48 protein-coding genes and 1 pseudogene (1 of these 49 only partly in view) are annotated in these 56,664 nt (G+C 72.2%); 26 read left to right on the plus strand and 23 right to left on the minus strand.

Annotation, left to right across the window (positions count from 1 at the left end):
• Positions 1 to 294 precede the first annotated feature (294 nt).
• From MMF93_RS20380 to MMF93_RS20405, 6 genes are all read left to right on the plus strand, one after another.
• The gene (locus MMF93_RS20380) at positions 295 to 1,797 is read left to right on the plus strand and encodes an aldehyde dehydrogenase family protein (RefSeq protein ID WP_242753554.1); all 1,503 of its coding nucleotides are present in this window, start codon (positions 295 to 297) and stop codon (positions 1,795 to 1,797) included.
• Between the two features lie 314 nt (positions 1,798 to 2,111).
• Positions 2,112 to 3,677, plus strand: coding sequence for a GMC family oxidoreductase (locus MMF93_RS20385; protein WP_242753555.1), 1,566 nt, complete (start codon positions 2,112 to 2,114; stop codon positions 3,675 to 3,677).
• Complete coding sequence (locus MMF93_RS20390; protein WP_242753556.1) at positions 3,677 to 4,852, plus strand: quaternary amine ABC transporter ATP-binding protein; 1,176 nt, start codon at positions 3,677 to 3,679, stop codon at positions 4,850 to 4,852. Before MMF93_RS20385 ends, MMF93_RS20390 begins: the two co-directional genes overlap by 1 nt.
• A gap of 61 nt (positions 4,853 to 4,913) precedes the next feature.
• Entirely contained in the window at positions 4,914 to 6,974 is a 2,061-nt protein-coding gene (locus tag MMF93_RS20395; protein ID WP_242753557.1) for an ABC transporter permease, read from the plus strand.
• Positions 6,971 to 7,927 (plus strand): ABC transporter substrate-binding protein, encoded by a 957-nt coding sequence (locus MMF93_RS20400; RefSeq protein WP_242753558.1) that lies wholly within the window; start codon positions 6,971 to 6,973, stop codon positions 7,925 to 7,927. The genes MMF93_RS20395 and MMF93_RS20400 overlap by 4 nt, the downstream gene beginning before the upstream one ends.
• Before the next feature lie 240 nt (positions 7,928 to 8,167).
• Positions 8,168 to 9,235, plus strand: coding sequence for a CopD family protein (locus tag MMF93_RS20405; protein WP_242753559.1), 1,068 nt, complete (start codon positions 8,168 to 8,170; stop codon positions 9,233 to 9,235).
• 16 nt (positions 9,236 to 9,251) lie between these two features.
• On the opposite strand, the gene MMF93_RS20410 is transcribed toward MMF93_RS20405, so the two are convergent.
• Together MMF93_RS20410 and MMF93_RS20415 are read right to left on the minus strand one after the other, a co-directional pair.
• A complete protein-coding gene (locus tag MMF93_RS20410) occupies positions 9,252 to 9,992 on the minus strand; it encodes an isocitrate lyase/PEP mutase family protein (RefSeq protein ID WP_242753560.1) in 741 nt (246 codons plus the stop codon).
• Positions 9,992 to 10,456: a carboxymuconolactone decarboxylase family protein gene (locus MMF93_RS20415; RefSeq protein ID WP_423835480.1), complete on the minus strand. Its 465-nt coding sequence runs from the start codon at positions 10,454 to 10,456 to the stop codon at positions 9,992 to 9,994. Before MMF93_RS20415 ends, MMF93_RS20410 begins: the two co-directional genes overlap by 1 nt.
• Positions 10,457 to 10,502: 46 nt before the next feature.
• Between MMF93_RS20415 and pdxR the strand changes: the two genes are divergently transcribed.
• The 3 genes from pdxR (at position 10,503) to MMF93_RS20430 (ending at position 14,156) form a co-directional block, all read left to right on the plus strand.
• Positions 10,503 to 12,089 carry a MocR-like pyridoxine biosynthesis transcription factor PdxR gene (pdxR, locus tag MMF93_RS20420; protein ID WP_242753561.1) on the plus strand — a complete coding sequence of 529 codons (1,587 nt, stop codon included), beginning with the start codon at positions 10,503 to 10,505 and terminating at the stop codon, positions 12,087 to 12,089.
• Between the two features lie 100 nt (positions 12,090 to 12,189).
• Positions 12,190 to 13,623 carry a purine-cytosine permease family protein gene (locus MMF93_RS20425; protein ID WP_242753562.1) on the plus strand — a complete coding sequence of 478 codons (1,434 nt, stop codon included), beginning with the start codon at positions 12,190 to 12,192 and terminating at the stop codon, positions 13,621 to 13,623.
• A 128-nt stretch (positions 13,624 to 13,751) separates the two neighbouring features.
• Positions 13,752 to 14,156, plus strand: a complete 405-nt coding sequence (locus tag MMF93_RS20430) for a DUF4259 domain-containing protein (RefSeq protein WP_242753563.1) — start codon at positions 13,752 to 13,754, stop codon at positions 14,154 to 14,156.
• A 28-nt stretch (positions 14,157 to 14,184) separates the two neighbouring features.
• Here the strand turns inward: MMF93_RS20430 and MMF93_RS20435 are convergent, their stop codons facing one another.
• The gene (locus tag MMF93_RS20435; RefSeq protein WP_242753564.1) at positions 14,185 to 15,030 is read right to left on the minus strand and encodes a helix-turn-helix domain-containing protein; all 846 of its coding nucleotides are present in this window, start codon (positions 15,028 to 15,030) and stop codon (positions 14,185 to 14,187) included.
• A 140-nt stretch (positions 15,031 to 15,170) separates the two neighbouring features.
• On the opposite strand from MMF93_RS20435, the gene MMF93_RS20440 reads away from it, so the two are divergent.
• The gene (locus MMF93_RS20440) at positions 15,171 to 15,491 is read left to right on the plus strand and encodes a hypothetical protein (protein WP_242753565.1); all 321 of its coding nucleotides are present in this window, start codon (positions 15,171 to 15,173) and stop codon (positions 15,489 to 15,491) included.
• A 7-nt stretch (positions 15,492 to 15,498) separates the two neighbouring features.
• On the opposite strand, the gene rocD is transcribed toward MMF93_RS20440, so the two are convergent.
• A complete protein-coding gene (gene rocD, locus MMF93_RS20445; protein ID WP_242753567.1) occupies positions 15,499 to 16,716 on the minus strand; it encodes an ornithine--oxo-acid transaminase in 1,218 nt (405 codons plus the stop codon).
• A 297-nt stretch (positions 16,717 to 17,013) separates the two neighbouring features.
• Between rocD and trpS the strand changes: the two genes are divergently transcribed.
• From trpS to MMF93_RS20460, 3 genes and pseudogenes are all read left to right on the plus strand, one after another.
• The gene (gene trpS / locus MMF93_RS20450) at positions 17,014 to 18,027 is read left to right on the plus strand and encodes a tryptophan--tRNA ligase (protein ID WP_242753569.1); all 1,014 of its coding nucleotides are present in this window, start codon (positions 17,014 to 17,016) and stop codon (positions 18,025 to 18,027) included.
• An 11-nt stretch (positions 18,028 to 18,038) separates the two neighbouring features.
• A complete protein-coding gene (locus MMF93_RS20455; RefSeq protein WP_242753571.1) occupies positions 18,039 to 18,716 on the plus strand; it encodes a 2'-5' RNA ligase family protein in 678 nt (225 codons plus the stop codon).
• 185 nt (positions 18,717 to 18,901) lie between these two features.
• A pseudogene (locus tag MMF93_RS20460) lies at positions 18,902 to 19,876 on the plus strand (YihY/virulence factor BrkB family protein); the annotation flags it as partial.
• A 139-nt stretch (positions 19,877 to 20,015) separates the two neighbouring features.
• Here MMF93_RS20460 and MMF93_RS20465 read toward each other — a convergent pair.
• The 5 genes from MMF93_RS20465 to MMF93_RS20485 form a co-directional block, all read right to left on the minus strand.
• Entirely contained in the window at positions 20,016 to 21,278 is a 1,263-nt protein-coding gene (locus MMF93_RS20465) for a D-alanyl-D-alanine carboxypeptidase family protein (protein WP_423835481.1), read from the minus strand.
• A 197-nt stretch (positions 21,279 to 21,475) separates the two neighbouring features.
• Entirely contained in the window at positions 21,476 to 24,610 is a 3,135-nt protein-coding gene (locus tag MMF93_RS20470) for an FUSC family protein (RefSeq protein ID WP_242753575.1), read from the minus strand.
• A 14-nt stretch (positions 24,611 to 24,624) separates the two neighbouring features.
• Positions 24,625 to 25,083 carry a MarR family winged helix-turn-helix transcriptional regulator gene (locus MMF93_RS20475; RefSeq protein WP_242753577.1) on the minus strand — a complete coding sequence of 153 codons (459 nt, stop codon included), beginning with the start codon at positions 25,081 to 25,083 and terminating at the stop codon, positions 24,625 to 24,627.
• Between the two features lie 208 nt (positions 25,084 to 25,291).
• A complete protein-coding gene (locus MMF93_RS20480; protein WP_242753579.1) occupies positions 25,292 to 26,269 on the minus strand; it encodes an NsdA family TPR-like regulatory protein in 978 nt (325 codons plus the stop codon).
• 64 nt (positions 26,270 to 26,333) lie between these two features.
• A complete protein-coding gene (locus MMF93_RS20485; RefSeq protein ID WP_242753581.1) occupies positions 26,334 to 27,302 on the minus strand; it encodes a helix-turn-helix domain-containing protein in 969 nt (322 codons plus the stop codon).
• A gap of 341 nt (positions 27,303 to 27,643) precedes the next feature.
• Between MMF93_RS20485 and MMF93_RS20490 the strand changes: the two genes are divergently transcribed.
• Together MMF93_RS20490 and MMF93_RS20495 are read left to right on the plus strand one after the other, a co-directional pair.
• Positions 27,644 to 27,979, plus strand: coding sequence for a hypothetical protein (locus MMF93_RS20490; protein WP_242753583.1), 336 nt, complete (start codon positions 27,644 to 27,646; stop codon positions 27,977 to 27,979).
• Between the two features lie 386 nt (positions 27,980 to 28,365).
• On the plus strand, positions 28,366 to 28,599 hold the full coding sequence (locus MMF93_RS20495) for an SCO4848 family membrane protein (protein WP_242753586.1): 234 nt from the start codon (positions 28,366 to 28,368) through the stop codon (positions 28,597 to 28,599).
• Positions 28,600 to 28,662: 63 nt separating this feature from the next.
• Here the strand turns inward: MMF93_RS20495 and MMF93_RS20500 are convergent, their stop codons facing one another.
• Positions 28,663 to 28,833: a hypothetical protein gene (locus MMF93_RS20500; RefSeq protein WP_242753588.1), complete on the minus strand. Its 171-nt coding sequence runs from the start codon at positions 28,831 to 28,833 to the stop codon at positions 28,663 to 28,665.
• 679 nt (positions 28,834 to 29,512) lie between these two features.
• Here MMF93_RS20500 and MMF93_RS20505 point away from each other — a divergent pair.
• From MMF93_RS20505 to MMF93_RS20515, 3 genes are all read left to right on the plus strand, one after another.
• Positions 29,513 to 30,262 (plus strand): helix-turn-helix domain-containing protein, encoded by a 750-nt coding sequence (locus MMF93_RS20505; RefSeq protein ID WP_242753590.1) that lies wholly within the window; start codon positions 29,513 to 29,515, stop codon positions 30,260 to 30,262.
• Positions 30,259 to 30,729 carry an NUDIX domain-containing protein gene (locus MMF93_RS20510; protein ID WP_242753592.1) on the plus strand — a complete coding sequence of 157 codons (471 nt, stop codon included), beginning with the start codon at positions 30,259 to 30,261 and terminating at the stop codon, positions 30,727 to 30,729. The genes MMF93_RS20505 and MMF93_RS20510 overlap by 4 nt, the downstream gene beginning before the upstream one ends.
• Before the next feature lie 522 nt (positions 30,730 to 31,251).
• Positions 31,252 to 32,505, plus strand: a complete 1,254-nt coding sequence (locus tag MMF93_RS20515; protein ID WP_242753594.1) for a metallophosphoesterase — start codon at positions 31,252 to 31,254, stop codon at positions 32,503 to 32,505.
• A 43-nt stretch (positions 32,506 to 32,548) separates the two neighbouring features.
• Here MMF93_RS20515 and MMF93_RS20520 read toward each other — a convergent pair whose 3' ends face one another.
• Positions 32,549 to 33,823 carry an acyl-CoA thioesterase/bile acid-CoA:amino acid N-acyltransferase family protein gene (locus MMF93_RS20520; protein ID WP_242753596.1) on the minus strand — a complete coding sequence of 425 codons (1,275 nt, stop codon included), beginning with the start codon at positions 33,821 to 33,823 and terminating at the stop codon, positions 32,549 to 32,551.
• Between the two features lie 183 nt (positions 33,824 to 34,006).
• Positions 34,007 to 35,356 (minus strand): MFS transporter, encoded by a 1,350-nt coding sequence (locus MMF93_RS20525; RefSeq protein WP_242753598.1) that lies wholly within the window; start codon positions 35,354 to 35,356, stop codon positions 34,007 to 34,009.
• Between the two features lie 136 nt (positions 35,357 to 35,492).
• On the opposite strand from MMF93_RS20525, the gene MMF93_RS20530 reads away from it, so the two are divergent.
• Entirely contained in the window at positions 35,493 to 36,050 is a 558-nt protein-coding gene (locus tag MMF93_RS20530) for a quercetin 2,3-dioxygenase (RefSeq protein WP_242753600.1), read from the plus strand.
• Complete coding sequence (locus MMF93_RS20535; protein ID WP_242753602.1) at positions 36,047 to 36,958, plus strand: alpha/beta hydrolase; 912 nt, start codon at positions 36,047 to 36,049, stop codon at positions 36,956 to 36,958. Before MMF93_RS20530 ends, MMF93_RS20535 begins: the two co-directional genes overlap by 4 nt.
• Before the next feature lie 154 nt (positions 36,959 to 37,112).
• On the opposite strand, the gene MMF93_RS20540 is transcribed toward MMF93_RS20535, so the two are convergent.
• From MMF93_RS20540 to MMF93_RS20560, 5 genes are all read right to left on the minus strand, one after another.
• Complete coding sequence (locus tag MMF93_RS20540; RefSeq protein WP_242753604.1) at positions 37,113 to 38,051, minus strand: dihydrodipicolinate synthase family protein; 939 nt, start codon at positions 38,049 to 38,051, stop codon at positions 37,113 to 37,115.
• Positions 38,048 to 39,073, minus strand: a complete 1,026-nt coding sequence (locus MMF93_RS20545) for an oligopeptide/dipeptide ABC transporter ATP-binding protein (RefSeq protein ID WP_242753606.1) — start codon at positions 39,071 to 39,073, stop codon at positions 38,048 to 38,050. Before MMF93_RS20545 ends, MMF93_RS20540 begins: the two co-directional genes overlap by 4 nt.
• Positions 39,070 to 41,061 (minus strand): dipeptide/oligopeptide/nickel ABC transporter permease/ATP-binding protein, encoded by a 1,992-nt coding sequence (locus tag MMF93_RS20550; protein WP_242753608.1) that lies wholly within the window; start codon positions 41,059 to 41,061, stop codon positions 39,070 to 39,072. The genes MMF93_RS20545 and MMF93_RS20550 overlap by 4 nt, the downstream gene beginning before the upstream one ends.
• Before the next feature lies 1 nt (position 41,062).
• A complete protein-coding gene (locus MMF93_RS20555) occupies positions 41,063 to 42,013 on the minus strand; it encodes an ABC transporter permease (protein ID WP_242753610.1) in 951 nt (316 codons plus the stop codon).
• Positions 42,014 to 42,192: 179 nt separating this feature from the next.
• The gene (locus MMF93_RS20560) at positions 42,193 to 43,782 is read right to left on the minus strand and encodes an ABC transporter substrate-binding protein (RefSeq protein WP_242753612.1); all 1,590 of its coding nucleotides are present in this window, start codon (positions 43,780 to 43,782) and stop codon (positions 42,193 to 42,195) included.
• A 133-nt stretch (positions 43,783 to 43,915) separates the two neighbouring features.
• Between MMF93_RS20560 and MMF93_RS20565 the strand changes: the two genes are divergently transcribed.
• The 3 genes from MMF93_RS20565 to MMF93_RS20575 all read left to right on the plus strand — a co-directional run bounded on the left by MMF93_RS20565 (position 43,916) and on the right by MMF93_RS20575 (position 47,275).
• Positions 43,916 to 44,680, plus strand: coding sequence for a FadR/GntR family transcriptional regulator (locus tag MMF93_RS20565; RefSeq protein ID WP_242753614.1), 765 nt, complete (start codon positions 43,916 to 43,918; stop codon positions 44,678 to 44,680).
• Positions 44,681 to 44,808: 128 nt separating this feature from the next.
• The gene (locus MMF93_RS20570; protein WP_242753616.1) at positions 44,809 to 45,789 is read left to right on the plus strand and encodes an acetylxylan esterase; all 981 of its coding nucleotides are present in this window, start codon (positions 44,809 to 44,811) and stop codon (positions 45,787 to 45,789) included.
• A gap of 46 nt (positions 45,790 to 45,835) precedes the next feature.
• Positions 45,836 to 47,275 carry an exo-alpha-sialidase gene (locus MMF93_RS20575; protein ID WP_242753618.1) on the plus strand — a complete coding sequence of 480 codons (1,440 nt, stop codon included), beginning with the start codon at positions 45,836 to 45,838 and terminating at the stop codon, positions 47,273 to 47,275.
• Positions 47,276 to 47,392: 117 nt separating this feature from the next.
• Here MMF93_RS20575 and MMF93_RS20580 read toward each other — a convergent pair whose 3' ends face one another.
• From MMF93_RS20580 to MMF93_RS20600, 5 genes are all read right to left on the minus strand, one after another.
• Complete coding sequence (locus tag MMF93_RS20580) at positions 47,393 to 48,172, minus strand: succinate dehydrogenase iron-sulfur subunit (protein WP_114023363.1); 780 nt, start codon at positions 48,170 to 48,172, stop codon at positions 47,393 to 47,395.
• Positions 48,172 to 49,944 carry a succinate dehydrogenase flavoprotein subunit gene (gene sdhA, locus MMF93_RS20585; RefSeq protein WP_242753621.1) on the minus strand — a complete coding sequence of 591 codons (1,773 nt, stop codon included), beginning with the start codon at positions 49,942 to 49,944 and terminating at the stop codon, positions 48,172 to 48,174. The genes MMF93_RS20580 and sdhA overlap by 1 nt, the downstream gene beginning before the upstream one ends.
• Positions 49,945 to 49,975: 31 nt before the next feature.
• A complete protein-coding gene (locus MMF93_RS20590) occupies positions 49,976 to 50,494 on the minus strand; it encodes a succinate dehydrogenase hydrophobic membrane anchor subunit (protein ID WP_242753624.1) in 519 nt (172 codons plus the stop codon).
• A gap of 6 nt (positions 50,495 to 50,500) precedes the next feature.
• Positions 50,501 to 50,881 carry a succinate dehydrogenase, cytochrome b556 subunit gene (gene sdhC / locus MMF93_RS20595; RefSeq protein WP_114015473.1) on the minus strand — a complete coding sequence of 127 codons (381 nt, stop codon included), beginning with the start codon at positions 50,879 to 50,881 and terminating at the stop codon, positions 50,501 to 50,503.
• Between the two features lie 319 nt (positions 50,882 to 51,200).
• Positions 51,201 to 51,827: a 2-oxo-4-hydroxy-4-carboxy-5-ureidoimidazoline decarboxylase gene (locus MMF93_RS20600; RefSeq protein ID WP_242753627.1), complete on the minus strand. Its 627-nt coding sequence runs from the start codon at positions 51,825 to 51,827 to the stop codon at positions 51,201 to 51,203.
• Between the two features lie 179 nt (positions 51,828 to 52,006).
• Between MMF93_RS20600 and MMF93_RS20605 the strand changes: the two genes are divergently transcribed.
• From MMF93_RS20605 to MMF93_RS20615, 3 genes are all read left to right on the plus strand, one after another.
• Positions 52,007 to 53,653, plus strand: coding sequence for a family 20 glycosylhydrolase (locus MMF93_RS20605; protein ID WP_242753630.1), 1,647 nt, complete (start codon positions 52,007 to 52,009; stop codon positions 53,651 to 53,653).
• A gap of 477 nt (positions 53,654 to 54,130) precedes the next feature.
• Positions 54,131 to 54,883, plus strand: coding sequence for an RNA polymerase sigma factor (locus MMF93_RS20610; RefSeq protein ID WP_242757678.1), 753 nt, complete (start codon positions 54,131 to 54,133; stop codon positions 54,881 to 54,883).
• Positions 54,883 to 56,379: a hypothetical protein gene (locus tag MMF93_RS20615; RefSeq protein ID WP_242753634.1), complete on the plus strand. Its 1,497-nt coding sequence runs from the start codon at positions 54,883 to 54,885 to the stop codon at positions 56,377 to 56,379. Before MMF93_RS20610 ends, MMF93_RS20615 begins: the two co-directional genes overlap by 1 nt.
• Positions 56,380 to 56,641: 262 nt before the next feature.
• Here MMF93_RS20615 and MMF93_RS20620 read toward each other — a convergent pair whose 3' ends face one another.
• Positions 56,642 to 56,664 carry the 3' end of a L,D-transpeptidase family protein gene (locus MMF93_RS20620; RefSeq protein WP_242753636.1) on the minus strand. 865 nt of this gene lie beyond the right edge of the window, so the window shows 23 of its 888 coding nt (coding positions 866-888); its start codon lies off the right edge, out of view; its stop codon occupies positions 56,642 to 56,644.

The raw sequence follows: 56,664 nt of genomic DNA on the forward strand, positions 1-56,664 counted from the left end.
TGGCTCCGATCCGCCATCGGGGAGACAGGTGTGGTCCGTCGGCTGGCAACCTGCCATATGCGGACAAAGACGTACTCACCGTACGTTCCGCCGGGGGGTGGCGCACTTCGGCCCGTGATGAAGCCCACTTGGCAGCGAATTCTGGACATGAGATCGCGGAGACGGGGCAGGGTTCCGGATTGCCATCTCCCCAAAGGCGTGGCAAAAGCCCCCATCGGGGGCACCGGGGCCGCCCCCAGCTCTCGGCAGGGAGGCGCCCCAGGGAAAGCAGGAGCAAGGAAGGCAGTACCGAAGGTGTCCGTATCGGAGAGCATTCACATTGACGGCACGTGGCGCACGGCCGCCGACGGCGGCACGCGGGAGGTGCTGGACCCCGCTGACGCCACCACGCTCGCCGTCGTCGCCGAGGGCGACACAGCGGACACCGACGCGGCCGTCGCCGCCGCCCGCCGCGCCTTCGACCAGGGTCCGTGGCCGCACACCCCGACCGCCGAGCGCGCGGCCCTGCTGCGCCGGGTCGCCGACCTTCTCCAGCGCGACCGCGAGGAGATCGCGCTGATCGAGTCCCGGGACACCGGCAAGACGCTGGAGGAGGGCCGGGTCGACGTCGACGACGTGACGAACGCCTTCCGCTACTTCGCCGACCTGGTGATGAACGAGTCGGGCGGCCGCGTCGTGGACGCGGGGAGCGCGGACGTGCACAGCGTCGTCGTCCACGAGCCGGTCGGCGTCTGTGCGCTGATCACGCCCTGGAACTATCCGCTCCTCCAGGCGAGCTGGAAGGTCGCCCCGGCGCTGGCCGCGGGCAACACCTTCGTGATCAAGCCCAGCGAGGTCACCCCGATGTCCACCGTCCACCTGGTGAAGCTGCTGGTGGAGGCCGGGCTGCCGGCGGGCGTCGCCAACCTCGTCACCGGCGCGGGGCTCCCCGTGGGCCAGCGGCTGGCCGAGCACCCGGACGTGGACCTCTTCTCCTTCACGGGGGGCCTGGTCAGCGGCACGAAGGCCGGGGCCGCGGCGGTCGCGGGCGCCAAGAAGGTCGCGCTGGAGCTCGGCGGCAAGAACCCGAACGTCGTCTTCGCCGACGCCTGCGCCACGGACGAGGGCTTCGACACCGCCGTCGACCAGGCGTTGAACGCCGCCTTCATCCACAGCGGCCAGGTCTGCTCGGCCGGCGCCCGGCTGATCGTCGAGGAGTCGGTCAAGGACCGCTTCGTGGCCGAACTCGTCTCCCGCGCGCAGCGCATCAAGCTGGGCCGCGGCACCGAGGAGGGCGTCGAGTGCGGGCCGCTGGTCTCCCAGCAGCAGCTGGAGAAGACGGAGGGCTATGTCGCCTCGGCGCTGGCGGAGGGCGCTGAGCTGCGGTGCGGCGGTGAGCGGCCGAAGCCGTCCGCGGTCCGTCCGGCCGGCGGCTACTTCTACTCACCGACGGTGCTCGACAACTGCCACCGCGGCATGCGGGTCATCCGCGAGGAGACGTTCGGCCCGCTGCTGACGGTCGAGACCTTCAGCACCGAGGACGAAGCTGTCACGCTGGCCAACGACACCGAGTACGGCCTCGCGGGCGCCGTCTTCTCCGGTGACACGGCGCGGGCACGCAGGGTCGCGGCGCGGCTGCGGCACGGCACGGTGTGGATCAACGACTTCCACCCCTACCTGCCGCAGGCCGAGTGGGGAGGCATGGGCAAGTCGGGCGTCGGCCGCGAACTGGGCCCGCACGGGCTGGCCGAGTACCGCGAGACCAAGCACGTGTACGAGAACCTGCGCCCGGCCCCTGTGCGCTGGTTCGCCGGCTGACCGACCGGGCCCCGGGTTTCCGAAGCGCCCCGGGCCCCGCCCCCTCCGAACCGCCCCCGGACCCCCGGATCTGGAGCCCCTCAGCAACCTCACCTCCCGACCTCCCGACCTCCCGACCTCCCGTACCGAACGACGGACGACAGCGACAGCGACAGCGCAGCGCCACGGTGGTTCACCCCCTGTTTCCGGGCCACCGCGGCGCACCCGTATCAACCGCCGTTCCCCCCTCCGCCCCGAAACCCCCGCAAGCCCCCTGAAACCCCTTCGACCCCCCCATCCCCCGAGTCCCCGCAAGTTCCAAGGAGCAGTACCCCATGTCCAGCTATGACTACGTGATCGTCGGAGGTGGGACGGCCGGATCGGTGATCGCCTCGAGGCTCACCGAGGACCCGGACGTCACCGTCGCCCTCATCGAAGGAGGGCCCTCGGACGTCGACCGGCCCGAGGTGCTCACCCTCCGCAAGTGGCTGGGCCTGCTGGGCGGCGAGCTCGACTACGAGTACACGACCACCGAACAGCCGCGCGGCAACTCGCACATCCTGCACAGCCGCGCCAAGGTGCTCGGCGGCTGCTCGTCGCACAACACCCTGATCTCCTTCAAGCCGCTGCCCTCCGACTGGGACGAGTGGGAGGCGGCGGGGGCCGCGGGCTGGGGCGCGAAGGGCATGGAGTCCTACTTCGGCAGGCTGCGCAACAACATCGTGCGCGTCGCGAAGAAGGACCAGAACGCCATCGCACAGGACTGGATCGACGCGGCGAAGGAGGCGCTGGACGTCCCCGAGGTCGTCGGCTTCAACGACGAGCCGTTCGACGAGGGCGTCGGCTTCTTCGACCTGTCCTACCACCCGGAGAACAACAAGCGTTCCTCCGCCTCGGTCGCCTACCTGCACCCGCACATCGAGGCCGGTGACCGCCCCAACCTGCACATCCTGCTGGAGACGTGGGCGTACAAGCTGGAGTTCGGCGGCGGCGAGGACGGTGCCGGCAAGACCGTCACCGGCGTGCACGTCCGCTCCAAGGACGGCGAGGAGACGCTGCTGACCGCGGGCCGTGAGGTGCTGGTGTGCGCCGGCGCGGTGGACACGCCGCGGCTGCTGATGCACTCGGGCGTGGGGAAGAAGGAGGACCTCCAGGCGCTGGGCATCCCCGTGGTGCACGACCTGCCGGGCGTGGGGGAGAACCTCATCGACCACCCCGAGTCGGTGATCGTGTGGGAGACGGACGGGCCGATCCCGGACAACTCCGCGATGGACTCCGACGCGGGCCTGTTCGTCAAGCGGGACCCGGACCACAAGGGCCCCGACCTGATGTTCCACTTCTACCAGATCCCGTTCACCGACAATCCCGAGCGGCTGGGCTACGAGCGGCCCGAGCACGGCGTGTCGATGACCCCGAACATCCCCAAGTCCCGCTCCCGCGGCCGCGTCTACCTCACCTCCGCCGACCCCGAGGTCAAGCCGGCGCTCGACTTCCGGTACTTCGAGGACGAAGCCGACTACGACGGCCAGACCCTGGTGGACGGCATCAAGCTCGCCCGCAAGGTCGCGCAGGCCGAGCCGTTCGCCAAGTGGCTCAAGCGCGAGGTCTTCCCCGGGCCCGAGGTGACGGACGACGAGGAGATCAGCGAGCTGGTGCGCAAGGCCGCGCACACCGTCTACCACCCGGCGGGCACCTGCCGGATGGGCGCTCAGGACGACGCGCTCGCCGTCGTCGACCCGCGGCTGCGCGTGCGCGGCCTGTCCGGCATCCGCATCGCGGACGCCTCCGTCTTCCCGACGATGCCCGCCGTCAACCCCATGATCGGTGTGCTGATGCTCGGCGAGAAGGCGGTCGATCTCATCCGACCCGATTCGACAACGGCACCGGGAGGTGTTGCGTGATGTCCGAGACCGCTGAGGCCACTGAGTCCGCTGCGAACGCCGCGAACGACGAGAGCAACGACGCGCCCAGGACCAACGAGGCGAGTGCTGACAGCCCCGTCATCTCGGTCCGCAACCTGTGGAAGGTGTTCGGGCCCAAGAGCGCCAGGATGCGCCTCCCGCACGACGAACAGGTCAAGGGGCTGTCCCAGACCGAGCTGCGGGAGAAGACCGGCTGCACGGCCGCCGTGCGCGACGTCTCCTTCGACGTCCACAAGAGCGAGGTCTTCGTCGTCATGGGCCTGTCGGGGTCCGGCAAGTCCACGCTGGTGCGCTGCCTGACGCGGCTGATCGAACCCACCGCGGGGAGCCTCGACTTCAACGGCCAGGACGTGCTGTCCATGGACAAGGACACGCTGCGCGAGCTGCGCCGGCACCGCGCCTCCATGGTGTTCCAGAACTTCGGCCTGCTGCCGCACCGCACCGTGCTCGACAACGTCGCCTACGGCCTGGAGATCCAGGGCGTCGGCAAGGCGGAGCGCCGCGAGCGCGCCGCCGAGATGGTCTCCAAGGTCGGCCTCGACGGCCTGGGCGAGCGCCGTCCAGGACAGCTCTCCGGCGGCCAGCAGCAGCGCGTCGGCCTCGCCAGGGCGCTGGCCGTCGACCCGGAGGTCCTGCTGTTCGACGAGCCGTTCAGCGCGCTCGACCCGCTGATCCGCCGCGACATGCAGGAGGAGGTCATCCGGCTGCACCGCGAGGAGGGCCGCACGATGGTCTTCATCACCCACGACCTGTCCGAGGCGCTGCGCCTGGGCGACCGCATCGCGCTGATGCGCGACGGCGAGGTCGTCCAGCTGGGCACGCCCGAGGAGATCGTCGCCAACCCGGCGGACGACTACGTGCGCGACTTCGTCCGCGATGTCCCCCGTGAGCAGGTCATCTCGGTGCGCCGCGCCATGCGCAAGGCCGAGAAGACGGAGACGGGCAAGGGCACCGAACTCGCCCCCGACACGCTGGTCGCCGACGCCATCGAGGCCGTCGCCCGCAGTGGCGAGAGCGCCCGTGTCGTGGAGAACGGCCGCACCATCGGCGTCGTCGACGACGCCCGCCTGCTGAGCGTCGTCGCCGGACTCGACGAGGACGCCGTCGAGGGCCGCGGCGAGGACGGCGAGCCCAAGGAGGTGGCCGCCGTATGAGCACACACCATCCCGCGCCCGCCCCGGGCGTGCGCGACAGCCGGCCGGCGGAGGGGCTGATATGAGTACCACCACCCTCCCGCAGCCGAGCGAGGAGAAGGAGAAGGAGAAGGCCACCGCGGCCGAGCCCGCCACCACCGAGGTGAGCGGCGCCCGCGCGCTGCTGGCCAGGCCCGCCCTCGCGGCGTTCGGTCTCGTCGTCGTCGCCCTGGTCGTCGGCGCCCTCGCGCTGGACGGCAACTGGCCCGGCGCGCTCAACTGGTCCTCCGACATCAAGGACGGCCTGGACTGGCTCAGCAACTGGCTGACCGACAACCGCGCCACCAGCCCCCTGTTCCTGTACTTCCTGCTGCACATCAGCAACTGGTCCGAGGGCGGTGTCGACTACGTCTTCACCTTCCTCAACAACCTGGGCTGGCTGGGCGTGACCGCGCTGGCCACCGCCGTCTCCTGGTACGTGTCGGGGGCCGGGCTGAAGGTGCGCTCGCTGCGCATCGCCCTGCTGACCCTGTGCACCTTCGGCGTCTTCGGCGTCCTGGGCGTGTGGGAATACGCCATGTCGACGCTGGCCCTGATGGTCGTGGCGGTCGCCGTCTCCGCCGTCATCGGCGTACTGCTCGGCCTGATCGCGGGCCTCTCGGAGACGGGCAACCGGATCCTGCGCCCGGTGTTCGACACCATGCAGGTGATGCCGGCGTTCGCCTACCTGCTGCCGCTGGTGCTGATCTTCGGCATCGGCTCACCGGCCGCGCTGGTCTCCACTGTCATCTACGCCGCGCCGCCCATGGCCCGCCTCACCGCGCTGGGCCTGCGCGGCGCCGACCCGGCCGCGCTGGAGGCCTCCCGTTCGCTGGGGTCCGACCCCTGGCAGCGGCTGTGGACCGCGCGGCTGCCGCTGGCCCGCAAGGAGATGCTCCTCGGCCTCAACCAGACGATCATGATGGCGCTCTCCATGGTCGTCATGGCCTCCGTCATCGGCGCGGGCGGCCTCGGCGACAAGGTCTACCAGGCGCTGTCCAAGGACAACGTGGGCCTGGCCCTCATCCCCGGCAGCTGCATCGTGCTGATCGCCATCTGGCTCGACCGGGTGACCGCAGCGGCCGGCGACCAGCTCGACACCTCCCCGGGGAGCACCCGCACCGGGGGTGACGCCGGCGCGATCGCCCTGGAGAAGCTCGGCGGCTGGCTCGCCTGGGGCGTCTTCGTCGTCTTCGCCGTCGTCGGCACCCTCTTCGGCCCGGTCGGGGAACGCTCCTGGCCCATCGACTGGACCGTCTCGATCTCCTCGCCGCTGACCAAGGGCATCGAGTCGTTCACCAAATCGATCTCCGACGGCATCCCCGTCATCGGCGGCACCGACGTGTGGGCCTCCCACTTCACCTCCTGGATCCTCAACCCGATGCGCGACGCCATGCAGGCCTCGCCCTGGTGGGGCGTCCTGCTGCTGGTGGCCGTCCTGGCCTGGATGGCGGGCTCCTGGCGCGCCGGGCTGACCGGTGTCCTCTCGCTCGCCGTCCTCGGCGCCCTGGGCCTGTGGGACAAGTCGATGGACACCCTCTCGCAGGTGATCGTCTCCGTGCTGTGCACGCTCGTCGTCGGCGTCGTCATCGGCATCCTGGCCGCCCGCTCCCGGTGGGTGATGCGGCTGATCCGGCCGATCCTCGACGTCATGCAGACGATGCCGCAGTTCGTCTACCTGGTGCCCGTGGTGGCGCTGGTCGGCGTCGGCCGGCCCGCCGCGATCCTGGCGGCCGCCGTGTACGCGCTGCCCGCCGTCATCCGCATCACCACGCAGGGCCTGCGCACCGTGGACCCGGCGGCCATGGAGGCGTCCCGCTCGCTGGGCAGCACCGGCTGGCAGCAGCTGCGCCAGGTGCAGCTGCCGCTGGCCCGCCCCTCCCTGATGCTGGCCTGCAACCAGGGCGTCGTCCTGGTCCTCGCCATGGTCGTCATCGGCGGCCTGGTCGGCGGTGGCGCCCTCGGCTACGACGTGGTCTACGGACTCCAGAAGAGCGACCTGGGCGTCGGCCTCTCGGCCGGTATCGCCATCGTCTGCCTGGGCCTCATGCTCGACCGGCTCACCCAGTCCGCGGGCACCGGCAAGCGCGGAGGTACGAAGTGAAGCGCACACGCATCATCAGGGGCGGGGTCGCGGCAGCCGCGGCCCTCGCCCTGGCCGCGGGCCTCAGCTCCTGCGGCAAGGCCGACCCGTACTACAGCGGCTCGCCGAACACCGTCACCCTGCCCATCGCGGCCTGGGCGGGCTCCGAGGCGAACGTCGCGGTGGCCAAGCAGATCCTGGAGAAGAAGCTCGGCTACCGGGTCAAGACGCTCCAGATGGACGAGCCCGTCATGTTCGACGCGCTCAACACCGGCCGCGCCGACGCCATGATGGAGGACTGGCGCGGCGTGCCGAAGAAGGAGAAGAAGTACGTCGAGGAGCTCAAGACCGTCGTCAACGCGGGCGAGCTCGGCGTGACCGGCCACATCGGCTGGTACGTGCCGACGTACTTCGCCAAGGAGCACCCCGAGGTCAAGGACTGGAAGAACCTTCCCAAGCTGAAGAAGTACTTCCAGACCCCCGAGAGCGGGGACAAGGGCCAGATGCTGGAGGGCTCCCCCTCCTTCAGCACCTACGACGCCCAGATCATCAAGAACCTGGACCTGCCCTACAAGACGGTCTACGCCGGCAGTGAGGCGGCCCAGGTCAAGGAGATCCAGAAGCGGGCCGCCAAGAAGGAGCCCTTCCTCACCTACTGGTGGACGCCGCAGTGGCTCAACTCCAAGGTCCCCATGACCGAGGTGAAGCTGCCCAAGCGCACCCCAGGGTGCGACAAGGTCCCCTCCAAGGTGGACTGCGCCTACCCCTACACCCCGCTGACGAAGTTCATGAACCGCGACTTCGCCGAGAACGGGGGCAAGGCAGCGGAGTTCCTCAAGAAGTTCCACTGGAGCACCGAGGAGCAGACCAAGGTCGTCAAGTGGATGACCATCGACAAGATGGACACCGACGAGGCCGCCGCCAAGTGGGTCGAGCAGAACCCGGACAAGTGGAAGAAGTGGATGCCCAACTGATCCACCGCCGCCACCGCTTCCGGTAGCGCGTCCGCCCCCGTGACGGCCTCCGTCACGGGGGCGGACGCGTCTTCGCCGCGGGCCGCCGGGCCGGACCGCGCCGTACGCCGCCGGGCCCGGACCGCGCGGTAACCCGCCGGGATCGGACCGTGCGGTAACCCGCCGGGCCCGGACCCGGACCGCGCCGTACAGTCCCCGAGGCCGCAGGGGCGCCCTGCCCCGCTGGGGCAGAATTGGGCCGTGAGCCAGCCCGACAGCCCGCCTCCGCCGCCGTCCCGCCCCCGCGGCGCGGCGGCGCCCGCGGGCCGCGGACGGCACCGGGCCACGCGCGCGGGGCGGCGCCCCCTGATACCCGCCGCGCTGGTCGCCGCCTGCGTCGGCGTCCTCGTCGCCGTGGCACTCACGGGCACGGACGTGGCCACCGGCGGCACCGGCGAGGTGCGGATACCCGGCGGCGGCGTCACCACCCTGCTGCGCTCGGTGCTGTTCGCCGCGCTGTGCGTGCAACTCGGCGAGGTGGCCGGGCGGCGGCTGGCGCGCGGCGTCTCCCGCTCCCTGCCCGGCACCCCGGCCAACGGGCCACGGCAGCCACCAGAATGGGCGGCGGGGGCGGCCCTGGCGGGCATGACCGCAGCCCTCGCACTCGCCTCCATGGCCGCCGCAGGCGACGGCCGCCTCGCCGCCGGGTTCCCCGAACTCAGCGAGATCTACGCGACCAGGGAGGGGCTGCTCGCCTTCTGCGAGGCCAACGGCTTCCTGCTCGCCGCCCTCTGCGTCTTCCTGCGGCGGCCCGCCTGGGCCGCCGCGCCGCTCGCCGGAGTGCTCGTGGCCGAGGCGCTGCGCGCCCACCCCGAGAACCACACCCAGGCCCTCGGCGTCGGCCTCACCCTCGTCCATCTGGCCTGCACGGTGCTGTGGACGGGCGGCCTCGTCCACGCGCTGCGCACCATGCGCGCCTGGCACGGCGAACCCGGCGCTGCGCGCGCCCTGCTGGCCGCCTACGCGCGGCGGGCCTTTTGGCTGTTCGTCGCCCTGTGCGTGACGGGAACGGCCAGCACGCTGCGCAAGCTCCCCTCCGTCTGGGCCCTGACCTCCTCCGCCTGGGGCCGGACGCTGCTGGTCAAGCTGGCCGTCGTGGGCGCCGTCGCCCTGTGTGCGCTCGTCGCCCGGCGCGTGCTGATGCGGGACCGCACGCGGCTGACCTACGCGCAGGTGTGGCGCCCCACCGCGGGGGAACTGGCCGCGCTCGGCGCGGTGCTGGTCCTCTCGGCCCTGCTGACCGCCGCCCCGGCGCCCCGCGCCGACTGACGAGGGGCGCGGCGCGTCACAGCGGTCGGCCCGCGCGCAGCTCGGCCGCCATCGCCCGCACCCCCTCCGTGGCCCGCGCGGCGAGCCCCCCACCGAAGGTGACGCGGCCGACCCCGGCCCCGGCGAGCTCGGCGACGCCGGGTCCGCCGGTACGGGCCAGGCCGTTGACGGGGACCCCGAGTTCGCGGACGAGGACCGCCAGATCGGCGGGCGGCGCCCCGATCGGATACACCCCGTCGGCGCCGGCGGCCACGTACGCGCGCCCCCGCCGCAGCGCCTCGGCCAGCGGGTCGGCGACGCCGCGCAGGTGGGCGTCCACGCGGGCGTTGAGGAACGGTTCCGGGCCGAGGGCTTCCCGTACGGCGGCCAGGAAATCCGCCTGCGCCTCGGCGTCCACGAGGTGCCCGCCCGCCGAGTCCTCCAGGTTGCATCCGACGGCGCCCGCGGCGTGGAGCCGCTCGGCGAGCTCGGCCGGCGCCAACCCGTAGCCCCTCTCGACGTCCGCGGTGACGGGCACGTCCAGGGCACGCACCGCCCGCGTGACGCGGCCGATCGCGGCGAACATCTCCTCGCCAGGGCACTGTCCGTCGGCGTGGCCGAGGGACGCCGAGACGCCCGCGCTCGGCGTCGCGAGAGCGGGGAAACCCGCCTCGGCGAAGGCGCGGGCGCTGGCGGCGTCCCAGGGGCCCGGCAGTACCAGCGGGTCGCCGGGCGCCCTGTCGCGGTGCAGCGCGCGCAGCCTCTTGGCGGCGTCCATCAGGAGGCGCTCGCATCCAGGCTCTTGGGGACCTCCCGGATCGCCACGTTGAACCGGTTCCAGGCGTTGATCGCGACGATCTGCCCGAGGAGCGCGGCCAGTTCCGCCTCGTCGAAGTGGGACGCGGCGCGCGCGTAGACCTCGTCGGGAACGAAGCCGTCCGTCAGGCGGGTGACCGCCTCGGTGAGCGCGAGCGCGGCGCCCTCCCGCTCGGTGAACAGGTCGCCCGCCTCCTCCCACGAGGCGAGCAGGTCCAGACGCAGCTGCCGCTCGCCCTTCTCGCGGGCCTCGGTCAGGTGCATGTCCAGGCAGAAGGCGCAGCGGTTGATCTGCGAGGCGCGGATCTTGACCAGTTCGGCGACCACCGGGTCCAGGCCGGCGCCGGCCGCGGCCTGCTGGAAGCCGGACATGCCCTTCATCAGTCGCGGTGCGGTCTGCCAGATGTTCATACGCCGTGTCGTCATGCCCCTGAGCCTAGGCAGGAATGGGCCACGCGTATGGTCCACTTCCATGGCGGATTCCTGGGCCACTTCGCCGTCGCCCTGCGGCAGCGACCTCCACCTCGACCTCGCGGTCTCCACCGGTTCAGGGGCGCGACGCCCCCGGGCGGCGCTGCTGGCCGCCCTGCGCGACGCCGTCCGCTCCGGGAGGCTGGCCCCCGGCACCCGGCTGCCGTCCTCCCGGAGCCTGGCCGCCGACCTGGGGCTGGCGCGCAACACCGTGGCGGGCGCCTACGCCGAGCTGGTCGCCGAGGGCTGGCTGTCCGCGCGGCAGGGCTCCGGCACCCGCATCGCCGAACGCGCCACGCCTGCACCCCCCTCCCGCCCCCGCGAACGCCGTACGGGCCCCGGGCGTGCCGCGGCGTACCGCGCGGGGCAGCGCCGCGGCCCAGCGCACCCGGTGGGGGAAACCCCGCAGGAGCGGGCCCGTGCGGGCCTCGCGGAGCGCAGGCGGCAGCGGCCCCGGCACGACCTGCGCACCGGCGCGCCCGACGTCTCGGCGTTCCCCCGCTCGGCGTGGCTGACGTCGGCCCGCAGAGCGCTGACCGCCGCACCCGCCCACGCGTTCTCGCACGGCGACCTGCGCGGCACCGCCGAGCTGCGGCGCGCACTGGCCGACTACCTGGCGCGGGCGCGCGGCGTACGCGCCGACCCCGAACGCCTCGTGGTCTGCGCGGGCTTCGCGCAGGGCGTCTCCCTGCTGTCGCGGGTCGTCGCCGGGACGGCCGCCGTGGAGGAGTACGGCCTCTTCTTCCACCGCGAGCTGCTTCAGGCGCGGGGCGCGCCCGCCCGTCCACTGCCTGTGGACGCGCACGGCGCGCGAACGGAAGTCCTCGACTCGGGCCCCGGGTTCGCCGACGTCGGAGCCGTGCTGCTGACCCCCGCGCACCAGTACCCGCTCGGCGTGCCGCTGCACCCGGACCGGCGGGCCGCCGTCGTCGACTGGGCGCGGCGCGGCGGCGGACTCGTACTGGAAGACGACTACGACGGCGAGTTCCGGTACGACAGGCAGCCCGTGGGAGCTCTCCAAGGGCTCGACCCCGAACGCGTCGTCTACCTCGGCACCGCCAGCAAGGCGCTGGCACCGGCGCTGCGGCTGGCGTGGATGGTGCTGCCCGACCACCTCGTGGACGACGTCCTGGCGGCCAAGACGCCCGCCGAGTGGGCCGTCGGCAGCCTCGACCAGCTCACGCTCGCCGACTTCCTGGAACGCGGCGCCTACGACCGGCACGTGCGCGCCATGCGGCAGCGTTACCGCGCCCGGCGCGACCGGCTCGTCGCAGCGCTGGCCGCCCGCGTACCCGAGGCGCGCGCCACCGGCATCGCCGCCGGACTGCACGCCGTTGTCGCCCTGCCGCCCGGCGTGGGGGAGGAGCGTGCGCTGCGGGCCCTGGAGCGGGCGGGCGTCGGCCTCGACGCGCTCACCGGCTTCCGGCACCCGGCCGCGCCGGGCCCGGCCGCGGCGGGCCCGTCCCTGGTCGTCGGCTACGGAAGCCCCGCCGAACACGCGTACGGGGCGGCACTGGACGCGCTGTGCACCACCCTCGCCTCGCTGCGCCCCGGCGCGGAACCCGCACCCGGCCGGAGAGGGGCTTGACGCGCCGCGCGGCGTACGGGGAGGCTCCACGGGCCCGTACGGGAGCCGTCCACGGGCATCCGGTGGCCCTGACGGCCAGCAGGTGGGGGTGTGCGGCGCCATGCCGACGGTGGAGGAGAACGGTCTCAACGTCATCGCCGAGGCCGAACGCACGGGGCGGCCCGCGCAGTTGTTCTGGCCGTGGTTCGGCTCCAACGTCTCCGTGCTCGGATTCGGCTACGGCTCCTTCGCGCTCGGCTTCGGACTCTCCTTCTGGCAGGCGCTGATCGCCGGCACCGTCGGCATCCTCGTCTCCTTCCTCCTGTGCGGACTGATCGCCGTGGCCGGCAAGCGCGGCTCGGCCCCGACGATGGTCCTCAGCCGTGCCGCCTTCGGAGTCCGCGGCAACCGGCTGCCCTACGCCGTCTCCTGGATACTGACCGTCGGCTGGGAAACCGTCCTGGTGACGCTGGCGACCCTGGCGACGGCCACCGTCCTCGACCGCCTCGGCTGGGGCGGCGGCACGGGCACGAAGATCCTCGTCCTGCTCGTCGTCTCCGCGCTCACCGTCGCCGCCGGGGTCATCGGCTTCGACCTCATCATGCGCCTCCAGACCGCCATCACCGTCGTGACAGGCGCCCTGACCATCGGCTACGTGGTGCTGGTGGCCGACGAGATCCACTGGAACCGCGTCTCCGCGCTGCCCCACGGCTCCGCACAACAGGTCGTGGGCGCACTCGTGTTCGTGATGACCGGGTTCGGGCTCGGCTGGGTCAACGCCGCCGCCGACTACTCGCGCTATCTGCCCCGCCGCACCCGCGGCAGGGCCGTCGCGGCCTGGACCACGCTCGGCGGCTCGCTGGCGCCCCTCCTGCTCTTCGTCTTCGGCCTGCTGCTGGCCGGCTCCTCCACCGACCTGAACCAGGCGGTCGCCGCCGACCCCATCGGCGCCCTCACCACCCTCCTCCCGCTGTGGTTCCTCCTCCCCTTCACCCTGGTCGCCGTGGCGGGCCTGGTCGGCGGCGCCGTCCTCGACATCTACTCCTCCGGCCTCGCGCTGCTCGCCGTCGGCGTGCGCGTCCCGCGCTCCGTCGCCGCCGGAATCGACGGCGCGCTGATGGTCGCGGGCACCGTCGCCCTCGTCTTCCTCGCCGACGACTTCCTGTCCACCTTCACCGCGTTCCTCACCACCCTCGGCGTCCCCATCGCCGCCTGGTGCGGCATCATGCTCGCCGACCTCGCCCTGCGCGCCCGCCCCCTCGACGACGCCGACCTCTTCAGGGCGGCGGGCCGCTACGGCGACGTACGGTGGCTCCCCGTCACCCTGCTGACCGCCACCACCGCCGTGGGCTGGGGCCTGGTCGCCAACACCGGCGCCACCTGGCTCGACTGGCAGGGCTACCTCCTGGCACCCCTGGGCCTGGGCGGCCGCGACGGCACCTGGGCCGGCGCCAACCTGGGCCTGCTGGCGGCGCTGGCGCTGGCCTTCACCACCACGCTGGCGACCCAGCGCCGCACCGTCCGCGCACAGGAAGCCGGCGGCCCCGGACAGTAGCCGCACGCGGCAGCCCACCGCCGGGTCGGGCACGGCTGTCACACCCGGGTGCGACGATCCCTCGTACGCTCGCCCGCGCGGGCGCCGCCTCTTCTTCCCCTGCCACACCACCGAATGGGAGCAGCACGATGGGTACGTGGGACGCCGGCCCCTTCGACAACGACGCCGCGGCCGACTTCGCCGGCGCCCTCGACGACGCGGCGCCCCACGAGAGGCACGCCCTCCTCGCGGCAGCCCTCCGGGAGGCGACCGGAACCGCCGACTACCTGGACGCCGACCTCGGCCAGGAAGCCGTCGCCGCGGCCGCCCTGGTCGCCGCCCAGCACCCCGGAGGCGCCCCCGCCGACCCGGCCACCGGTCCGAAGCAGCCCCTCCCCGACCTGACCGGCCTGCGCCCCCTCGCCGTCCAAGCCCTCGACCGCGTCACCACCGAACCGTCCGAACTCCTCGACCTGTGGGCCGAGTCGCCCACCTCCCCCTGGCCCCCGACGATCACCGCACTCCGCCACACCCTCCTGGCTCCGGCAGGCTGAGACGGAGCGGAATCGCGCCGCTGAGCCGTCACTCACCCGGCGGCCGGCTGTAGCGCTCCAGCGCGGCCTTGCTGACGGAGCTGTCGAGGAACACCAACTGCCACGGACCGGAGTTCACGTCGAAGTCCTTGCCGAACCCGAGCCACTTGCCGGTCATCCGCCACCCGGTCGGCTCGACGAGGAGCTGAAGCGCGCCGTGGTAGCGGGCGCCCGCGTAGTAGCCACCGGCGGCGGTCTGCTCCGTCCACGTCCCGGTGACCACGTTGCGGTCCACGGTCATCTCGAGCGCCAGTGGCGAGTCCGGGTTGCTCGACCCGCCCGGAAGCGATTCCCCGGTGAGCCGGTTCCCGTGCTGCACCAGCACGACGTGATGGGCCCCGGTGAAGGTGGCGCCGCGACCCGAGCTGAAGTACTCGTAGCGGCTCAGCCAGATGCCGCCGTAGTGCGGGGGCGGCTGCTGCTCGTGCCGGGCCCGGGTGCCCGCACCACCGGATGTTCCCGCTTCCCGGGCTTCCCCGGCTTCCCCGTTTTCTCCGTTTTCTCCGTTTTCCCCGGTTTCCCCGGTTTCCCCGGTTTCCACGTCGTGTCCGCCGTTCCCGTCCTCCCGCACGCGGGCGCCCGGTACCGGGAGGCTGAACCCGAGCGACTCCACCGGCCGCCCGGTGACCCGCTCCAACGCGCGTGCGTACACGGGCCGGGGCGTGCGGCTGATCCCCGCCTCCCAGCGCTGGACGAGCCGCTTGCTCGCGTCGTTCGGCTCCCCGGCTTCCTCTCCGGAGCGCCGCAGGACCCTGGCCAGGTCGTCCTGGCTCAGGCGCAGCCCGATGCGCACGGCACGCAGGACGTCGTTGGGAACGTGCTCGGCTGTGGTCATGGACCCACGTTAGAACCAAGGCGGCTCGTATGACACCGGTTTGACGCCTTCTGGTGACCCCGGTCGGACGCCCCGGACGTCGTCGCACTGTCCCGCCGACGGCGACGACCATGAGCGGCACCCGTGGAGAGGAGCACAGGATGCCGGAGAAGAACGAGCCGCTCTTCCAGGAGGATATGCGGCTGCTGCCATGGACGACGGACACCGGGAAGCCCTGCTACCTGGCGGAGGGCGCTGCGGGCGGGGTGATCTCGGCGCTGGCCGACGGGACGGAAGCGCGGCAGACGCGGGACGCGGTGCAGGCGCTGCGGGAAGCCGAAGACGTCCTGGCGAACCCCGCCGCCGGAGCCCTCGCTCTCCGGCTGGCGCTCCATACGTGCGTGCGCGCCCTCGCGAAGGTCCTGCGCGTCGCGGAGAGCCGAGGGCTGCGGCTGGGTGCCGCCGATCCGGACGGCACCTAGGCCGGCGTCAGGACTCCAGTACCGCGCGCAGTTGTTCCAGGCCCCAGTCCAGGTCTTCCTTGGTGATGACCAGGGGTGGGGCGAGGCGGATGGTGGAGCCGTGGGTGTCCTTGACCAGGACGCCGCGGGCCAGCAGTTTCTCGGAGATCTCACGGCCCGTGCCGTGCGAGGGGTCGATGTCGACGCCGGCCCACAGGCCGCGTCCGCGGACCGCGCGGACGGCCGCGCCCGGCAGCAGGGCGAGTTCGCGGTGGAGGTGCTCGCCCAGTTCCGCGGCGCGCCGCTGGTACTCACCGCCGCGCAGCATCTCCAGCACCTCCAGTGCGACGGCGCAGGCCAGCGGGTTTCCGCCGAACGTGGAGCCGTGCTCGCCCGGCCGGTGCACGCCCAGCACCTCGCGCGAGGAGACGACGGCGGAGACGGGCACGACGCCGCCGCCCAGCGCCTTGCCGAGCACGTACATGTCGGGGGCCACGCCCTCCTGTTCGCAGGCGAAGGTGGCCCCGGTGCGGCCCAGTCCCGACTGGATCTCGTCGGCGATGAACAGCGCCCCGCGCTCGCGGGTGAGTTCGCGGACGCCGGCCAGGTAGCCGGGCGGCGGCACCAGGACGCCGGCCTCGCCCTGGATGGGCTCCAGCAGCACGGCGACCGTGTGTGCGTCGAGCGCGGCCTCCAGCGCCGCCAGGTCGCCGTACGGCACGGTCTCGAAGCCCGGCGTGTAGGGGCCGTGGTCCGCGCGGGCCTCCTCGTCGGTGGAGAAGCTGACGATCGTCGTCGTACGGCCGTGGAAGTTGTTGTCGGCGACGATGATCTTCGCCTGCCCGGCGGGCACGCCCTTGACGCGGTACCCCCATTTCCTGGCCGTCTTGACGGCCGTCTCCACCGCTTCGGCGCCGGTGTTCATCGGCAGCACCATCTCCATCCCGCACAAGTCGGCGAGCTGGGAGGCGAAGTCGGCGAAGCGGTCGTGGTGGAAGGCGCGGGAGGTCAGGGTGACGCGGTCGAGCTGGGCCTTCGCCGCCTCGATCAGACGGGGGTTGCGGTGGCCGAAGTTCAGCGCCGAGTACCCGGCCAGCATGTCGAGGTGGCGGCGGCCCTCGACATCGGTCACCCACGCGCCGTCCGCGGTGGCGACGACGACGGGGAGCGGGTGGTAGTTGTGCGCGCTGTGGGCCTCCGCGGTGGCGATGCTCTGCGCGCTCGTGGCGGTGGAGAGGGTGGACATCGTCGTCTCCGTCTCTGTGCGTACCGGTGCCGCGGGGTGGGGCGGCACCTCCCATCTTCCCCCGGCGCCCGTGCCCCCGTCCCGTGTCCGGCCGCCCCGCGCCTCCGGCACCCCGGCTGCCTCGCGCCTCCGGCGCCCCGACCGCTGTGCGCCTCCGGCCCCCGACCGCTGTGCGCCTCCGGCGCGGGGGTGAGGTGGCTCCCCAGCCGGGGCGGGGCGGCGGGGAGGAGCGGCCCGTGCGTCAGCTCACCCGTCATCGGGTCACGGGAGGGCGCGAGTACCTGAGAGAATGGCGGCATGGCCAATGATCGTCCTCGTGTGCTGTCCGGGATCCAGCCCACCGCCGGTTCGTTCCATCTGGGCAACTACCTCGGCGCCGTACGCCAGTGGGTGGCGGTCCAGGAGTCCCACGACGCCTTCTACGCGGTCGTCGACCTGCATGCCATGACGATCCCGAAGGACCCGGCCGAGCTGCGGCACAACTCGCGGATGGCCGCGGCCCAGCTGCTGGCCGCCGGGCTCGACCCGGAGCGCTGCACGCTCTTCCTGCAAAGCCACGTGCCCGAGCACACCCAGCTGAGCTGGATCGTGGAGTGCCTGACCGGTTTCGGTGAGGCGGCGCGGATGACGCAGTTCAAGGACAAGTCGGCCAAGCAGGGCACGGATCACACCAGTGTGGGCCTGTTCACGTACCCGGCGCTGATGGTGGCGGACATCCTGGTCTACCGGGCGCATCAGGTGCCGGTCGGTGAGGACCAGCGCCAGCACCTGGAGCTGACGCGCACGCTCGCGGAGCGCTTCAACGGGCGGTACGGGGCGACGTTCCCGGTGCCCGAGGCGCACATCCCCAAGGAGACGGCCAAGATCTACGACCTGCAGGACCCCGGGGTCAAGATGAGCAAGTCGGCCTCCACTCCCAAGGGCATCATCGAGCTGCTGGACGAGCCGAAGACCACCGCGAAGAAGATCAAGAGCGCGGTCACCGACACGGACACCGTCATCCGGTTCGACCAGGACAAGAAGCCCGGGATCAGCAACCTGCTGACGATCCACTCCACCCTCACAGGGGCCGGAATCCAGGAACTGGAGGATAAGTACGCGGGCAAGGGCTACGGTGCGCTGAAGACGGATCTCGCGGAGATCGTCACGGACTGGGTGACACCGTTCCGCACGCGGACGCAGGAGTTCATGGACGACCCGGCGTCGCTGGACGGGATCCTGCTGGACGGCGCGGAGAAGGCCAGGTCCGTGGCGTCGGACACGCTGCGGGACGTCTACGACAAGGTGGGCTTCGTGCCCGGCAGGCGGTGAAGGGAGAACTGATGGGCGCGGGAGCGACCGTCACCCTCGGTGTATCGCTCGCCGTCCCCGAGCCGTACGGCACGCTGCTGCAGGAGCGGCGGGCCTCGTTCGGCGACGCGGCGGCGCACGGTATCCCCACCCACATCACGCTGCTGCCGCCGACCGAGGTGCCCGCCTCGGCGCGGCCGGCGATCGAGGCCCATCTGGCGGGCGTCGCCCTGGCCGGGCGGTCCTTCCGCGTGCGGCTGTCGGGCACGGGGACGTTCCGGCCGCTGACGCCGGTCGTCTTCGTGCAGGTCGCCGAGGGCGGCGCGGCCTGCACGCGGCTCCAGGAGCGGGTGCGGGACCCGGAGGGCCCACTGGCGAGGGAGCTGCACTTCCCGTACCACCCGCACGTGACGGTCGCGCACGGCATCCCGGAGGCGGCCATGGACCGCGCCTTCGCCGAGCTGGCCGACTTCGAGTGCGCCTGGACGGCCGGCGGCTTCGCCCTCTACGAGCAGGGGACGGACGAGGTGTGGCGGCTCCGGCGTGAGTTCCCCTTCGCCCCGCGCCCCGGCATGCCGCCGGGCCCCGCCCGCCCGCAGGGCCCCGCGCCGGCCGCGGCCTCGTCACTCGACGTGACGCTGCCGCCGGCCGCCTGCCGGCCGCCTCACCAGCGCCGCAGCACCGCCCTCCGCCCGTCCGCCACGCTGTAGCGGGGCCCTGCCGGCACTGTGGAGCCGGCCTGCGCCGGTCTTGTTGCCGGTGCTGTAGTGCGTCCTGTCGGTGCTCCACCGTCCGCACCGTCCCCTGTCGGCCGACCGGCTGATCCGGGCTGATCACGGACAGTCGCCGCCTGCGGCGGTGGCTGGAAAACGCTGCGACGGGGCAGGGGGCACGTGTGGAAAAACTGACGAAGCTGCCACTCGTGGGCCCCCTCGTCGCGTGGTTCTTCACCACCCGGCTCTGGCACGTCTACGCGCACCTGGACGCCCGCAAGTGGGCGCGGCTGGCCGCCGCGATCACCTTCACCAGTTTCCTGGCACTGTTCCCGGTGCTCGCCGTCGGCGCCGCCGTCGCGGCCGCGCTGCTCCCGGCCGACCAGATGCGGCAGCTTCAGGACACCCTCACCGACCAGGTGCCCGGCATCTCCGACCAGCTTCAGCTCCAGTCCCTGGTCGACAACGCGGGCACCGTCGGCACGGTCGCGGGCGCGGCGCTGCTGTTCACCGGCGCCAGCTGGGTCGGCGCGCTGCGCGAGAGCCTGCGCGCCGTGTGGGACCTGGAGGAGGACCCCGGCAACGTCGTCCTCCGCAAGGCCACCGACCTGGGGACCCTGCTCGGTCTCGGCCTGGTGGGGCTGGTCTCCTTCGGCGGTTCGGCCTTCGCCGTCACCGCCGTGACCCGGGTCGCCGAGTGGCTCGGCCTGACCGAGGGCGGCGTCGGCACGGTGCTGCTGCGCACCGCCGCCTACGCCGCCGCCATCGCCGCCGACTTCCTGCTGCTGTGGTACGTGCTGACGCTGCTGCCCCGCGTGAAGCCGCCGCGCCGCGCGGTGCTGGCGGCGGCCCTGCAGGGTGCCGTCGGCTTCGAGCTGCTGAAGCTGCTGCTCGGCGGCTACCTCCAGCAGGTGGCCGCCAAGAACATCTACGGCGCCTTCGGTGTGCCCATCGCCCTGCTGCTGTGGATCAGCTTCATGTCGAAGCTGCTGCTGTACTGCGCGGCCTGGACGGCCACCGCGCCGGCCCCGGGCCACGGCCCGGACACGCAGCAACCGGTCAAGGAACTCTTCGACGGGGGCGACGCTTCCGGCGACGACGACGCTTCCGGCGACGACGACGCGTCCGACGGCGGCGGCGGCGCCGTCGGCGGCGCCGGCGATGGAGACGGCGACGCCGGGTCCGGGTCCGGGTCCGGACCCGGACCCGAGGACACATCCGGCGCCCGAGCCCGCGCCGGTTCCGGCACCGGCACCGGCAGCACCGGCACCGGCGACAGCGCGGGCGACCGCGACGTCAGCGGCGGTGGCGACGCGCCAGGTCGGGAAGCGGCCACCGGCGGTGCACCCCGTACGCCACCAGACCGAGAAGGACCAGAACGCCCGCGGTGATCCCGATGGCCATGCCCGCGCCGCCCGAGGGCTTGCTGTCGGTGTGGGCGGCCGCGTGGGCGTCCGAGGAGCCACCGGCCTCGCTGCCCTTCGGGGTGCCCCCACCGCCGCCCGCGCTGCTCGGTGCCGCCAGCTCGCCCACCGGCTCGACCTTTCCGGCGGCGTCGAAGCCCCAGTCCAGCAGCCTGGCGGTCTCCTTGTAGACGCCGTGCGGCTCCTCGCCGTCCGGGTGCATGACGGTCACCAGCAGCACCCGGTCGCCGCGCTGGGCGACGCCGGTGAAGGTGTTGCCCGCGTTGGTCGTCGAACCGTTCTTCACGCCCGCGATGCCCGGGTACGGGTCGATGCCCACGTCCCCCGTGAGCAGGCGGTTGGTGTTCTGGATCTGGAAGCTTTCGCGCTTGGTCTTGCCGTCCTTCTTCTTCGTCTCGCCGGGGAACTTCGCGGTCGCGGTCGCCGCGTACTCGCGGAAGTCCTTGTTCTGCAACCCGGCCCTGGCGAAGAGCGTCAGGTCGTAGGCGGAGGAGACCTGGCCGGGGCGGTCGTAACCGTCCGGGCTGACGACCTTGGTGTCGTTCGCCGTGAGCGCGCGGGCCTTCTCGTTCATGTCCTCGACGGTCTTGTCGACGCCGCCGTTCATCGCGGCGAGCACGTGCACCGCGTCGTTGCCCGAGCGCAGGAAGACGCCGAGCCACAGGTCGTGCACGGAGTACGACTCGCCCTCCTTGACGCCGACCAGGCTGCTGCCCTCGCCCATGCCCTCCAGATCGGAGGGGACGACCTTGTGCTCGCGGTCGCTGGGCAGCTTCGGCAGCACCGTGTCGGCGAACAGCATCTTCAGTGTGCTGGCCGGGGGCAGCCGCCAGTGGGCGTTGTGCGAGGCGAGCACCTGGCCCGACTCCGCGTCGGAGATGACCCACGAGCGCGCCGAGAGCTTGGTCGGCAGCTTCGGCGCGCCCGCCTTCAGGTTCACCTGGGTGCCGGGGCGGCCGAGCTGTGCCCCGCCCACGGTCGACATCTGGGCCGGTGGCCTGGGCTCTTTGGCGGTGTCCGCCGGGTTCTTCTCGTCGGCGTGCGCGGGCATCGCGGCGGGGACGGTCAGCAAGGAGAGCGCGAACGCCGTGGAGGCGAGCGCGGCGGCACGGCGCCTGCGCGGGGCGCGCGGCACGCCCGAGCGCGGGGTGCGGTCTGAATAATGCGAAGAAATGGGCACCCTGCGAACGTACAGGCCCCTGCGTGCGTGGGGGACGCCGAGCCCCGGCACACACGCCTCCGGATCCGCCAACTCGCCCAGTGCGCTAGGCCAGGAGAGGGCCCGGGGTCGCCCGCCCGGCCGACACCGGGCCGGACGCGCGGCGGGGCCCCTCACGGGGCGGGCCGCAGTGCGACGTCGTGCCGCATCGTGCCTGCCGCACCGGTCACCAGCAGAAACTCCGCACTGGGCGCGTGCGAGGCGCTGGAGGTCACCAGGGTGTGGCCGCCCGGCGTCAGACCGGTCACCTGGTAGGCGCCGCCGACCGTACGCACCAGCGCCTGCCGCTTGCCGCGCGCGTCGACCACGGTCAGCCACGCCTCGCAGCCGCCCGGGTGGAGCGGGCAGTGCACGAAGCCGTCGACAGTCACGGCACCAACGGCCCCGGCCCCGGCCCCGGTTCCGCGCCGGACCCCGGCCTCGTCGGCCCGGTCGGTCCCGGTCCCGGCTGTCGGCAGGAGTGCGGGTGCGGGTGCGGGCGCTGCTGCGGTGCGTTCGCCGGAGGTGCCCGGTGCTTGCCCGGCGGGGGAGACCGGGCCGGACCATTCAGCGGCACCCGCCCGAACGGACCGCGTGTCCGCGTCGCCCGGCCGGGTGCCGGCCCGGCCGACCCGCGGGTCGGCCCGGTCGACCCGCGGGTCCGCGTGGCGCGCGGCGGAGGCGGCGAACGCCTGGGCCGCCAGGGCACGGTGCAGGTCCTGCCGGTGCGCCCGGGGAGCGGACGGCGGCCGCACGTTTGCTCCGGGCACGGGGTGCACGGCCGGGGCGGCGGCTTCCCCGCCCGCACCCTCGTGCGGGTCCACCGCGGGGGCGAGGACGATCCGCATGCCGCGGTTGTCGGCGAGGCTGGCCAACACCTCGTCGAGGGCGGCCAGTTCGCGCAGCGCGGCCCGCAACCGGTCGGCGCCCGACCGGTCAGGCGCCGACCGTTCGGCGCGGGGCCCTGAGAGCGCCGGCGGCGACGCCTCCAGCTCGCGGATCAGCGGGCTGACCCGTACCCAGGTGCCGTCGCCGTCCTTGCCCCCGCCGGTGGCGAGCTGCCGGTCGAGGGAGCGCAGGGAGCCGGCGAAGACCTCGGTGATCCGGTCCACGCGGACGCGCAGCTCGGGGGCGGCGTCGAGGTCGACGTCCGCGGCCACGGCCAGCGAGCGGGCGTGCCGGGTGGCGGTGCCCAGCAGCGCCAGGAGGTTGTCCCCGGTGCGGCCCCGCGCGCCCAGCGGCATGCGCACCAGCGGGCGGACGACGGACTGCATCTGGTACAGCGCGGCGTCCACCGCGCGGGCCGCGCCGCGCAGCCGGATGGGGGCCTCCGGCTCCTTCCAGCGGGTGGCGACCTGCGCGATCAGGTCCTCCAGCGCGGACAGGTAGCCGCGGGCCGCCTCCCGCCGCACCTTCGACGTGGCGACGGGGAAGACCGCTGCCGCGCACGCGGTGGCGACCAGCACGCCGAGCCCGTTCTCGACGAGGCGCTCGGTCAGCAGCCGGTCCATGCCGTCGTAGGGAGTGGTCAGCCCGTACAGCTGGGTCAGCGCGACGACCAGGCCGACGACCCACAGTGCGTACGCGCGCGACATGCCCCAGGCGCCGAAGGTGATGCCCGCGACGATGACCGTCAGCATCGCGTAGACGTGCCCGTGCCCGACGGCGTGCAGCAGCGCGATGCCCAGGACCGCGCCGATCGCGGTGCCCACCATGCGGTGCGCGAACTTGCGCAGCCGCTCGTGCGTGGTGTTGGTGCCGAACAGCGTGATCATCACGCCGATCAGGCCCCAGTAGAACCGCTGCCCGTTGATGGCGTCGGCGAGCGGAATGGTGATCGCGGCGGCGAGCCCCGCGGTCAGCGGCGCCCTCAGATACGGGACGGCGCGGCGCCAGCCCGTGTCCGGGACCTGCGCCTCGGCGACCCGCTGCGCGGCGGGGCCGGACGCGGCGGGGCGCCCGCGCTCTAGCAGGACGGTCTGCTTGAACGGCACCTTCGCGCGGGCGGTGGGCGAGTTCCAGCCCAGGCTGAGCCAGCAGGCCAGGGCGTCGGCGAGCGCGTCCAGCAGGTCGGCGACGCGGCGCGCCGCGGCCCGTACCTCGGCCTCCTCGCCGCCGTCGTCCTCCTGGGCGGTGCCGGCGTGTGGGGGCGCGGTCGCCTGCTGACGGATCAGTTCCGCCGCGGGACGCAGCGCGTCGGCCCGGCCCAGGTGGGTGTCGCGGGCGAGGACGAGCCCGACGACCAGCGCCTCACGCAGCCGGGAGGGCACGTGCCGCCGCGTCAGCTGCTGGGTGGCCTGGCCGATGCCCTGGAGCGCCAGCTCGGCGTCGAAGAGGTACTGGTGCAGCAGCTCGGCCGCCTCGGGCTCCGCGGCGACCTCGGGCTGTGCCAGATTGCCGTCGATGGTGAGGGTCGTCACGTTGAGCCGCCGCAGGGCGCGGCGCATGCGGCGGGTGGCGACGGCCGCGTCGGCGTCCGGGTCCAGCGCGGTGGCGGCGGCGTCCGCCACCCGGCGGGCCTCCACGACGAAGGCGCGCTGGGTGCGCAGCAGATCCTCGCGCGGCATCGGATAGCACAGCAGGAGCCGCACCCCCACCACGGCGACCGCCGTGGTGACCGCGATGACGAACAGCCAGCCGCACGAGTGCAGCGGAATCGGCGTCATCATCCCGACCAGAAAGGCGTTGAACATCATCATGCCGGTCAGCAGCGCGATCGTGCCGAACTTGAGCAGGAAGAACAGCAGGGCGATCGCCACGCCCATCAGGCACAGTTCGAGCACCCGGTCCTGGTGCAGCCAGGCGGAGACCGGCAGGATCGCGGAGAAGGGGACCGGCAGCCACAGGATGGCGCGGGTCAGCCGCAGCGGGGTGTTCTCCGCGACGGCGAACGAGCTCATCAGCCCGATCATGCCGCCGACCATCATGCCCAGCATGGCCGAGACCCCGGTGGCCACGGACATGCCGTAGCCGACGGCCAGGGCGGTGACCATCGAGGTGAGCGTGCGCCATCCTGCCTGGAGCTGGCCGAGCCCGGGATCGGCGGCCAGCACCCAGTCCCACCAGTGACGCGGCCCGCTCACCCGGCGCGGAGCGTGCGGGGCGGCTGCGCCGGGCTCGCCGCCCGCGTCGGCGCCCGCACCCGTGTTCGGGCCCGTTCCCGTTTCTGTTCCCGTGCTCGGAGGCGCGCCGTCACCGGCATTGACGCCGTCCGTGTCGGCGGGCTCCTCGCCGCCGGGGGACACGCGTGCGGTCTGCTGGGGAGTCATGGTGGCTGATGTGCTCAACTGGCCTCCGATTCCAGGGACGTCAGGAGGGTGCATACGGCTTCGCGGGCGACCGCGACGGTGTGCTCGGGGTCCTCGGCGTGCGTGTGGAGCCCCCGGAGCAGCGCGGCGGCCATGCGCCGGCGCCCCTGCTCCAGCAGCTCCCGGCCGAGCGGGGTGATGTGGGCCTCGGTGGCGCGGCCGTCCCGAGCGCAGGACCTGCGCTCGACCAGCCCGCGCGTCTCCAGCTCCTTGAGGACGGTGGTGACCCGCGGCTGGGTCAGCCCGGTGTGCGAGGTCAGCTCGGACACCCGGCGCGGGCCCTCTTCCAGGGCGTCCAGCGCGGTGGCCGAGCTGCGGGGGAGCCCGAAGTCCCCGGTCCGGAACAGGAGCCGGGAGAGCCTGCCGATGCCGCTCAGCAGGCCACGCGCCGCCTGCTCGATCCGCTGCTCGTCGTCCGTCGCCGCAGTTTGCATTCCTTAAATATATAAGCGAACGATGAAAAGTGCTTGCCATTTACACCTTTCGGTGCTGTGGAAGTCGTCACATGGGTGAGGGTGGGGGTCGTCGGTGGCACGGGCCGGGAGGTGTCCGGGTCCCCTGCCTCATTTTGCGTTCCTTTTGCAAAGCGGTGCGGCGTGTGCGGGCGTCCTCCGGTGTCGCCCACGGTGGGGTCCCTCGCGGCTACGCGGCCTCTTGCTCCGCAAGCAACTCCGCAACCTCCGGAACGTCTGCGTGACGCCGAAGGCTCTTCAGTACGACGCGAACCCGTTCCGCTGTCCGTTCGCTGGTCACGTCAGAGGAGAGAGCGATGACCCTCTCGGCTGTTTCCGCCGCGGCTTCCGGCTCGTTGGCGTCCGCGTAGGCGACGGCAAGCCACGACAGATAGAGCGCCATTTCTCGCGTGTGTGTCGCGTCGTACGCGTTGAGTACGTCCGCGAGTAGAGGAACCGCGCGCAACGGGCGGTGCAGTTCGGTGTACACGCGGGATTCCATGACGCGCAGTTCACCGGCGTCCACCCAGTACAGGTAAGCGGGCGATTCGCTGCCTTCCCCGTCCTCGCTGAGCGCTTCCGACGCTTCCCCCAAAGCCCGGATGGCTTGCTGCGCGTTGTCGACGCCCCCCGCTTTCGTGTGGCCCCAGGCCACACGGTCCAGGTACAGCGCACGTGCTTTCGGCGCCGCGGTTTCCCCCGCGTCGTGCGACGCCACCCTGGCCAGCAAAAGGCCGTCTCCCTCCCTTCCTGTGTTGCTGAATTGATAGGCGAGTGATCCGGCAACGTTCCCGGCCAACGTGTAGTCCTCCGCCTGCCTGGCCGCGCTCATCCCCAGCCTGTAGATGCGTTCCGCCTCGCCGTGCCGGCCCGCGTCGCTGGCGATCCACCCGGCGATCTGCGCCAACTCGCCAATCTGCCGCAAGAGCTGTCGGCCGACCTTCGCCGTGTGCGTGCCTTCCCGGTACAGCCGCACCGCGGAGCGCAACTCTCGCAGTGCGGGCCGGATGAGATCACCGCCGGCCAGCACGTCGTCAGCGAGACGGAGACCGTGCACGCGCTTTTGCAGGTCGACCACATGCCCCATACCGATGCGGCGCCCCTGGCGGGTGCTGAGAGGGCTCAAGGGGGCGTCGCCCTCGGGGAGGAAGTCGGCCAGCGTCGGCAACGGGCCTCCGACAGGCGCGGGCGTCCCGCCGGTAGCCCGCGTACTGGTCACGAGGCCCGAGCGTTCACGCCGCTGCCGTGGCCCTTGCCAGCGCATCCTCGTGTTCTTTCACCCAGGGGGCACTGCGGAACTGCTCCGGAAGCCCCGCGAGACCGGTACGGATGTGGTCCGCGGCGTCCCCGTACCGCCCCAACTCCAGTGCGCAGAGACCCATGTTGAGTCGATTGAAGGAGGGCGTGAGCCAGTACGCCGTTTCCGGCGGGGGCAGGGCCGCCGCGGCGTCGGTCAATCGCTCCGCCGCATCCGTGAGTCTCAGCGCTGCGTCTGTCTCACCCAGCGCAGCGAGCCCGGCGGCCGACTGGAGGTAGTCGCCGATGCGCTGCGCCGGGTGTGCCCCTTGCGTGTTCGCCGCCGCACCGAACCAGCGGGCAACCGCGCGGGGCTTCTCCTGCCGGCGGGCAACGTACCCACGAAAATTCAAGGCCTGCGCTGCGAGCGTCCCGTTACCGACTTCGTCGGCGATTTCCAATGCGTCGTTCAGCAGGCGTACTGCCTCGCTGTCGTTGCGCACCTGCGCATGCATCCACCCCGCGAATTGCGCCCATTCCGAGGCGACCTTCGCGAGTCGGTCACGCTGCGTCCCTCTCGCCCCTTTCAGTATGCGCACGACTTCCCGCATCTGTGCCATGGTCGCCGGAATGACGGAGGCAGGGTGTGCGCTGTCGTCCAAGCGTCGGTAGGCGGCGAGAACTCCGACCAACGCGTCCACCGCTCCCGCTTCGACGAGCGAGGGGTTTCCAGCAGTACGAGAGATGCGTGCCTCGCCGTCTTCGCTGACCACGGTTGCGGCCAACGCGCCGCCCGCTCCCACGAGTGCGTCGAGGGCTTTCGCGAGCTTTTCCGATGGTTTTTGCTTTCCGTTGAGTACGCGGGAGAGATACGCGGGATCGTAGTGCGTCGCACGCGCGGCCGCTTTCAACGAATACCCCGCGTCGTGCAGTAGGCGGTGAGCAAGAACCGTGAAGCCACTCATCGTGCGTCCCTGGGGGTTGACCGGCTGTCCCGCCATGGTAGTCAACTCCGGTCAACTTCCGCGTGATCGCTGCGAGTCGAAGAGTTGTCAGGCGAAGGGCTCCCCGCGACCGCGCGACCGGTCCGGGGGCGTGGCCACCGACTTATGGGAGTCGCTGACGTGGAAGACGTTACCGGCACACGCGATCCGCGTGTACGAAAGGGCTGTCTGGATTGCGCGTGGTACCGGGCGCAGCTCTCGCGGGGCGACACGGGGGAGATCACGGCGGACATCTCCGCGCTGTTCGAACGCCACCTGCGTGCGGGTCGCCACACGCCGCGAACCGTTCGGAGCGTACCGACATGTGGAAGCTAGGGGATGCCGTGCGGGACGTGCGTACCGGTGCGGCGGGCACGATCGCTCAGGTCACCGGACCCGCGCCCCACATCTACCGCCTGGCCGTCCCCGTTCCCGTCGGCCCTCCGCTGGCCCTCTACCGCTACGGGGACGAAGTGCGCCCCATGCCTCCGGCCGTGGGCGCGGATGCGCCACCGTGTTCGCGGTACAGGGTCGAAGTAGCCGACGGCCGTTCCTACCTGATCGATCCCGCCGGTCACCTGGTGCACACCGCGGACGGGCGTGCGCACTGGCCGGACGAGCCGACGGCGCAGGCGGTCGCCGACGAGTTCAACGGCTAGCTCAGCAAATAGCCCCGTTCGTGCGGCCCCCTCGAAGGGTGCGTGGGTGGGGCTCTGTCATACCGCCAGGAGTGCCACTCCAGCATCGCCGTCAAGCTGGCCGTGAAGGGAGCCGTGTGGGAGCACGGGGCGTGGAGGCTTGGGAAAGGGAGAGGGCGGGCCCTCTTGGCGGAGTGCGCTGACGGCGCCGTGGTGGTGAGCGGAGGCGACGGCATACCTGGGGTACAGAACCCCGTGAACAGCACAGGGCGCCGCCCCAGGGGACTGGTCCCGGGGCGGCGCCCTGCTGAGCACGGGGACCCCCGCGAAGTGCGCGCCCCTGGCAGTCGCCAGGGAGTAGCGTGCGCGTACGGTGGAACCGCAAGCCCCCGGCGAAAAGGATACCCATGAAGATTGGCCGCCGTATTTCCTGGTTCCTCTTCGCGTTCGGCGTCTGGTCTTGGGTGGTATGGATCACGTTCACCAAGAATCTGTTCAAGGACGCCAGCGGCCTGGCTTTCGACAACGGGGAGCCGACTGCCTATTTGTGGATTCACCTGACACTCGCCATCGTCTCTTTCCTGCTGGGTACGGCGATCGGCGTGATCGGCTTCCGGGGCATTCGCGCGAATCGCCGCTGACGACAGAAAGCCCCACCCATGCGCCCCCGGAGGGGTACCGCACGGGTGGGGCTGCCGGAAGTCCTAACGGCTCTGCTCACGGATGCACTCAAGGCACGCCCACCCCTTGCGGGCGACCAGTACCGTCCGTTCCTTGGAGTGCTTGCCGCACCACACGGAGTGTCCGGCCCTGTCGGGGAGATCGCGCTTGATCAGCATTCCGATGCGCTGCCGGTTACTGGGCTCACTGGTCATCGTCGTTGTCCTGCTGTTCGTTGTCAGGCTCGGGCTCGCTGACGGTTTCGTTCTCGAACACGTCATACCCGTTCACCTCATCTCCGTTCATAGTCTCACCTCCCCTCGGACTTTGGCAGTCGAACTTGTCGGCGACGGCTTTCGCTGCCAGCTTCGCTGGGCCACTGCGCACGACCGCCGGAGGCGTGCACCAAGTGGCCGGCGGAGTCAATGACGTACGCGCGTCCGTTGGCCATTTCCACCCTGTAGATCACGAACCAGAACCAGCGGAGCCGGTACGCACGTCCCTCGCCGCTGCGCCTACTCGCCACATGCCGGCACGCCCCACAGGTGATGAGGCGTGTGCTTGCCCATGCGCAAGTGGCGCTCAAAAAGGTCTGCGATCTGCGCTTCGATCTGCGGGTCATCGCCCCTGGCAAGCTGGATCAGACACCACCGGCAATCGTCACACTGCTCTCGCACACGCGGGTCCCTGGTGTCGCTAGGCTCAGGCACGTCATCGCTCCTTTGCAGCGGTGGCCATGCCCCGGGGCCGCCACGAACGGTCGCCGGGGTCCTTGACTTCTGCGACCCTGCCGCCGGCAGCAGGGACGGAGGAACCTCGTACGTTCCCCACTTCGGGACGTCCCGCATGGGGTAGAACGTCCCTAGCGACGTCCAGAACGCGGGGTGACACTGCATGCAGAACGAGCGCCTACGGACCGTCATGACGGCAGGAGGGTGGACTCACGCCGACCTGGCCAACGCAACAGGGGTCGATCCCAAGAGCGTTGAACGGTGGGTCAATTTGGGCCGCACCCCCCGGCGGGTAACTGCCATCAAGGCAGCGGAATCTTTAGGGGAAGACGTGCACGCACTTTGGCCAGCACTCAGGCAAGCACGGGCAGCAAGGGCAGTGAGCCCGGAATTGGTCGCGCTGTATGACCAGCGGGCAGACCTTCCCGTGTCCACCTTCATTGACCTGTTCACGCAGGCGCGGGAACGGATCGACGTACTCGTGTACGCCGCTGTGTTCATCCACGAGGCGTATCCGCGTTTGAACGACCTTTTGCGTGAGCGCGCTGCCGAAGGATGTTCCGTGCGCATCGCCATAGGGGACGCGGACAGCGAGAACGTTCAACAGCGCGGAAAAGAAGAAAAGTTCGGACACGGCATTGAGTCCCGTTGCCGACTCGCACTCATGCACTATCGGGCGCTGTTCGGCGTCCGTGGTATTGAGCTGCGCACGCACGGAACCACGCTCTACAACTCCATCTATCGCGCTGACGACCAAATGCTGGTCAACGCGCACGTGTGGGGCGTGAACGCCTGCGGGGCGCCCGTGTGGCACCTTCGGCGGAACGGCGACGGCGGAATGTTCGCCAGCTACGTGCAGAGCTTTGAGGCGGTCTGGAATACGGCGCATCCGGTACTGGAAGGCAGCGAGTGAGCCGCACGGAGTTCTACGACGACTCGAACGCACCCGCCCCGAACAGCCTCGTAGTGGCGGCCTCAGCCGTCGTCACGGACGCCGAGGGACGTATTCTCTTGCAGAAGCGGACGGACAACGGCCTGTGGGCGCTGCCGGGTGGCGGAATGGGGATGACCGACTCACTGCCCGGTACGGCCGTGCGGGAGACGAAGGAAGAGACCGGCCTTGATGTGGAGATCACGGGGCTTGTCGGCACATACACGGATCCCCGGCATGTCATCGCCTACAGCGATGGAGAAGTGCGGCGGCAGTTCAACGTGTGCTTTGAGGCGCGGATCGTCGGCGGAGCGCTAGCCATCTCGGATGAATCCGAAGAACTACGATTCGTCGCGCCGGAAGACATCGGCGCACTGCCGATGCACCATACACAGCGGCTACGATTGTCCCACTTCATCGAGAACCGGCAGACGCCGTATCTCGGGTAGTGACGGCCCCGGAACGCAGAACACCCCCGTAACGGATCCGCTTGGGCAGCGAATGGTCCCGGGAGGAACTTCGGGCGGAGCCGCTAGAAGGGGCATAGGAGCGTCGTAGGGCCGTTCTCCGGTCTCCCCGAGTGCTGGGGCGCACCCCGGAGAGGCGACCCCGGGGGCCCGCGTAGCCCGTAGTCAGGCGTCCAAGGCGTCCAAGGCGTCCAAGGCGGCCAAGGCGGTCGGCGGTCGGGCGGTCGTAGTGCGTGCGTGCGTCCCGCTGCTAGCTGCGACTGCGGGCTCTCAGCGCTGGTACCGCAGTGTGAGGCGGGACGTGGCCACCACCCGTGCACACTCCCCGGCGGGCGAGCGGACAGCCGTTCGGGGACGCGGGGGGCCGACCGGCTACCTTGGACCCACCTGCTGTCGGCGATCACCCGTCGGGAACGGCGGTCGGTCCGAGAGGCGAGAGGCTTGAGGGCGGCCCGGCGCAGCTGACGGGGGCGGCAGGCCCGAGAGCGAGGGGGAGGAACAGCCATGGCGGCTGTGTTCGTACTGGTGGGGCTCGTGGTGCTGGGCGCGCTCGTGGGTGCCCACCTCTACCTGTGGCGGCGCTTCGTCCGCGACGTGACGGCGCCCGGCGGCTGGTGGCGGCGCACCGGAACGGTGCTGGCAGTACTGCTGCCGCTCACCACCATCGGCGCCCTGGTATCCGGCCGCGCCGGAGCGCCCTTCCTGCTGGAACAGATCCTCGCCTGGCCCGGCTATCTGTGGCTGGCCTGCCTGCTGTACCTGCTGCTGGCGCTGCTCGCCGCCGAGTTGGTGCGGTACGTACTCAGGCGTACGCCCTGGGGGCGCACCCGGCCTACGGACGGTCCCGTGCCGGAGCCGGCGCCGGCGGAGTCCGCCCCCGCTGCCGGCGGCTCCGGGGGCGCCGGCTCCCTCGCCGTTCCGCTCTCCGCCCCCGTACCCGCCCGGCGGGTCTTCCTCGCGCGGACCCTCGCGCTCACCGCCGGGGCCGCCGGGCTCGGTACCACCGCGGCCGGGGCCTACGGCGTGCTGAACGGGCCGACGCTCAAGCAGCTGACGATTCCGCTCGCCAAGCTGGACAGGCGCGCGTCCGGGTTCCGGATCGCGGTCGTCAGCGACATCCACCTCGGGCCCATCCTGGGCCGGGCGCACACGCAGCGGATCGTGGACACGATCAACCGCACGCAGCCCGACCTGGTGACCATCGTCGGCGACCTGGTCGACGGCACCGTCGCCGACCTGGGCCCCGCCGCCGAGCCGCTGCGCGCGTTGCGTTCCCGGCATGGCTCCTACTTCGTGACGGGCAACCACGAGTACTTCGGGGACGCCCACGCCTGGGTCGATCACCTGCGCGAGCTGAGCGTCCACCCGCTGGAGAACGCCCGCCGCGAGCTGCCCGGGTTCGACCTGGCGGGCGTCAACGACATCCAGGGCGAGGAGCAGGGCGAAGGCCCCGACTACGGTAAGGCGCTCGGTGACCGCGACACCTCGCGCGCCGTCGTGCTGATGGCGCACCAGCCGGTCATGGTGCACGAGGCCGCCGACCACCACGTCGATCTCCAGCTCTCGGGCCACACCCACGGCGGACAGCTGTGGCCCGGCCCCTATCTCGCCGCCCTCGCCAACCCGACCGTCGCCGGGCTGGACCGCTACGGCGACACGCAGCTGTACGTCACCCGCGGCGCCGGCGCCTGGGGCCCGCCCGTCCGCGTGGGCGCGGAATCGGACGTCACCGTCGTCACGCTGGCCGCCAAGAGCTGAGAAGGGGCCTCGAGGCGCCCCCGGGGCGCATCGAGGGCGTGCCTCAGTTCAGCAACTTCAACACCTTCGGCCACGAGTCGGCGCGGGCCCGCTGGTCGGCCTCCGAGGTGCGGGTGACCGCGCCGTCCGCGCCGCCCTCCTGGCCCGGCTGGGCGTAGGGGAACCAGTTGACGTGGTGTCCCGCGTCCGGATAGACGAGCTTCTTCGCACCCTGTCCCGCCATGCGGCCCGCGGCCGCCTGCGAGCCCCACATCTTGTCGTTGCCGCCGGCGACGGCGAGCACGCTGCCGCGCACGTGGTCGAGGGGGATGGGCCCGGTGGGGATCGCCTGGCCGTGGTCGGTCCAGGCGGTGGTGCCGCTCAGGTACGGGCCGTTGACCTTGGACGAGGGCGCGTACGCGATGACGTCGTGGAAGACCTCGGGGCGCCGCTGGCCGAGCAGCTGCGCCGCCTCGCTGCCCCGCGAGTTGCCCATGACGGCCAGCCGGTCGGGGTCGGCCCCCTCCTGCTCGCGCAGCAGCTCGCCGGCGCGGGTGAAGTAGTCGAGGTCGATGTCGTCGATGCCGTTCGGGCGCTCCGAGCCCTTTCCGCAGCGGAAGTAGCACACCGACATCGCCGGGTGCCCGTGCGAGGCGAGCAGCGCGGCGGTGTACGTGCCCGCGTTGCCGCCCTCGGAGCCGCCGAAGACGAGGACGGGCGCCTGGCGGGCCCCGCCCTTGGGCGGCAGGTACAGGTCCCCGTCGACCCCACTCTCGGCGTTCTCGTCGACGGTCAGCTTGCGGTGGGTGGTGCCCTCGGTCAGCCACTGCCTCACCAGGTCGCGGCGGGCCACGCGCTGCCCCTTGTGCTCGCCCGTGGTCGCGGTCGCGGTGAACCGCACGGTGTAGGCGCGCTGCTCGGCGGGCGGGCCCGGATGGTAGGAGAAGGCCTTGCCGCTGCCGGTCATCTTCGCCGTACGCCCGCCGGTGGGCAGCATGCCGGACAGCAGCCGTCCGGTGCCGTCGCGCCCGAGGTCGACGGTCCCCTCGCTGTCGGCGGTACGTGTCACCGTGGCCGCCCACGTTCCGCCGCGCTGGTCCTCGGTCTGCGCCCGGACGGCGACCCGGGTGCGGGGCGTGAGCCCTTCCAGCCGCACGGAAGTGGGCTGGTCCGCGCGGGCGCGGGGATGGTCGGTCTCGAAGCGCACCCCGTCCCGGCCCGAGGGTTTGGCGGCGCTGCCCGCCGAGGAGCCGCTGTCCTCGCTCGCGCAGCCCGCCGCGGCGAGTGCCACGACGAGGGCCGTCGCGGCGGTGGTCCGTACGTTCGCCATGCGTCCCATCCGGCGCACGATACGGTGCGCGCTTCCCGCCCGCCGTGGTCCCCCTCCCTCCCGGCCTCCCCCAGCTCTCCCTCGGCCTCCCTCGGCCCTCCCTCCGGGTCTCCTCCAGCCCTCCCTCCGGGGCGCTGATCGCCGCCTCCCTCCGGATGCCGACCGTGCCCCTGCTCCCGCACGCCGTGGCCGTCACCCGGGCGTGGCGCCGGCGGGCGGACCGTCCGCCGCCTGCGGGCCCGGGTCCGGGCGAGGCCCCGGGGACGACGAGGGCCCCGGCGCGACGTCCGCGACGTCCGCGCCGTCCGCGCCGCCCGCCGGGCGCGGTCCGTCGGACGTGAAGCGTCGTACGGCCGGAACCGCGGCCGTGGCCGCTCCGGCCGAGGCCAGGACGGCGGCGGCCGTCAGCGGCACCGCGGTGCCCCACTGGGAGGCGGCCCAGGGGCCGAGGGTGTAGCCGACGGGCATGGCGGCGAGGGAGAGCAGCCAGTCGTAGGAGGTGACGCGGGCCAGCGCGGTCGGCGGGATCGCGTTTTGCACCGTCGTCTGCCAGGTCGGGTTGAGGTAGCCGAGCCCTGCCATGGCCACGCCGTACGAGGCGATGGTCCACGGCGCCGGCGCGGCGGCGGCGAACAGGGCGAGGGGGAGGCAGAAGAGCAGGCCGAGCAGGTTGACGGTGAGGACGGGACGGCGCGGGTAGACGCGGGAGGAGAGCGCGTTGCCGACCAGCAGGCCCACGCCGCCGGCCTGGACGACCGCGACCCACACGCCTTCGCCGCCGAGTTGTCCCACGGCCACGGCGGGGCCGAGGACGAGCAGCATGGAGAGGGCGACGTTGTGGACCGCGTGGGCCAGCAGGCTGGGCCAGTACCAGGCGCGGCTGCTCACCTGCGTCCAGCCTTCGACGAGGTCGGCCAGGAACGAGCGGGCCGCCAGTGGCACGTGGGTGACCCGCAGCAGCGCCAGGAGGCAGGCGCTGAGGGCGAAGGTGGCCGCGTCCAGGAGGAACGCCCAGCCGGGGCCCACGGTCAGGACGAGGAGTCCGGCGAGGGCGGGGCCGCCGAGTCTGCCGGCGCTCTCGGCGGTGGCGACCAGCGCGTTGGCCCGCTGCCGGTCCGTCGCCTCGACGGTGCCGGTGACCAGCGGGTAGAGGCAGGGCATGGCGAAGGCGGAGGCGGCGCCGCCGACTGCTTCGGCGGTGGCGAGTACCGCCAGCGAGGGGTCTTGGCCGAGTAGTTGCAGGCCGACGAGGAGTTGCGAGGCGCACCGTACGAGGTCGGTCGTCAGGGCGAGGGTGCGGGCGCGGAAGCGGTCGGCGAGGACGCCGCCGACGGGCAGCAGCAGCAGTTTGGGCAGCATGGCGCAGCCCAGGACGAGGGCGAGGGCCGCGGTGGATCCGGTGGCCCGCAGCACGGCGAGGCTGAGTGCGGTGGGGACGACGGCGTCCCCCAGCAGGGAGAGGGCGCGTCCGGTGAACAGGAGGCGGAAGTCGCGGTGGCGTAAGGGGTGGGGGCGGCGGTTGCGGGCTTCGGCGGACGGCATGGTCGGCACGGTAGGGCGGCCGGAGGCGGGAGGTGCGGGTGTTTGCCGGGGGCTGAAAAGTTGTGCCAGGCGCATGTGTCAGGGCACCTGACGCAATCTGGTCCGCGTTGCCGCACGCCGCCCCCACGGAGGCCCCATGACCATCGAGTACGCCACCCGCTACCGCCCCGCCTCCCGCATCCCCGCCGAACCGGGCACGCCGTACGTCGTCGAGAAGGGCGAGGGCGACCGCGCCCACCTCTTCGGCGACCTGATCACCGTCTACGCGGGCGGCGAGCAGACCGAGAACCTCTTCAACTTCTTCACCGTCGAGGGGCCCAAGGGCGATCTCATCCCCGCCCACGTCCACGCGGACACCTACGAGGTCTTCTACGTCCCCCAGGGCGCGGTCCGCCTGTTCGTCGAGGACACCGCGGGCGAGCAGCAGGAACGGCTGCTCACGCCCGGCGACTTCGGGTTCGTGCCGAAGAACTGCCCGCACGCCTACCGCATGGAGCGGCACCACAGCCAGGTCGTCGGCGTCGCGGCGGGCCCCGGCGGCACCTTCGAGCGGTTCTTCGAGAGTATGGGGGAGCCCACCGAGCGCCACGGTGTGCCGACCGAGCCGGTCGTTCCCGCGCCGCACGCGTTCGCCACCGTGCCCGAGCGGTACGACGTGCGCTTCCTGCCCGACCACCAGTGGAGGACGACGTGAACCCCGTCGACCCCGCCTTGCTGAAGGCGATCCCGGCACCGCACCCGGACGTCGCCCCGCTGCCGCCCGCCGCCGTCCTCGACGACGGTGTGCGGATGCTGCGCGGCGTGCCCTACGCGCTGCCCGAGCGGGTGCGCCCCTTGGAGCTCGACTTGTGGCTTCCCGCCGGAGGATCCGGGAAGGAGCCCGCTCCCGTGGTGCTGTACGCGCACGGGGGAGCCTGGATGCGGGGCCGGCGCGACGATCTGGGGATGCGGACCCGCGACTGGCGTCCCGGACTGTTCGCCCGGATCGCGGCGGCCGGATGCGCGGTCGCCTGCGTCGACTACCGGCTCAGCGGCGAGGCACCCTTTCCCGCCCCGCTCACGGACCTGCGCGCGGCGCTGCGGTGGCTGACGCTGCGCGCGGCCGAACTGGGGATCGACACCGGCCGCACGGTGGCCTGGGGCGAGTCGGCGGGCGGCCACCTCGTCTCCCTGCTGGCTCTGTCCCGCCCCGAGCCGGGGCTGACGCCCCCCGTGCCGCACCTGGCGGGCGCCGTCGTCTGGTACGGGCCCAGCGATCTCACCGCCCCGCGGGGCGGCTTCTCGCCGGCCGGGCCCGGCACCCCCGAGGCCCGCCTGCTGGGGGCCGCCCCCGCCGACGTGCCCGAACTCGCCCGGGAGGCCTCCCCGTTGCGGCAGGTGCACGCGCAGGCGCCGCCGTTCTTCCTGGTGCACGGAGCGGCCGACACGATGGTGGACCCCTCGCACAGCGAGGACCTGGCGGCGGCGCTCCGTCAGGCGGGCGGCTCCGCCCGCCTCCGCCTCGTCCCCGGCGCCGACCACGGCTGGTTCGGCGCCGAGGAGAGCGACGTGGCCGACGTGTTCGACGCCTCGCTGCGCTTCGCCCGCGACGCGGTGTCCTGACGCACCTCAGCTGCCGCCCGGCGCACGGGCCGCCCCACGCGCGGGCCGCTGCCTGCACGGGCCGCCCAACGCGCGGGCCGCTGCCTGCACGGGCCGCCCGGGTGCACCGTCCGCGCCCGGTGCGGTCGGTGCGTCCGGTGCGTCCGGGCGGACGTCACAGCAGCCCTGCCTCCTCCAGGCAGGCCCGCACGCGGGCGGTCTCCGCGGGGGCGTGCGGGCGCATCGGGGTGCTGACGACGGGCGTGTCGATCAGCCCGAGGAGCGCGAGCGCGGTCTTGAAGCCGCCCAGCCCCCCGGTGGTGCCCGAGGCCGTCCCCGGCTCGACGGCGTCGACGAGCGCGAACAGGGCGGCGAGGCGGTCCTGTTCGGCCCGCGCGCCCGCCCAGTCCCCGCGCCGCGCCGCCTCGTACAGCCGTACGTAACCGCGCGGGTCCACGTTGCCCAGGCCCGGCACCACGCCGTCTGCGCCCGCCAGCAGCATGCCGTCCACGACCACCTCGTGCCCGGTCAGCGCGGAGAAGGCCCGCCCCTCGCCCAGGGTGCGGGCGCCCAGCAGCAGCTTGCGGAAGGAGACGTCGTCCCCGCTGGAGTCCTTCACGCCGGCCAGCACGCCCTCGGCGGCCAGCTGGAGCAGCAGCCCCGGCGCCAGCTTGGTGTGCACGCACACCGGGACGTCGTAGGCGAACAGCGGCAGCTCGATCGCGGAGGCCACCGCGCGGAAGTGCGGGGCGAGTTCGCTTGCGTGGGTGCGGGTGTAGAAGGGCGCGGTGGCCACGATCCCGGCCGCGCCCGTCTTCTCGGCGACCCTGGCGCGCTCGACGACGCGCCAGGTGGCGGTCTCGATGGCCCCGGCCAGCACGGGCACCTGCCCGGCCGCCGCGCCGATCACCGTCTCCAGCACGGTCTCCTGCTGTTCGTGGGTCAGGTAGGCGGTCTCGCCGGAGCTGCCCAGCGCGAACAGCCCCGACACCCCGCCCTCGATCAGGTGACCCACCAGGCGCTCCAGCGAGGCGGTGTCGACCGCGCCCTCCTCGGTGAGCGGGGTGACGACAGGCGGGATGACGCCGGTGAACGGGCAGGCGGTGGTGCTCACTTGCTGCTCCTTGCCAGGGTGGTCGTGGAACCGGGGGCGGGTCCCTCACCGGTGGCCGCGTCCGGCGCACCGGTCACCGGATGGACGCAGTGCCACCGGTGTCCGGCCTGACCGGGAGACTCCGCGGGGAAGGCCGCCGTGCAGGCGTCGTCCGCCTTCCAGCACCGGGTGCTGAAGGGGCAGCCGCGCGGCGGGTGCGTGGCCGACGGCACGGGTCCGCTGAGCACGATGCGCTCGGTCGTCTCCAGCAGGCTGGGGGTCGCCGAGAGCAGTGCTTCGGTGTAGGGGTGGGCGGGGGAGGCGGCGACGTCGGCCGAGGGGCCCTCCTCGACGATCCGGCCCAGGTAGAGCACGGCCAGCCGGTCGGAGAGGTAGCGGACCGTCTGGATGTCGTGTGAGATGAAGACCATGCCAAGGCCGAGCCTCTCGCGCAGGTCCACCAGGAGGTTGAGTACCTGGGCGCGTACGGAGACGTCCAGCGCGCTGGTGGGCTCGTCCGCCACGATCAGCTCGGGTTCCAGCGCCAGCGCGCGGGCGATGGCCACGCGCTGCCGCTGCCCGCCGGACAGCTGCCCCGGCAGGGAGGTGCGGGTGTGCGGGGGCAGGCCGACGAGGTCGAGGAGTTCGGTCACCCTCGCGTCCCGCTGCGCCGGGGTGCCCTTGCGGTGGACGTCCAGCGGGTCGCGCAGGATGCGCTGGACCGACAGCCGCGGGTTGAGAGCCGTGGACGGGTCCTGGAAGACGACGCCGACCGAGGAGCCGAACTCGCCGCGCCGCCGCGCGTCCGGCAGCCCCCACAGGTTCTCGTCGCGGAAGGTCACCGTGCCCTGCGAGGGCTTCTGTAGTCCGGTCAGCACCCGGGCCAGGGTCGATTTGCCGCACCCCGACTCGCCGACCAGGCCGAGGATCTCGCCGCGCCGCACCTGGAGGGAGACGTCGGTCAGTGCGTGCACCGTGTCCCGGTGGAAGAGCCCGCCGCTGCGGGCGCGGTGGCGGACGTGGACGTTCTCGAGACGGATCATCGGGTGCTCCCCTCCAGGCTCGCTCCGTCCGCCGCGTCCCCTGCGGGGTGGTGGCAGGCGAAGCCGTGCGCGCTTGTGGTGCCCCTGTCCACCAGGGCGGGCGTCGTGGTGCGGCACACGTCGGTGGCGGCGGCGCAGCGCGAGGCGAAGCGGCATCCCGCGCCGAAGCCGCGCGGCGCAGGCACCACGCCGGGCACCTGGTGCAGCCGCTGGGCGCCGGCCTCCAGGGAGACGACCGAGCCGAGCAGGCCGCGGGTGTAGTGGTGTGCGGGTGCGGTCAGCAGCGCGTCGGTCCCGCCGGTCTCGGCGATGCGGCCCGCGTACATCACCGCAACCCGGTGGGCCAGGTCACCGACCAGGGCCAGGTCGTGGGAGACGAGGACCATCGCGAAGCCCAGCTCCTTCTGGAGCCGCTCCAGCAGCTCGACCACCTGGGCCTGCACGGTCACGTCCAGGGCCGTGGTGGGCTCGTCCGCGATCAGCAGCCGGGGGTCGCGGGAGAGCGCCATGGCGATCAGGACGCGCTGGCGCTGGCCGCCGGACAGCTCGTGCGGGTAGCTGCGCAGGGTGCGCTCGGGGGAGAGGCCCACCAGCTCCAGCAGCTCGGAGGGCGTCTTCGTGCCGCCGCGCGAGGTGAGGCGGCCGAGCTGTTTGCCGACGAGCACCGAGGGGTTGAGGGAGGAGAGCGCGTCCTGGTAGACCATCGCGATCTGCGGGCCCATCAGCGTCCGCCGCTCGCGGGAGCCGAGCCGCAGCAGGTCCTTGCCCTGGTAGTGGATGCTGCCGCTGGTCTGCGCGTTGGGCGCCAGCAGGCCCATGACGGCCAGGCTGGTGATGCTCTTGCCGCATCCTGACTCGCCGACCAGGCCGAGCGTCTCCCCCTCGCGGACGGTGAAGGAGACGTCGTCGACGACGGCGACGTCGCCGTAGCGGTCGGGGAAGCGGATGGAGAGGTTGTGCACGGACAGCAGCGTGGGGGCGTCCTGGGGCACGGGCTTGAGCGCCGGCGGGTGTGCCCGCCGCCGCTCGGCGAGCCTGGCCAGCGCCTGCCCCACCACCGCGGCACCGGCCGCCTCGCGGTCGTAGGCGTCGGCCGTCCGCGCTTCCGCGGCCCGCGGGGCCGGGGCGGCGGTGTCCGAGCCGTGGGCGGGCGCGGCGGCGGCGTCGGTCATGCCCTCGGAGAGGATGTTGAGCGCCAGCACGGTCACCAGGACGCCGAGGCCGGGGAAGAAGGTCGCCCACCAGCCGCCGGCCAGCAGGATGTCGCGTCCGTAGGACAGCACGCTGCCCCAGCTGGGGTCGGGGTCCTGCACGCCGGCGCCGATGAAGGAGAGGCTGGCCTCGAAGATGATCGACTCGGCGACCATGACGGTGGCGAACACCATGACGGGCGCCGCGCAGTTGACGGCCACGTGCCGCAGCACGATGTGGCCCCGCCTGGCGCCGATGACCCGTTCGGCGGCGACGTAGTCCTCGCCGTACTGCTCCATGACGTTGGCGCGCACGACGCGGGCCAGCGAGGGGGTGTAGACGACGGCGATGGTCAGGATGATGACGGGGATGCTGGTGCCGAAGACGGCCACCAGGACGGCGGCGAGCGCGATCGGCGGGAAGGACATCACCACGTCGAGCACGCGCATCACGGACTCGTCGGCCCACTTGCGCGAGGTGGCGGCCAGCGAGCCCAGGACGCCGCCGGCCACCAGGGCGACGGCGGTCGCGCCCAGCCCGATGACCAGCGAGTAGCGGGCGCCGTGCAGGACCCGGGCGAAGACGTCGCGGCCCGCCCGGTCGGTGCCGAACAGGTGCTCGGAGCCGGGCGCCTGTACGGGCTGGTCCATGGCCAGCGGGTCCTGCGTCAGCAGCGGGGCCAGCACGGCGCCGAGCACGACGAGCAGCAGGACGCCCAGGCTGACGCGGGAGGAGAGCGGCAGGGAGCGGAAGCGGATACCCGGGCGGGACAGCTTCCTCACACGCGCACTGAACATCTCACACCGTCCTGATACGCGGGTTGACCAGCAGGTAGAGGAGGTCGACGAGAACGTTGACGACCAGGAAGGTCACGGCGATCGTCAGCACGGTGCCCTGCACCAGCGCCGTGTCGTTGCCGGTGACGCCCTCCAGGATGAGCTTGCCCATGCCGGGCAGGTCGAAGATCGCCTCGATGACGACGGCGCCGCTGAGCATGTAGCCGACCTTGATGCCCAGCACCGTCAGCGGGTTGACCAGCGCGTTGCGCAGCGCGGAGCGCAGCACCATGCCCTCGGGGAGTCCGTTGCCGCGCGCGGTGCGTACGTAGTCGCGCTCCAACTCCGCGACCAGGGAGGTGCGCACCAGGCGGGCCAGCGAGGCGGAGACGGCCAGCGCGATCGAGACCGCGGGCAGCGTCATGGTGTGCAGCCAGCCCGTGAACGAGTCGGCCGGGTTGGTGTAGCCGCCTGTCGGGAAGAGCGGCGTGTTGAGCGCGAACTGCTGGATGAGCAGCACGCCGAGCCAGAAGGAGGGGATGGCCACACCGGCCATCGAGACCACCCGCACGACCTGGTCGGGCCAGCGGTCGCGCCACACGGCGCCGATGACGCCGAACACCACGGCGAAGACCACCGCGAGGACGAGGCTGAAGAGCGTCAGCTGGAACGTCAGCGGGAAGGCCGTGGTGATCCGGTCCGCCACGGGCGTGCTCGGCGGCACCGTCGACCCCAGATCCAGGTGCAGCAGGTCCCCGAGGAAGCGGAAGTAGCGCACGAACAGCGGGTCGTTGAGCCCGTGCTCCTCGGCGAAGGCCTCGCGTGCCTGGGCGGAGGCGCCCTCACCGAGCGCGTTGTAGGCGGGGTCGGTGGGCGAGAACTGCATGACCACGAAGACCATCAGCGTGATGCCGAGGATCATCACAGGCAGCATCGCGATCCGGCGCGCAGCGAGCCGGAGGAAAGCAACCATCGTCGTGTCCCTAGCGGGTGGGAGGTCGGTGGGCGGTGGCCGGGCGGGCCGCGGCCCGGGAGAGGACCGGCGCGGTGTGCCGGCAGCCGCCGGGCCGTGCCGGAGGTGAGCGGCGGGGCCGGGCGGTGACCGGCGCGGTGCCGGGCGGTGACCCGCGCGGTTGCGGGCGGCGCGGCCGGTCAGGCGCGGGCGGTGTCGAGGAAGGAGAGCCCCGTGGTGGGCAGCGGTGCGAACCGCGTCAGCTTCTCCTCGTCCCAGGCGCTGGGAAGCCAGCGGTGCAGCAGCGGGTAGAGCGGCACGTGCTCGGCGACCAGGTCCTGGGCCCTGGCCCACAGCCGGTCGCGTTCCTTCTCGCTCTCGGCGCGCGCGGCGTCGTCGAGGTGGGAGGTGAGCTTCCGGTAGGCCGGGTCCTTGTCCCACTTGTAGCGGGTGGTGGGCCACAGGCCGTTGTAGAACCAGCGCATCAGCAGGTCGACGTCGTTGCCGAAGACCGAGGGATCGCCGGGGGCCAGCAGCGCCTGGTACCCGCCCTGGTCGACCTTGGCGTACTGGGCGGGTGACTGGGCGATGTCGAGCGAGGTGCGCACCCCCACGGCGTCCCAGCCTTCCTTGATCAGGGGAGCCGCGTCGTTGACCCAGGCGGTGTCGGTGACCAGCAGCTTCACCGAGAGCCCGGGGACGCCCGCCTCGTCGAGCAGCTTCCTGGCCCGGGCCGGGTCGTAGTCGTAGACCGCCTCGGCCCTGCGGTGGTCGGGGTGGTCGCGCTGGAGGTAGCCGACGGCCGCGTCCGCGCCGCCCAGCAGGGCGATCCGGATGAGCTTCTCGGTGTCGACGGCGTAGTGCAGCGCCTGCCGTACGCGCTTGTCGTCGAAGGGCTTGCGGGAGCAGTTGAACATCAGGAACAGCAGCCCGAAGGAGGGCACCGACTGCACGGTGCTGAAGCCCCTCATGCGCGAGATGTCCAGGTACGGTACGTCCTCGATGGCCTGGACCCGCCCCGACTCCAGGGCGCTGACCCGCGCGGAGGGGTCGGAGATCAGCCGCCAGACCATCTTCTTCGCGCGTGCGGGATGCTTGCCGTTGTACTTCTCCCACTTGGCGAACGTGATGCGGTCCTCGCGGACGGCCTTGACGAACCGGTAGGGGCCCGAGCCGACCGGATGGGCGTCGAACCGCTTGGAGTCCTTCTCCACGATCTTCTTCGGCACGATCCTGACCACGGATATCCGGGAGGGGAACAGCGCGAAGGGATGCTTCAGCGTGAACTCGACCGTGCGCGCGTCCACGGCCTCGACCTTGTCGAGGAAGGGGATGAACTGCGCCATCACGGAGGCGTTGTCGGGGTCCATGACGCGCTCGAAACTGAAGACGACGTCCTCGGTGGTCACCGCGGAACCGTCGTGCCAGGTGGCGCCGTCCCGGAGGGTGGCGCGGTAGGTCCTCTCGTCGAGCTTGTCCGGGAGCGCGGTGGCCAGCCCGGGGCGTGCCTCCAAGGTGGCCGGGTCGAGGTCGACGAGGCCCTCGAAGAGGTGCAGGTTGGCGGCGAATGGCGTGGCGCCGGAGGTGATCATCGGGTCGAAGCCGGTGGACAGGGTGTAGGAGATGCCGGCTTCGATCGTGTCGCGGCCGGCCTCCCGGCCCGCGAACACCGTCGAGTCGGGACCACCGCACGCCGACAGGCTCGCCGTGAAAGCGGTCGCGGCGCCGAGGGCACCGCTCATGCGGAGGAAGGTCCGTCGCTCGACGGCGGCGGTTTTCCGATCCGGCATAGTTCCTCCACACGAGGGGGTGGGGCAGGTGCACAGCAAACAGAAGAGGGGGCGTCAGACGTATGATGTCTGATGATGGCCCGGAAGCTAGCCCGGTAACGGAAGAAGGGTCAAGAGGGTGGGAGGTTACGAAATGAACGCGGGTCGCACCGGCCGGCAGTTGCTACGGCAGGAAGTAACCGAGGGGATCAAGCGCCATATCCTCCACAACCGGCTCAGGCCGGGCGATCCCCTGCCCACCGAGGCCACGCTGTGCGAGGAGTTGGGCGCCAGCAGGTCCAGCGTGCGGGAGGCCGTCAAGACCCTGCACGCGCTCGACATCGTGGAGGTGCGGCACGGCCACGGCACCTACGTCGGGCGGCTGAGCCTGTCGGCGCTGGTCGAGTCGCTGACCTTCCGCGGCATGCTCAGCGTCGACGACGACATGCAGGTGATGGCCGACCTGCTGGAGGCGCGCGAGCTGTTCGAGCGCGGCATGGTCGCGAAGTTCACCGGCGCCGCCGACCACGCCTACCTCGACACCCTGGACGGGCTCGTGCGCCGGATGCGCGAGAGCGGGGCCAAGGACGGCACCGGCTTCGTCGAGTCGGACCGCGCCTTCCACGCCCACCTCGTCGGGGCCTCGGGCAACGCGCTGATCGGCCAGCTGTCCATGGCGTTCTGGGACGTCTACACGGTCGTGGCGCCGTACCTGAACGTCGTCAGCGCCGAGGACGAGCAGGACACCATCGCCGCGCACCAGCGCATCGCCGACGCCGCCCGCGCGGGCGACCCGGAAGAGCTGGCCGCCGCGCTCGCCGACCACTACGCGCCGCTGCGCCGCAGGCTGGCCGACTCCCGCGCCGCACGGGCCGGCGGCGTTCCGCACGACGGGCGGGGGGTCGTCCCCGCGGGGTGAGCCGCGGTCCGCGCTCTTGACGCACCCGGGAGGCCTCTCTAGGGTCCCACAAACATGAGACGTCTGACGTCATCTCACCCGAGTGGAGCTGTCACGCGGGACGTCGGACAGAGAGGCCAGCCCCGCCGATGCCCTCCCCGGACCCCGCACGCCTGTCCGCCGTCCCGGCCCTGCGCGAGCCCGAAGACTTCGACGCCTTCTGGACCCGCACCCTGGAGGAAGCCGACAGCCACGCCCAGCCGCCCCGCTTCACCCCCGCGGACTGCGGACCCGCGCTCCTGGACACCTACGACGTCACCTTCACCGGATACGGCGGCGCCCCCGTCCGCGGCTGGCTGAGAATGCCGGCCGGAGCCGAGGAGCGCGCCGCCCGCACCGGGCGCGGGCTCGCCTGCGTCGTGGAGTTCCTCGGATACGGGCGCGGCAGAGGCCTGGAGCACGAGAACACCCTGTGGGCCTGCGACGGCTACGCCCACCTGCTCATGGACACCCGCGGCCAGGGCTGGTCGGCGGCCGTCGGCGACACCCCTGACCCGGTGCCCGCACCCCACGGGGCCGTCCCCGGCTTCCTCACCCGCGGCCTCGAGAGCCCTGAGGACCACTACTACCGGCGGCTGTTCACCGACGCCGTCCGCTGCGTCGCCACCGCGCGCGCCCACCCCGCCGTCGACCCGGCCCGCATCGCCGTCACCGGCGTCAGCCAGGGCGGCGGCATCGCCCTGGCTGTCTCCGGACTCGTACCGGGGCTCGCCGCCGTCATGCCGGACGTGCCGTTCCTCAGCGACATACCGCGCGGCGTCGCCGAAGCCGAACAGCCGCCCTACACCGAGATCGCCGCGTACCTGAGCCTCTACCCGGACCGCACCGAGACGGCCTTCGCCACCCTCGCCTACCTGGACGCCGCCGTGCACGCCTCCCGCGCGAGCGCCCCGTCCCTCTTCTCCGTCGCCCTGCGCGACGGCATCTGCCCGCCGGCTGCCTGCCGTACCGCCTTCGACCGCTACGCGGGGCCGAAGGAGCTCCGCGAGTACCCCTTCAACGGGCACGAGGGCGGCGGGCCCCACCACCAGCGCGCACAGCGCGCCTGGCTGCGCACGATCCTGTCCTGACCGGCCGCCCCGCGGCCGATCCACCCCCACACGAGAGGACCCCCGCATGCGCACATCCGCCAGAGCTCTCGCGGCGCTCACCGTCCTGGCAGCCGCCGGAACCGCCCTCGCCGTCCCCGCCACCGCCACCGCGGCGCCCGCAGGACTCAACGCCAGGGCCGCCATGAACTGCTCGACCGGACAGCTGCAACTCATCCTGGAGAACCAGTCGGGCTCCGAGCAGACCTTCACCGTCGAGGGACCCGACGGCGGGGCAAGCTACACCCGCACCGTCGCCGCCGACTCCAGCACCCAACTGGAGTGGAAGCGCGCGGACGGCACCGCCTACCACCTGGTCACCACCGCGCCGGGCGGCTTCCAGCGCACCCAGCAGGGCACCGTCGGCTGCGGCCTGGAGTCCGGCACCCCGCAGCTCAACACCACCAAGCTGTTCGGCACCGACACCACCTTCCACGGGCTGCTCGGCGACGACGGCAAGGAGTACGACGGCAAGGCCAAGTCCGTGCGCATCCCCGCCCTGGCCACGGCCAACGACGGCACGATCCTCGCCGCCACCGACGCGCGCGTCGAAGGCAGCGGCGACCTGCCCGGCAACATCCAGGTGGGGCTGCGGCGCAGCACCGACAACGGGGCGAGTTGGGACGACGCCCGCATCATCGCGCACGCCGACAAGACCGACACCGGCACCGGCGACGCCAGCTTCCTCGTCGACCGGGAGAGCGGCAGGGTCTTCCTCTTCTACAACTTCGCCCGCCCTGGCACGAACTTCTTCCAGGACGGGCCCGACGGCGGCCAGCACCTCACCTACATCTCCAGCGACGACAACGGCAAGACCTGGAGCGACCCGGTCGACGTCCACTCCCAGATCAGGCAGTCCGGATGGAAGAACCAGTTCGCCTCCTCAGGGCACGGCATCCAGACCTCCGAAGGGCGGCTGATCCAGCCCGTCGTCTACCGCGACGACGCGGGGACCCACACCGGCAACATCCTCAGCGATGACCACGGCAAGACCTGGCGCTTCGGCGCCACGGCCGGCTCCGACGTCAACGAGAGCAAGGCCATCCAGCGCGGCAGCGGCGCCCTCGTCCAGAACATGCGGCACAACAGCGAGAAGGCCCGCTACTACGCCTCCTCGCCCGACGGCGAGAGCGCCTTCGGCGCCATGACCCGCGCCGACGAGCTGCCCGACCCGGGCAACAACGGCGACGAGATCTCCTACCTGCGGCCCCAGGCCGGCACGCCCGGGCTGACGAAGACGGCGCTGTTCAGCAACACCGCCACCACGAGCGCGCGCGACGAGCTGACCGTCCGTCTCAGCGAGGACGACGGCGCCTCCTGGGACAACCGCGCCGTGATCAAGTCCGGCGCAGCGGGCTACTCCACCATGGCGGTACTCGGCGACGGCACCGTCGGCAACCTCTACGAGGTCGGCAATGACGGCGGCGTCTACTTCTCCCGCCTCTCGCTGGACTACCTCACGAAGTGACGTCCCCCGGTCCGCGGGCCGCGCCCCCGGCTCTCCCGCGCCCCGGCGGACCCCCGCATGACACAGCGCCGGGCCCCCACGCGGGGGGCCCGGCGCTGCGCCGTGTGACGCGGGATGTCAGAAGCGACGCGTGATCAGCGCGCGCTTGACCTCCTGGATGGCCTTGGTGACCTCGATGCCGCGCGGGCACGCGTCGGTGCAGTTGAAGGTGGTGCGGCAGCGCCACACCCCGTCCTTGTCGTTGAGGATCTCCAGCCGCTGCTCACCGGCCTCGTCGCGCGAGTCGAAGATGAACCGGTGGGCGTTGACGATGGCCGCGGGGCCGAAGTACTGGCCGTCGTTCCAAAAGACCGGGCAGGACGACGTGCACGCCGCGCACAGGATGCACTTGGTGGTGTCGTCGAACCGCTCCCGGTCCTCGGCGGACTGGTACCGCTCGCGGGTCGGCTCGTTCCCGTTGGTGATCAGGAACGGCATGACGTCCCGGTACGCCTGGAAGAACGGGTCCATGTCGACCACCAGGTCCTTGAGGACCGTGAGGCCCTTGATCGCCTCGACGGTGATCGGCTTGTCCGGACCGATGTCCTTGATCAGCGTCTTGCAGGCGAGCCGGTTGCGCCCGTTGATCCGCATGGCGTCCGAACCGCAGATGCCGTGCGCGCAGGAGCGGCGGAACGTCAGCGTCCCGTCGATCTCCCACTTGATCTTGTGCAGCGCGTCCAGGACGCGCTCCTTCGGGTCGATCTCCAGCGTGAAGTCCTGCCACTGCGACGCGTCGGAGACCTCCGGGTTGAACCGGCGGATCCGCAGCGTCACGGTGATCAGGTGCGAGGCGCTGTTCTCGGCCGAGTCGACAGGCCCGGCGGAGTCGTTCTTCTCTAGTGTCGCTGTGCCCATCAGTACTTACGCTCCATCGGCTGGTAGCGGGTCTGCACGACCGGCTTGTAGTCCAGCCGGATCGACTCGGTGCCGTCGTCGCCCACCTCGCGGTACGCCATGGTGTGCCGCATGAAGTTGACGTCGTCGCGGTTGGGGAAGTCCTCGCGGTAGTGACCGCCGCGCGACTCCTTGCGGGCGAGCGCGGAGACCGCCGTCACCTCGGCCAGGTCCAGCAGGTTGCCCAGCTCGATGGCCTCCAGCAGGTCGGTGTTGAACCGCTTGCCCTTGTCCTGGACGCTGATGTCGCGGAAGCGCTCGCGCAGGGAGCCGATCTCCTCGACGGCCTCCTTCAGCGTCTGCTCCGTACGGAAGACCATGACGTTCTTGTCCATGGTCTCCTGCAGCGCCCTGCGGATCTCGACCACGCGCTCGCTGCCGGTGGCGTCGCGCAGGTTCTCGATCTCGTCGAGCACGAACTTCGCCGGCTCCTCCGGCAGCTCGACGTGGCGCGCCGTCGCGCTGTACTCGGCGGCGGCGATGCCCGCCCTGCGGCCGAAGACGTTGATGTCCAGCAGCGAGTTGGTGCCCAGCCGGTTGGCGCCGTGCACGGACACGCAGGCCACCTCGCCGGCCGCGTACAGGCCCGGGATCGGCGTGGTGTTGTCGGACAGCACCTCGCCCTGCACGTTGGTGGGGATACCGCCCATCGCGTAGTGCGCGGTCGGCTGGATCGGCACCGGGTCGGTGTACGGCTCGATGCCCAGGTACGTGCGCGCGAACTCGGTGATGTCCGGCAGCTTGGCGTCCAGCTGCTCCGGCGGCAGGTGGGTGAGGTCCAGGTAGACGTGGTCCTTGTCGGCGCCGCAGCCGCGGCCCTCGCGGATCTCGGTGTAGATCGCGCGGGAGACGACGTCACGCGAGGCCAGGTCCTTCATGACGGGCGCGTACTTCTCCATGAAGCGCTCGCCGTCCTTGTTGCGCAGGATGCCGCCCTCACCGCGGGCGCCCTCCGTGAGCAGAATGCCCATCTTCCAGATGCCGGTCGGGTGGAACTGGAAGAACTCCATGTCCTCCAGCGGCAGCCCGCGCCGGAACGCGGCGGCCTGCCCGTCGCCGGTCAGGGTGTGCGCGTTGGAGGTCACCTTGAAGAACTTGCCGTTGCCGCCGGAGGCGAAGACGACGGCCTTGGCCTGGAAGACGTGCACGTCGCCCGTGGCCAGCTCGTAGGCCACGACACCGGCGGTCTTCCTGACGCCCTCGTCCTCGTTCATCAGCAGGTCCAGGACGTAGAACTCGTTGAAGAACTCCACGCCCTCCTTGACGCAGTTCTGGTACAGCGTCTGGAGGATCATGTGGCCCGTGCGGTCCGCGGCGTAGCAGGAGCGGCGCACCGGGGCCTCGCCGTGGTTGCGGGAGTGCCCGCCGAACCGCCGCTGGTCGATGGTGCCGTTCGGCGTGCGGTTGAAGGGCAGCCCCATCTTCTCCAGGTCGAGGACGGAGTCGATGGCCTCCTTCGCCAGGATCTCGGCGGCGTCCTGGTCGACCAGGTAGTCACCGCCCTTGATCGTGTCGAAGGTGTGCCACTCCCAGTTGTCCTCCTCGACGTTGGCGAGGGCCGCGGCCATGCCGCCCTGGGCCGCGCCGGTGTGGGAGCGGGTCGGGTACAGCTTCGTCAGCACGGCGGTGCGGCTGCGCTTGGTGGACTCGATGGCCGCACGCATGCCCGCGCCGCCCGCGCCGACGATGACGGTGTCGTACTTGTGGATCTTTACGTTGTTCACGGTGCTCATCGGGAAAACCTCAGCCTTCAGCCCCGGTACGTCAGCGGATGTTCGGGTCGAAGGTGAAGATCACCAGCGTGCCCAGCAGGACGGTGAAGACGGTGGCCACGTACAGCAGCATCTTCAGCCAGAAGCGGGTGGTGTCGCGCTCGGCGTAGTCGTTGATCACCGTGCGCAGCCCGTTGGCGCCGTGCAGCATGGCCAGCCACAGCATCGCCAGGTCCCACACCTGCCAGAACGGCGAGGCCCAGCGGCCCGCCACGAAGGCGAACCCGATCTTGGACACGCCGCCGTCCAGCACCAGCTGGATCAGCAGGTGGCCCAGGACGAGCACCACCAAAACGATGCCGGACAGGCGCATGAACAGCCACGTCTGCATCTCGAAGTTGCCGCGCGAGGCCTTCGGCGTCTTCGCCGTCCGCTTGCGCGGCGGCTCGATGACGGGCGCGGGGTGGTCCACGTCGAACAGTGCCACGTCGTCGGTGGGGCCGCCGGCCCCCTCTGCGTTCTTGGCGTTCTTGGCGTTCTTGGCGGCTTCGGTCGTCTCGGTCGTCGACATCACGCATCAGCTCCCGAACAGCGTGCGCAGCGTGTGCTGCAGCACCGGGTAGAAGGCACCGGCCATGAGGACGATCCACACGCCCATCACGGTCCACAGCATCTGCTTTTGGTACCTCGCGCCCTTGGACCAGAAATCCACCGCGATGACCCGCAGGCCGTTCAGCGCGTGGAAGAGGATGGCGGCCACCAGGCCGTACTCCATCACATTGACCAGGGGCGTCTTGTAAATGGCGATCGTGTCGTCGTACGCCTCGGGCGAGACGCGGACGAGCGCGGTGTCGAGGACGTGCACGAACAGGAAGAAGAAGATGAGGACGCCGGTGACTCGGTGAGCCACCCAGGACCACATTCCTTCCCGGCCGCGGTACAGCGTTCCAGCCGGCACGGAAATACCCTCCGGGAGCGGACATTGGGGCCTGCCGGCTTTGGGAGGTCGGGCGGGCCCGGCCGGGTACGGTCCACCGGCCTCAGTCATCGTAGCGACGCGCTGTCGGCACCTTCGCCCAGGGGTGTGCAGGTGTGATCAATCAGGCACGGACGGCCTAGGGCCTCTCGTTTGGATCTTGCTGGGCTCGCGGGCCCCGGCACGCACTCTCGCGGCGTTGTCGTCAGTCACCGCTGCTCCGCAGGGACTCCCTCCTCCGCCTTGCGAGAGCACGCACCGGACCCCGCTCCCTGATCCAGCCAGATCCAACCGAAAGACCCTAGCCGCGATGTGAGCGACGCCACTCCCGCGCGGTGCTGCCGCCGGTCGCCAGCCGGCCCAGCCTGCCCCGGGCCAGCCGCCGCAGCTCCTCGGCGGTGACCGCCCACTCCTCGTCGGCGTCGTTGTCCAGTCGCGTCCTGATCCCCGCCAGCACGTGATCCAGCCGCTCCTCCACCGCGAAGCCGTCCACGCAGAAGAGGAAGGCGTGCCCGAACTTCTCCTCGTACGCGCCGTGCGCCGCCCGCAGCGCGGTGTGCGCGGCGAGCACGCCCACCTGCGGCTCGCCCTCCAGCGGGTGGGCGCCCGGCTCCCCGGCCAGCGCCTCGCGCAGGTCGGCGGGCGTCAGGTCGTAGCTGGCCTCGTCGGCCGCGGCCAACAGGGCCTCCACGTCGGGGTAGGGGCGGTGCTCGGCCAGCCGCCGCGCCCAGCGGCGGCTGCCGCAGCAGTCCAGGAGCAGGGACTCGGCAGGACCGGCGGCCGCCAGGTTGAGCCGATCCAGTGGGGTGTGGCGCCGCGCCCTCTCCGGCGTCCTGCGCTGCGTTTGGTCCTGCGAATGCTGCGGTTGTCCGTGCGTCGTCTGCCCGTGCGTCCTGCACTGCGTCTGCGAGGGCGTGGGATGGGTCATACGCTCCGTGCGGTCCAAAGGGTGCGGTTCGAAGGTCCCGAGGGCGGCGGTCCGGTTCCGTCACGGTAGCCGTGCGGAGGAATCCGCGGCCGTCCCGCCTGTGTTTTTCACCCGGAAGGGAACGCGTGGGAACGCATACCTGACGGGGGAGCGCCGGAAAGGGGAAATACCGTATTCGTATGGGACGAAACTGGCGAAACAAGTCCGGCCGGTCAACCGCCGGCACCTCCGGCATGGCGGCCGGCCCCTCCGGCACCGCGCTGGCGGTGGCGCTCGCCGTCGGCCTGCTCGGCCTGACCGGCTGCGGAGGAGGAGAGGACGGCGGCGACGGCGGCGAGGGCTCGCCCTCCGCCTCGCACGCGGACGGCGGATCCCAGCCGCCGGCCCCCAAGGGCCCGGACCGGGTGGGCGCCGCGCCCTCCGTCGTCCCCTCCGTGCGCGACTGGAAGGCCGTGCGCGGGCCCGGCTGGGAACGTACCAAGTACACCCGCGTCGTCACCGACAGCGGCTCCCTCAAGGACGAGGCGAAGCTGCTCGCGGACGAACTGAAGGTGGACGTCGCCTCAGGACCCGCCCGGACGGGCGACATCGAACTCAAGCGCGACAAGAAGACCAAGGGCGGACGCGAGGGGTACGAGCTCACCAGCCGCGACGGCAAGGTCACCATCGCCTCGGCCGGCGACGCCGGCGTCTTCTACGGCACCCGCACCCTGCTGCAGACCTACCGGGCCCAGCACCGCTTCGCCGAGGGCACCGTCCGCGACACCCCGGACCGCCCGCAGCGCGGCTTCTCCCTCGACATCGCGCGCAAGTACTTCAGCGCCGACTGGATCAAGGAACGCATCCGCGAGATGGGCGACCTGAAGCTCAACCAGCTCCAGCTGCACCTCTCCGACGACCAGGCCTTCCGCATCGAGAGCGACACCCACCCCGAGATCGTCTCCGACCCCCACCTGACCAAGGACCAGGTCCGCGACATCGTCAAGCTCGCCGAGTCCCGCCACATCACCGTCGTCCCCGAGATCGACTCGCCAGGCCACCTCGGCGCCGTCATCGACGCCCACCCCGACCTCCAGCTGCGCGGCGCCGGCGGCCAGAGCCCGCGCGGCGCCATCGACATCGCCAACCCGAAGGCGGCCGGGATCGTCGACGATCTGCTCGGCGAGTTCGCCGACCTCTTCCCCGGCAAGTACGCGCACGCGGGCGGCGACGAGTACCAGGCGCTGATGTCGCAGAACCCGGAGGAGACCTACCCCGGGCTCGCCAAGGAGGCCAAGGACAAGTTCGGCAGGAAGGCCAAGATCCAGGACCTGGCCACCGACTGGCTCAACGACCGCGCCGCCACCCTGCGCAAGCACCACAAGATGCCGCAGGTCTGGAACGACGGCATGCACCGCGGCGGCGTCGTCAAACCCTCCAAGCCCCGCCAGGTCGCCTACTGGACAGGGCGGGAGGACGGCGAGCGGGAACCCGAGGAGTACCTGAAGGAAGGCTGGCAGGTGGTCAACATGAACGACGAGTACCTCTACTACGTCATCGGCCAGCCCAACAACTTCACCTACCCCACGGGCGAACGCATCTACGAGCGCTGGACCCCCGCCGTGGTCCGCGGCACCGAACCCGTGCCCGACAAGTACGCCGGAGCGGACGACATCGTCGGCGGCCGGTTCGCCGTGTGGGGCGACCTCGCCGACGCGCAGACCACCGCACAGGTCGCCGACGGCATCCGGCTGCCGCTCGCCGCCACGGCGCAGAAACTGTGGGACCCGCAGAAGCCGGAGCGGTCCTGGAGCCAGTTCGTGAAGCTCGTGGACAGGGTGGACTGAGCGGCACGCTCCGCGCGGGCCGCGGGCCGCGGGCCGCGGGCCGCGGGCCGCGGGCCGGAACAGCGAGGCGGCACGCGCGGGCCGGCACACAGCGAAGGCGACCGGGGTCGCCACCCCCCACAGGAGAGACCCCGGCCGCCGTCGGACACGGGCTCACTACGCCAGCGGCTCGCCCGTACTCCCCTCAGCGTCATGGCCCCGCAATGTGTTACGCCGTCATGTCGGGGCCGTGGCACAGGGCTCCGAACTCGACACGCTGACGCCCGGCGACCGTCTCCTCACGCACCGCGCACCCCCGGCCCCGCCCCTCCCTCCGGCATGGACGAGCGTGCACACTTGGCCTTAGCGTGCTCCACGCGCCGCGCCGGGAGGACCGACCCCGGCAGCCCGGACGCGGACCACCGCAGGCGGCGGTACGTGACCCCGGACGACGGCGCAGAGCACTGAGACCTTCGCGGAGTGGGGCGAGACACGAGCGTGCAGGGGGACGACGCGGAGCTGACCGCTGCGGTACGCGCGGCGCAGGAAGGCGACGAGGCCGCCTTCCGCACCGTCTACCGAGCCGTGCACCCGCGCCTTCTCGGCTACGTCCGCACCCTCGTACCCGACGCGGACGCCGAGGACGTCGCCTCCGAGGCGTGGCTCCAGATAGCCCGCGACCTCCCGCGGTTCGCGGGAGACGCCGACCGCTTCCGCGGCTGGGCCGCCCGCATCGCCCGCAACCGGGCACTCGACCACCTGCGGATGCGCGGCCGCAGGCCCGCCGTCGGCGGCGACGAGAGCGAACTGGCCGGACTGCCGGCCGGCGCCGACACCGCGGCCGAGGCCCTGGAGGCGCTCGGCACCAGCAGCACCATGGCGCTCATATCCCAACTCCCGCGCGACCAGGCGGAGGCCGTGGTGCTGCGCGTGGTGGTCGGGCTGGACGCCAAGAGCACCGCGCAGGTGCTCGGCAAACGCTCCGGCGCGGTGCGCACCGCCGCGCACCGCGGGTTGCGCAGACTCGCCGAACTGCTCGAAGACCACGCGCGCGAGGTGCCCGAGAGCACCACGGAGGGCACCGGGGGCGGTACCGACGCCCTCGACGGCGGCTCCGTGCAAGGCCCCGTCGGCGACTCCGGCGGGCGCGGTCCTGGGCCCAGGCCAGGCGGCGGAGCCGCGAAGGGAAGGGCCCGCGGCATGGCCCGCGGTGTGACGCATAAAGCCACACGAACGCTGAGGGAAACGTGATGGCGGACGACCGGTACAGCTGGCTGGACGAAGAGACCGCGGAGCGTTTGCTGCGCGGTCTGCCGGTCGACCCTCCGGGCGGCGGGGGAAGCGACGCGGGTTCCGCTTCGCGGCCCCGGGCCGGCGCCGCGCGGGCCGCGGACACCACGGGAGGCTCCCGCCCGCCGTCTCCTTCCCCCTCTTCTTCCCGCTCCTCTTCCCGTTCCCGTTCCCGTTCCCGTCCCGCCTCGGGTCCTGGCTCCCGCCCCGGCGGCGCCGGTCCCGACGCGCCCGGACGGGGCGGCGGCGGCCGTTACGGCGTGCCGTCCGAGGAGTGGTTCGAGGAGGCCGACCGGCGCACGGCCGCCCGGCTGGCCGCCGCGCTGGACGACCTGGCCGCCGCCCACACCGCACCCTGGCCCCCCGCGTCCGCGAGCGACGCGGCACCCGGGGCCGCACCCGTCGAGCTGCCCGGCGAGGCCGCCGCCCTGGAGGCGTTCCGTGCCGCCCGCCTCGGCGGCCCGCGCGCGGGCTCGGCCGGCCCCGCGGCGGCCCGCGCCGGAAGCGCCGCCGACCTCGGGCTGACCTCGGGCGCCACCGGGGAGAGACCCGGCCAGGACGGCGCCGGCACCGGACGGGAACGCGGCCGCAGCCGCACCCGGTACCTGCTGACGGGCAGACCCCTGCGCGCCGGATTCGCCGTCGCCGTCGCCGGATGCGCGCTCGGCGGCGTCGCGGTCGCGGCCGGCACGGGCGTCTTGCCGACACCGTTCACCGGCGGCGGCACCCCCGCCGCCACCGTCTCCCCGGCCGCCACCCCCACGGGAGAGGACCCCGAGGCGAGCAGCCCGGGCGACGACGAGGACGCGGAAGGCCGCGACACCGCGGGCGACGAACGCCGCACCCCCCGGGAGACCGACAGCGGCGGCCCGTCGCACGACGACGGCGGCCACGGGGACGGCAAGCACCCCGGCGACCCCCGCGACCTGGCCAACTCGGGCGGCGGAGGCAAGCACGACAAGGACGGCGGCGGCCACAAGGACAACAAGCCCGGCAAGAAACCCGGCAAGGGGCTGGGCGACTCCGACGACCGCAAGGAAGCCATCGCCGTGGCCCTGTGCAAGGCGTACACGGCCAACAAGCTCGAAGCGGACGACCGCAAGAAGCTGGAGCGCGCGGCGGGCGGCCGCGCCGTGGTGCGCAAGTTCTGCATCCAGTACGGCCACTCGGGCGGCAGCACGCCGGGAGGCGGTGACGGCGGCGGCCAGGGCGGCACCCCGGGCGGCCCCGGCGACGGCGACGACGGCTCGGACGGGTCCGAGGGCTCCGACGGCTCGGACGGGTCGACGGGAGGCGGAAGCCACCCCTCGGTACCGGGTGACGACACCGGCGACACGGACACCGGCGGTGTCGGCGGCACGGGCGGCGGCGACACGCCCTCCGCACCCGCCGACCCCGGCGAGGGCTCGGCCGGTGGCGTCAACAGCACCGTGACAGGCGCCACATCCGGCCCCTGACCAACCGGTGTGACACTTTCGCGCGGACCGGCGCTGAAGAGAGTGAGCCGACTGGTCATCGGCGGCGCGGAAAGCCCGAGGTTCCCCCCGTACCTCAGGGTTCGCGCGATGGCGCGGGCGGGACACGTTCCCCCGGTCCCGCCCGCGCCCCTCGGCTTTTGCCTCCGCCCTGCTCCGGCCGGGGGTCCGGGGGTTGCCCCCGGATGATGCTGTCCCCGGTCCCGCCCGCGCCCCTCGGCTTTTGTGTTTCGCGTGCCTCACGTCACTTGTAGACGACCACCTTGT

The organism is Streptomyces tubbatahanensis, from assembly GCF_022699385.1.
In the GTDB taxonomy this organism is placed as follows: Bacteria; Actinomycetota; Actinomycetes; order Streptomycetales; family Streptomycetaceae; genus Streptomyces; species Streptomyces diacarni.

Bases quoted from the DNA above. Each gene is read 5' to 3' on its own strand.
- MMF93_RS20385 (WP_242753555.1), top strand. From the start codon at position 2,112: ATGTCCAGCTATGACTACGTGATCGTCGGAGGTGGGACGGCCGGATCG.
- MMF93_RS20390 (WP_242753556.1), top strand. From the start codon at position 3,677: ATGTCCGAGACCGCTGAGGCCACTGAGTCCGCTGCGAACGCCGCGAAC.
- MMF93_RS20395 (WP_242753557.1), top strand. From the start codon at position 4,914: ATGAGTACCACCACCCTCCCGCAGCCGAGCGAGGAGAAGGAGAAGGAG.
- MMF93_RS20410 (WP_242753560.1), bottom strand. From the start codon at position 9,992: ATGGACGCCGCCAAGAGGCTGCGCGCGCTGCACCGCGACAGGGCGCCC.
- MMF93_RS20415 (WP_423835480.1), bottom strand. From the start codon at position 10,456: ATGACGACACGGCGTATGAACATCTGGCAGACCGCACCGCGACTGATG.
- pdxR (WP_242753561.1), top strand. From the start codon at position 10,503: ATGGCGGATTCCTGGGCCACTTCGCCGTCGCCCTGCGGCAGCGACCTC.
- MMF93_RS20425 (WP_242753562.1), top strand. From the start codon at position 12,190: ATGCCGACGGTGGAGGAGAACGGTCTCAACGTCATCGCCGAGGCCGAA.
- MMF93_RS20430 (WP_242753563.1), top strand. From the start codon at position 13,752: ATGGGTACGTGGGACGCCGGCCCCTTCGACAACGACGCCGCGGCCGAC.
- MMF93_RS20435 (WP_242753564.1), bottom strand. From the start codon at position 15,030: ATGACCACAGCCGAGCACGTTCCCAACGACGTCCTGCGTGCCGTGCGC.
- MMF93_RS20440 (WP_242753565.1), top strand. From the start codon at position 15,171: ATGCCGGAGAAGAACGAGCCGCTCTTCCAGGAGGATATGCGGCTGCTG.
- rocD (WP_242753567.1), bottom strand. From the start codon at position 16,716: ATGTCCACCCTCTCCACCGCCACGAGCGCGCAGAGCATCGCCACCGCG.
- trpS (WP_242753569.1), top strand. From the start codon at position 17,014: ATGGCCAATGATCGTCCTCGTGTGCTGTCCGGGATCCAGCCCACCGCC.
- MMF93_RS20455 (WP_242753571.1), top strand. From the start codon at position 18,039: ATGGGCGCGGGAGCGACCGTCACCCTCGGTGTATCGCTCGCCGTCCCC.
- MMF93_RS20470 (WP_242753575.1), bottom strand. From the start codon at position 24,610: ATGACTCCCCAGCAGACCGCACGCGTGTCCCCCGGCGGCGAGGAGCCC.
- MMF93_RS20475 (WP_242753577.1), bottom strand. From the start codon at position 25,083: ATGCAAACTGCGGCGACGGACGACGAGCAGCGGATCGAGCAGGCGGCG.
- MMF93_RS20485 (WP_242753581.1), bottom strand. From the start codon at position 27,302: ATGAGTGGCTTCACGGTTCTTGCTCACCGCCTACTGCACGACGCGGGG.
- MMF93_RS20490 (WP_242753583.1), top strand. From the start codon at position 27,644: ATGTGGAAGCTAGGGGATGCCGTGCGGGACGTGCGTACCGGTGCGGCG.
- MMF93_RS20495 (WP_242753586.1), top strand. From the start codon at position 28,366: ATGAAGATTGGCCGCCGTATTTCCTGGTTCCTCTTCGCGTTCGGCGTC.
- MMF93_RS20500 (WP_242753588.1), bottom strand. From the start codon at position 28,833: ATGACCAGTGAGCCCAGTAACCGGCAGCGCATCGGAATGCTGATCAAG.
- MMF93_RS20505 (WP_242753590.1), top strand. From the start codon at position 29,513: ATGCAGAACGAGCGCCTACGGACCGTCATGACGGCAGGAGGGTGGACT.
- MMF93_RS20515 (WP_242753594.1), top strand. From the start codon at position 31,252: ATGGCGGCTGTGTTCGTACTGGTGGGGCTCGTGGTGCTGGGCGCGCTC.
- MMF93_RS20520 (WP_242753596.1), bottom strand. From the start codon at position 33,823: ATGGGACGCATGGCGAACGTACGGACCACCGCCGCGACGGCCCTCGTC.
- MMF93_RS20525 (WP_242753598.1), bottom strand. From the start codon at position 35,356: ATGCCGTCCGCCGAAGCCCGCAACCGCCGCCCCCACCCCTTACGCCAC.
- MMF93_RS20530 (WP_242753600.1), top strand. From the start codon at position 35,493: ATGACCATCGAGTACGCCACCCGCTACCGCCCCGCCTCCCGCATCCCC.
- MMF93_RS20545 (WP_242753606.1), bottom strand. From the start codon at position 39,073: ATGATCCGTCTCGAGAACGTCCACGTCCGCCACCGCGCCCGCAGCGGC.
- MMF93_RS20550 (WP_242753608.1), bottom strand. From the start codon at position 41,061: ATGTTCAGTGCGCGTGTGAGGAAGCTGTCCCGCCCGGGTATCCGCTTC.
- MMF93_RS20555 (WP_242753610.1), bottom strand. From the start codon at position 42,013: ATGGTTGCTTTCCTCCGGCTCGCTGCGCGCCGGATCGCGATGCTGCCT.
- MMF93_RS20560 (WP_242753612.1), bottom strand. From the start codon at position 43,782: ATGCCGGATCGGAAAACCGCCGCCGTCGAGCGACGGACCTTCCTCCGC.
- MMF93_RS20565 (WP_242753614.1), top strand. From the start codon at position 43,916: ATGAACGCGGGTCGCACCGGCCGGCAGTTGCTACGGCAGGAAGTAACC.
- MMF93_RS20570 (WP_242753616.1), top strand. From the start codon at position 44,809: ATGCCCTCCCCGGACCCCGCACGCCTGTCCGCCGTCCCGGCCCTGCGC.
- MMF93_RS20575 (WP_242753618.1), top strand. From the start codon at position 45,836: ATGCGCACATCCGCCAGAGCTCTCGCGGCGCTCACCGTCCTGGCAGCC.
- MMF93_RS20580 (WP_114023363.1), bottom strand. From the start codon at position 48,172: ATGGGCACAGCGACACTAGAGAAGAACGACTCCGCCGGGCCTGTCGAC.
- sdhA (WP_242753621.1), bottom strand. From the start codon at position 49,944: ATGAGCACCGTGAACAACGTAAAGATCCACAAGTACGACACCGTCATC.
- MMF93_RS20590 (WP_242753624.1), bottom strand. From the start codon at position 50,494: ATGTCGACGACCGAGACGACCGAAGCCGCCAAGAACGCCAAGAACGCC.
- MMF93_RS20600 (WP_242753627.1), bottom strand. From the start codon at position 51,827: ATGACCCATCCCACGCCCTCGCAGACGCAGTGCAGGACGCACGGGCAG.
- MMF93_RS20605 (WP_242753630.1), top strand. From the start codon at position 52,007: ATGGGACGAAACTGGCGAAACAAGTCCGGCCGGTCAACCGCCGGCACC.
- MMF93_RS20615 (WP_242753634.1), top strand. From the start codon at position 54,883: ATGGCGGACGACCGGTACAGCTGGCTGGACGAAGAGACCGCGGAGCGT.